This window comes from Saccharibacillus sp. WB 17, from assembly GCF_008634075.2.
Taxonomy (GTDB): domain Bacteria; phylum Bacillota; class Bacilli; order Paenibacillales; family Paenibacillaceae; genus Saccharibacillus; species Saccharibacillus brassicae.
Genome location: NZ_VPFK02000040.1, coordinates 1 through 57,671, shown reverse-complemented (window position 1 = coordinate 57,671; position 57,671 = coordinate 1). Strand labels below are relative to the sequence as shown.

The 57,671-nt window shown below is 61.5% G+C and carries 42 protein-coding genes (1 of these 42 running past the window's edge); 29 read left to right on the top strand and 13 right to left on the bottom strand.

Translation table 11 applies throughout. The features are described 5' to 3' along the window. From FTE24_RS18175 to FTE24_RS18135, 9 genes are all read left to right on the top strand, one after another. On the top strand, positions 1-348 hold the 3' portion of the coding sequence (locus FTE24_RS18175; protein WP_160441822.1) for a MarR family transcriptional regulator. It extends 171 nt beyond the left edge of the window; the window shows 348 of its 519 coding nt (coding positions 172-519); its start codon lies off the left edge, out of view; its stop codon occupies positions 346-348. Positions 349-678: 330 nt separating this feature from the next. After that, positions 679-1,191, top strand: coding sequence for a DUF2243 domain-containing protein (locus FTE24_RS18170; protein ID WP_150229414.1), 513 nt, complete (start codon positions 679-681; stop codon positions 1,189-1,191). Between the two features lies 1 nt (position 1,192). Beyond that, positions 1,193-2,155: a cytochrome c oxidase assembly protein gene (locus FTE24_RS18165; RefSeq protein WP_150229412.1), complete on the top strand. Its 963-nt coding sequence runs from the start codon at positions 1,193-1,195 to the stop codon at positions 2,153-2,155. Positions 2,156-2,271: 116 nt separating this feature from the next. After that, entirely contained in the window at positions 2,272-2,895 is a 624-nt protein-coding gene (locus FTE24_RS18160; protein ID WP_150229410.1) for a DUF4241 domain-containing protein, read from the top strand. A 209-nt stretch (positions 2,896-3,104) separates the two neighbouring features. Then, positions 3,105-3,731 carry a hypothetical protein gene (locus FTE24_RS18155; protein WP_150229408.1) on the top strand — a complete coding sequence of 209 codons (627 nt, stop codon included), beginning with the start codon at positions 3,105-3,107 and terminating at the stop codon, positions 3,729-3,731. Between the two features lie 165 nt (positions 3,732-3,896). Further along, the gene (locus tag FTE24_RS18150) at positions 3,897-4,778 is read left to right on the top strand and encodes a DUF6612 family protein (protein ID WP_150229406.1); all 882 of its coding nucleotides are present in this window, start codon (positions 3,897-3,899) and stop codon (positions 4,776-4,778) included. 200 nt (positions 4,779-4,978) lie between these two features. Beyond that, positions 4,979-10,456, top strand: a complete 5,478-nt coding sequence (locus FTE24_RS18145; RefSeq protein WP_150229403.1) for a diguanylate cyclase — start codon at positions 4,979-4,981, stop codon at positions 10,454-10,456. Positions 10,457-10,925: 469 nt separating this feature from the next. Further along, positions 10,926-13,364 carry a 5-methyltetrahydropteroyltriglutamate--homocysteine S-methyltransferase gene (gene metE / locus FTE24_RS18140; RefSeq protein WP_150229401.1) on the top strand — a complete coding sequence of 813 codons (2,439 nt, stop codon included), beginning with the start codon at positions 10,926-10,928 and terminating at the stop codon, positions 13,362-13,364. Next, the gene (locus FTE24_RS18135) at positions 13,364-15,271 is read left to right on the top strand and encodes a bifunctional homocysteine S-methyltransferase/methylenetetrahydrofolate reductase (protein WP_150229399.1); all 1,908 of its coding nucleotides are present in this window, start codon (positions 13,364-13,366) and stop codon (positions 15,269-15,271) included. Before metE ends, FTE24_RS18135 begins: the two co-directional genes overlap by 1 nt. Positions 15,272-15,431: 160 nt before the next feature. Here FTE24_RS18135 and FTE24_RS18130 read toward each other — a convergent pair whose 3' ends face one another. Further along, entirely contained in the window at positions 15,432-15,836 is a 405-nt protein-coding gene (locus tag FTE24_RS18130; RefSeq protein ID WP_141450137.1) for a CBS domain-containing protein, read from the bottom strand. Positions 15,837-16,046: 210 nt separating this feature from the next. Between FTE24_RS18130 and FTE24_RS18125 the strand changes: the two genes are divergently transcribed. The 3 genes from FTE24_RS18125 to FTE24_RS18115 are packed head-to-tail and all read left to right on the top strand — an operon-like array spanning position 16,047 to position 17,518. Next, positions 16,047-16,523, top strand: a complete 477-nt coding sequence (locus FTE24_RS18125) for a hypothetical protein (protein WP_150229397.1) — start codon at positions 16,047-16,049, stop codon at positions 16,521-16,523. Positions 16,524-16,553: 30 nt separating this feature from the next. After that, on the top strand, positions 16,554-16,982 hold the full coding sequence (locus tag FTE24_RS18120) for a hypothetical protein (protein ID WP_150229395.1): 429 nt from the start codon (positions 16,554-16,556) through the stop codon (positions 16,980-16,982). Beyond that, positions 16,979-17,518, top strand: coding sequence for a hypothetical protein (locus tag FTE24_RS18115; RefSeq protein WP_150229393.1), 540 nt, complete (start codon positions 16,979-16,981; stop codon positions 17,516-17,518). Before FTE24_RS18120 ends, FTE24_RS18115 begins: the two co-directional genes overlap by 4 nt. Positions 17,519-17,613: 95 nt before the next feature. Here the strand turns inward: FTE24_RS18115 and FTE24_RS18110 are convergent, their stop codons facing one another. After that, positions 17,614-19,248, bottom strand: a complete 1,635-nt coding sequence (locus FTE24_RS18110; RefSeq protein ID WP_150229391.1) for a PucR family transcriptional regulator — start codon at positions 19,246-19,248, stop codon at positions 17,614-17,616. Positions 19,249-19,419: 171 nt separating this feature from the next. Between FTE24_RS18110 and allC the strand changes: the two genes are divergently transcribed. The 7 genes from allC to FTE24_RS18075 all read left to right on the top strand — a co-directional run bounded on the left by allC (position 19,420) and on the right by FTE24_RS18075 (position 29,142). Continuing rightward, positions 19,420-20,664, top strand: a complete 1,245-nt coding sequence (gene allC / locus FTE24_RS18105) for an allantoate deiminase (protein ID WP_150229389.1) — start codon at positions 19,420-19,422, stop codon at positions 20,662-20,664. A 75-nt stretch (positions 20,665-20,739) separates the two neighbouring features. Then, positions 20,740-21,981, top strand: a complete 1,242-nt coding sequence (locus FTE24_RS18100; RefSeq protein WP_150229388.1) for a pyridoxal-phosphate-dependent aminotransferase family protein — start codon at positions 20,740-20,742, stop codon at positions 21,979-21,981. A gap of 578 nt (positions 21,982-22,559) precedes the next feature. Next, a complete protein-coding gene (locus FTE24_RS18095; protein WP_150229386.1) occupies positions 22,560-23,906 on the top strand; it encodes a uracil/xanthine transporter in 1,347 nt (448 codons plus the stop codon). Between the two features lie 3 nt (positions 23,907-23,909). Further along, positions 23,910-25,184 carry an amidase gene (locus FTE24_RS18090; protein ID WP_150229384.1) on the top strand — a complete coding sequence of 425 codons (1,275 nt, stop codon included), beginning with the start codon at positions 23,910-23,912 and terminating at the stop codon, positions 25,182-25,184. Beyond that, the gene (locus FTE24_RS18085; RefSeq protein ID WP_150229382.1) at positions 25,181-26,038 is read left to right on the top strand and encodes a fumarylacetoacetate hydrolase family protein; all 858 of its coding nucleotides are present in this window, start codon (positions 25,181-25,183) and stop codon (positions 26,036-26,038) included. The genes FTE24_RS18090 and FTE24_RS18085 overlap by 4 nt, the downstream gene beginning before the upstream one ends. A gap of 252 nt (positions 26,039-26,290) precedes the next feature. Beyond that, positions 26,291-27,694, top strand: coding sequence for an NCS1 family transporter (locus FTE24_RS18080; protein WP_141450118.1), 1,404 nt, complete (start codon positions 26,291-26,293; stop codon positions 27,692-27,694). Positions 27,695-27,747: 53 nt separating this feature from the next. Then, on the top strand, positions 27,748-29,142 hold the full coding sequence (locus tag FTE24_RS18075; RefSeq protein ID WP_150229380.1) for an allantoinase: 1,395 nt from the start codon (positions 27,748-27,750) through the stop codon (positions 29,140-29,142). A gap of 539 nt (positions 29,143-29,681) precedes the next feature. On the opposite strand, the gene FTE24_RS18070 is transcribed toward FTE24_RS18075, so the two are convergent. Then, complete coding sequence (locus FTE24_RS18070; RefSeq protein WP_150229378.1) at positions 29,682-31,718, bottom strand: beta-galactosidase trimerization domain-containing protein; 2,037 nt, start codon at positions 31,716-31,718, stop codon at positions 29,682-29,684. Between the two features lie 184 nt (positions 31,719-31,902). Here FTE24_RS18070 and FTE24_RS18065 point away from each other — a divergent pair, with 184 nt between their 5' ends. Further along, on the top strand, positions 31,903-32,772 hold the full coding sequence (locus tag FTE24_RS18065; protein ID WP_160441821.1) for a helix-turn-helix transcriptional regulator: 870 nt from the start codon (positions 31,903-31,905) through the stop codon (positions 32,770-32,772). Positions 32,773-32,871: 99 nt separating this feature from the next. Here the strand turns inward: FTE24_RS18065 and uxaC are convergent, their stop codons facing one another. From uxaC to FTE24_RS18045, 4 genes are all read right to left on the bottom strand, one after another. Continuing rightward, a complete protein-coding gene (uxaC, locus tag FTE24_RS18060) occupies positions 32,872-34,344 on the bottom strand; it encodes a glucuronate isomerase (protein ID WP_150229373.1) in 1,473 nt (490 codons plus the stop codon). Beyond that, positions 34,341-35,918, bottom strand: a complete 1,578-nt coding sequence (locus FTE24_RS18055; protein ID WP_415663214.1) for a UxaA family hydrolase — start codon at positions 35,916-35,918, stop codon at positions 34,341-34,343. The genes uxaC and FTE24_RS18055 overlap by 4 nt, the downstream gene beginning before the upstream one ends. Continuing rightward, positions 35,915-37,348 carry a tagaturonate reductase gene (locus FTE24_RS18050; RefSeq protein ID WP_150229371.1) on the bottom strand — a complete coding sequence of 478 codons (1,434 nt, stop codon included), beginning with the start codon at positions 37,346-37,348 and terminating at the stop codon, positions 35,915-35,917. The genes FTE24_RS18055 and FTE24_RS18050 overlap by 4 nt, the downstream gene beginning before the upstream one ends. An 80-nt stretch (positions 37,349-37,428) precedes the next feature. Further along, the gene (locus FTE24_RS18045) at positions 37,429-38,442 is read right to left on the bottom strand and encodes a LacI family DNA-binding transcriptional regulator (RefSeq protein WP_150229369.1); all 1,014 of its coding nucleotides are present in this window, start codon (positions 38,440-38,442) and stop codon (positions 37,429-37,431) included. 181 nt (positions 38,443-38,623) lie between these two features. On the opposite strand from FTE24_RS18045, the gene FTE24_RS18040 reads away from it, so the two are divergent. Beyond that, complete coding sequence (locus FTE24_RS18040) at positions 38,624-39,679, top strand: LacI family DNA-binding transcriptional regulator (protein ID WP_150229367.1); 1,056 nt, start codon at positions 38,624-38,626, stop codon at positions 39,677-39,679. Positions 39,680-39,841: 162 nt separating this feature from the next. Then, positions 39,842-43,024 (top strand): alpha-mannosidase, encoded by a 3,183-nt coding sequence (locus FTE24_RS18035; protein WP_150229365.1) that lies wholly within the window; start codon positions 39,842-39,844, stop codon positions 43,022-43,024. Positions 43,025-43,151: 127 nt separating this feature from the next. Here the strand turns inward: FTE24_RS18035 and FTE24_RS18030 are convergent, their stop codons facing one another. Continuing rightward, positions 43,152-44,030, bottom strand: coding sequence for an AraC family transcriptional regulator (locus FTE24_RS18030; protein ID WP_150229363.1), 879 nt, complete (start codon positions 44,028-44,030; stop codon positions 43,152-43,154). A 175-nt stretch (positions 44,031-44,205) separates the two neighbouring features. On the opposite strand from FTE24_RS18030, the gene FTE24_RS18025 reads away from it, so the two are divergent. The 3 genes from FTE24_RS18025 to FTE24_RS18015 all read left to right on the top strand — a co-directional run bounded on the left by FTE24_RS18025 (position 44,206) and on the right by FTE24_RS18015 (position 47,739). Beyond that, positions 44,206-44,958: a rhamnogalacturonan acetylesterase gene (locus FTE24_RS18025; RefSeq protein WP_150229361.1), complete on the top strand. Its 753-nt coding sequence runs from the start codon at positions 44,206-44,208 to the stop codon at positions 44,956-44,958. Next, positions 44,955-47,129: a glycosyl hydrolase 115 family protein gene (locus tag FTE24_RS18020; protein ID WP_150229359.1), complete on the top strand. Its 2,175-nt coding sequence runs from the start codon at positions 44,955-44,957 to the stop codon at positions 47,127-47,129. The genes FTE24_RS18025 and FTE24_RS18020 overlap by 4 nt, the downstream gene beginning before the upstream one ends. A gap of 97 nt (positions 47,130-47,226) precedes the next feature. Next, positions 47,227-47,739: a GNAT family N-acetyltransferase gene (locus FTE24_RS18015; protein ID WP_150229357.1), complete on the top strand. Its 513-nt coding sequence runs from the start codon at positions 47,227-47,229 to the stop codon at positions 47,737-47,739. A gap of 75 nt (positions 47,740-47,814) precedes the next feature. Here FTE24_RS18015 and FTE24_RS18010 read toward each other — a convergent pair whose 3' ends face one another. The 5 genes from FTE24_RS18010 to FTE24_RS17990 all read right to left on the bottom strand — a co-directional run bounded on the left by FTE24_RS18010 (position 47,815) and on the right by FTE24_RS17990 (position 50,537). Continuing rightward, positions 47,815-48,093, bottom strand: coding sequence for a DUF2653 family protein (locus FTE24_RS18010; protein ID WP_150229355.1), 279 nt, complete (start codon positions 48,091-48,093; stop codon positions 47,815-47,817). Positions 48,094-48,096: 3 nt separating this feature from the next. Beyond that, entirely contained in the window at positions 48,097-48,555 is a 459-nt protein-coding gene (locus tag FTE24_RS18005; RefSeq protein ID WP_150229353.1) for a hypothetical protein, read from the bottom strand. 144 nt (positions 48,556-48,699) lie between these two features. Further along, positions 48,700-49,239, bottom strand: a complete 540-nt coding sequence (locus FTE24_RS18000) for a PadR family transcriptional regulator (protein ID WP_150229350.1) — start codon at positions 49,237-49,239, stop codon at positions 48,700-48,702. A gap of 219 nt (positions 49,240-49,458) precedes the next feature. Then, positions 49,459-50,058, bottom strand: coding sequence for a beta-class carbonic anhydrase (locus FTE24_RS17995; protein ID WP_150229348.1), 600 nt, complete (start codon positions 50,056-50,058; stop codon positions 49,459-49,461). Between the two features lie 116 nt (positions 50,059-50,174). Next, on the bottom strand, positions 50,175-50,537 hold the full coding sequence (locus FTE24_RS17990) for an iron-sulfur cluster biosynthesis family protein (protein WP_150229346.1): 363 nt from the start codon (positions 50,535-50,537) through the stop codon (positions 50,175-50,177). 146 nt (positions 50,538-50,683) lie between these two features. Here FTE24_RS17990 and FTE24_RS17985 point away from each other — a divergent pair, with 146 nt between their 5' ends. The 4 genes from FTE24_RS17985 to mutL all read left to right on the top strand — a co-directional run. Further along, the gene (locus FTE24_RS17985) at positions 50,684-52,207 is read left to right on the top strand and encodes a carboxypeptidase M32 (protein ID WP_150229344.1); all 1,524 of its coding nucleotides are present in this window, start codon (positions 50,684-50,686) and stop codon (positions 52,205-52,207) included. A gap of 143 nt (positions 52,208-52,350) precedes the next feature. Next, positions 52,351-53,313 (top strand): aromatic acid exporter family protein, encoded by a 963-nt coding sequence (locus FTE24_RS17980; RefSeq protein ID WP_150229342.1) that lies wholly within the window; start codon positions 52,351-52,353, stop codon positions 53,311-53,313. A 202-nt stretch (positions 53,314-53,515) separates the two neighbouring features. Next, on the top strand, positions 53,516-56,329 hold the full coding sequence (gene mutS / locus FTE24_RS17975) for a DNA mismatch repair protein MutS (protein ID WP_150229340.1): 2,814 nt from the start codon (positions 53,516-53,518) through the stop codon (positions 56,327-56,329). Positions 56,330-56,396: 67 nt separating this feature from the next. After that, the coding region (gene mutL, locus FTE24_RS17970) for a DNA mismatch repair endonuclease MutL (protein ID WP_237401829.1) at positions 56,397-57,671 on the top strand (1,275 nt) is incomplete at its 3' end.

Below are 57,671 nucleotides of genomic sequence, written 5' to 3'. Positions count from 1 at the left end.
GCTATTCAATGTATCGGGCGGCACGAACCGATCAACGGCACGACGATTGCCGAGAAGATCGGCTTGTCCCGCGCGGGCGTAACCAAGATCGGCACGCGTCTCGTCAGCGAAGGATTGGTCAAGCGCGAACGGATGCGCCACAACCGCAAAGAAATTTATTATCGTCTCACGCCGGAAGGCCGCGAAGTGTTCGAGACGCACAGCCGCCTGCTGGAGAACGAAGAAGAACGGTTCCGCGTCTTCCTCGGCGCCTACAGCGGCGAGCAGTTGGCTTTCGTCGGCGAATTTCTGCGGCATGCCGGCGCCGAATTCGAACGCCAGCCGTTCACGGCCGGTCAGGCGCGTTAAGCCCGTTAAGCTTCGGCTGCAAGCCGTTTGTGCAAGCACTTTCCGTCAGACGTTTCAACGGCTCACCCGCTCCAACCGTTCACCCGCTTCATCCGTCCGTGCCTAAGCCATTATGGGCATGCCGGACACTCTTCCTTCTACATAAGCCGCCGCAGGAGACGCTTTCGTCTCCATGCGGCGGTTTTTTTGCGTGTCCGGCAGAAGCGGAACTCTTCGAATATGTCCGCCGGCGCGCGTTCGAACGCCAAGGGAACGGGTAAACATACACAGGGCTTTTTACTGCCGGTCCGGCGAAGTCTTGATCCGTTCCGGCCAAAAGGAGGGGAAGCCATGACGACATTTTCGAACGATGCCGAAGCCAACGGACGGAGCGCTTCGGGCAGCGGACATACCCGCAGCTTGTGGTCGGGCATTTTGTTCGGGGTCGGCTGCGTCGCGTTCGTCGACGAAGCCGTGTTCCACCAACTGCTGCACTGGCATCATTTTTACGACAAATCGACGACTTCCGTCGGCCTAGTGTCGGACGGACTGTTTCATGCGCTCAGCTGGTTCGCCACGGTAGCTTCGCTGTTCATGCTGGCCGACCTGCGCCGCAAACGGTCGTGGTTCGTCGCCCGCTGGTGGGCAGGCGTGCTGACGGGCGCCGGATTTTTCCAGCTGTACGACGGCATTGTGCAGCATAAGCTGATGCAGCTGCATCAGATCCGTTACGGCGTCGACATCACCGCGTATGATTGGACCTGGAATATCATCGCGGTTATCCTGCTGACCGCGGGCGTCGTCATGATCGTCCGGACCCGCCAAACTTCGGGCCGTTCGGGCGAACGGACCGGGCGGCGCTGACATGGGCGGATCATTAGGGTACGGATTATTCGAATACGGATCATTCGGATCTTTCGCGTACGTGGCCGCGGCCGGCGGGCATGCCGGGCATGCCGGGCATTCCGGGCATGCCGGGCATTCGCACGGCCACGCGCCCACGCCGGCGTCTGCACCGGATGGATCGTCGGCCGGGCTGCTGCTGGCCGGCTGGGCCTACGACCTGCTGCCGCTGCTCGCGGTCGCGCTGCCGCTCATGCTCGCGTACGCGGCGGCGGCCGTGCTGACCGGCCGCCGGTACAAGCGCTGGCCGGCGTATCGCGTCGCGCTCTGGTGCGCGGGCGTGCTGCTGTCGGCAGCCGCCGTCGCCGGCCCGCTCGCCGGGCTTGCGCACGGCAGCTTCACGTTCCACATGCTCGGCCATCTGCTGCTCGGCATGCTCGGACCGCTGCTGCTCGTCTTGTCCGCTCCGATGACGCTGCTGCTGCGCACGCTGCCGCGAGCCGGGGCGCGCCGGTTGTCCGCGCTGCTGCGCAGCCGGGCGGCCGCGACCTTGACGCATCCGGTCACGGCAGCCGCGCTAAACTTCGGCGGCTTGTGGCTGCTGTATACGACCGGCCTGTACACGGCCATGCACCATTCGGCGGCGCTGCATGCCGCCGTGCATCTGCATGTATTCGCGGCCGGCTACTTGTTCGCGGCGTCGATTCTGCCGATCGACCCGGCGCCGCATCGGACCGGCTTCAAGCTGCGCACATGCGTCATGATCGTCGCGTTTGCTTCGCACGGCATTCTCGGCAAATATCTGTACGCGTCGCCGCCGGCCGGCGTGACGGTCGCGGATGCGCATACGGGCGCGCAGCTGATGTATTACGGCGGCGACGCGGTGGACCTGCTGCTCATCGTCTTGTTCTGCTCCGCGTGGTACAAGCGCAGCGGGCGCACGGCCGCTTCTGCTTCGCCCGTTTCCCGCGCCGATTTCGGCTGAACACTTTGCCCTCAAGTTCGAAAGCCGCGAAAATGAGAGATACGTAACGAAAATGGGTATACCTAAATTGAAGCGTTTTCCAAAGCCAATTCCAGAAACAGAGAGGAAGAGATAAGATGTCGAAATTGCTGCAAGATTTGCTGGAACCTACGGGCGGGGCGCTGCGTCCGCAGCCGCTCGAACCGGTCAAGATCGTGTCGGGCCGCGTTGTAGCCTGCGATCCGCTCACTTTGCGCGTCGAACCGTTCGTGTACGAAGTCGCGCCGGGCACTTATCCCGTCTACGCATGGCACAGCGAGCAGGAAGGCGCGATTGCGGGCGCGGAGATGCGCCTGTCCGATACGAAGCCGGTGCGCTGGGAACTCGCGGTGCGTCCAGGCCAGGATGCGGCTTCGCTCGGCGAAGACGAAATCTTCGGCTATCCGGTCGATGCCGGATTGGGCAGTTTTGCCGACGAAGACGCGATCCGGGCGGTCGAGATGCTCGATCTTCGGCTGCAGGAAGAACTCGGCGACGAATACATCAGCCTGTACGACAACCTCGTTGAAGACGTGCTGGACGAACACGACGGCGTCTGGGGCAATCTCGCCGCGGACGAAGAAAACGGGCTGAACGTCATCTTGTTCACTTCCGGGTACGGCGACGGCGTGTATGCTTCTTATTGGGGCCTGGACGAGCAGGACAACGTCGTCTCGCTGCTGACGGACTTCCAGGTGCTGAAGGAAGACCGCGAAGCGTAAGTTTTGGAACGGAACGCCCGGCTTTTTCAGGCATGGCTACAGTCACGGTTATAGGCAAGCCTATCAGGCACGGCGGCGGGCGGCGCATAAGCGCTTCCCGCTTTTTTGCGGTCTTTTTTTGCGTGCGGCGCCTGTTCTTCGTGATACAATGCAGAAAAAGCCGGCCCGGGACGTAGGCGGCAGGCTTGAAGGAACAGGGGATGACGGACATGAAGAGACATAGGATGAACGACATGAACAAGGAACCGGTACGGCCCGTCGGGGAAGCGGGAATGGAGGCGCCGCAGCGCCGCTCCGCCGAACCGGGCGATAAGCAGCACGTATTGCGCGAGGTGACGCGGCAGTTGGAACTCGGCGGCATCGACTACGTCATCGGCGGCAGCGGCATGCTGCTGGGGCTCGGATTGACGGACACGGTAGGCGACTGGGACATTATGACCGAAGCTTCGGAAAAAGAAATCAGGGCGGCGCTCGCGGCTTACAAGATCGTCGACGCAGACGGGCCAAGCGATCTGTACCGAAGCGCGTACAAGCTGCGCCTGGACGGCACGGAGCCGGAAGTGGAGATCATCGGCGGGTTTGCCGTGCGCACGCAGCGCGGCATCTGCCGACTGCCTGCGCTGCCGGGAACGGGCGGCGGCGATCTGCGTATCGCAAGCCCCGAGATCTGGTTCGCGGCCTACACGCTGATGGGCCGGACCGCCAAAGCGGAGCGGCTCGAAGTCTATCTGCAGAAGCACGGGGCCGACCCGTCGGCGCTTGCGTATCTGCGCGGCCAGCCTGTGCCGGAACACTTGGCGGAGCGGCTGAACCGGCTGCCGGAGCAGCGTCACTGACCGGGCGCCCCACTCTTTTCAAAAAAGGGAAAATCGTCCTGATTTACGCTTTTACGGCGCGAATTCGCGGAATTGCGTTAAATTCAAAGCGGTTTGGGTTAATAGGCCTAAGAGACATACTTATCTTAGAGAGATTTTTACTAGAATCGAGAGGGGCATAACAAGATGAGAAAATGGGGAACAGCCGCACTGTCGGTCATGATGATGGCGGCGCTTGCCGCATGCAGCACCAATGAAGAAGCGGCCAATACGGCGGCACCGGTAGCGGAGACGACCGCACCGGCGACGACCGAGACACCGGCAGCGGAGACCGCGGCACCTGCCGAGACGGCTGCCGTGCCGACAGCCGAAGAACTGCTGAACAAAGCCCAGGCCGCGAGCAAAGAACTGAAAAGTTACAATATGGTCGCGGACATGGACCAGACGATGACGCTGAACGGCGAAGAAACGGCTTCCAAAACGAAATTGAACACGGACATGGTCGTCGAGCCGATGAGCGCGTATCAGGAGATCTCGACGCAGACCGGCGATACGACCAATGAAGTGAAGCAGTATATTACCAAAGACGCCATCTACATGGGCATGAACGACGAATGGACGAAGCTGCCCGAAGAGAACCGCGAGCAGATCATGGCGGGCCTTGAGAACACGGCCAACCTCGACAGCTCGTTCGAACAGTTCAAATCGGTAGCCCAGGACATGAAAGTGACCGAAGAAGGCGACGATTACGTCCTGACGGCCGACCTGTCGGGCGACAAAATCAAATCGATGGCTTCGGAAATGATGGGCGCGAACACGGACGAACAAACGGCCGCCGCGCTGGATCAAATGGACATCGAAGAGATGAAGCTCACTTATGCCGTGAACAAAGAAACGTCGTACCCGACCAAATCGATCGTGGACATGACCATGTCGATGACCGGCGCGGCGGGCGAAGGTCAAGAAATGGACATGCAGATGCACATGATCATGAACAGCACGATTTCCAAGCATAACGAGATCGAAGCGATCGAAGTTCCGCAGGAAGTCATCGACGGCGTCAAGTAAGACCGGAACCGTTCGACAAGCAGAGTGATCGCAAGCAGACCCATCGCAAGAAGACCGATCAAAAGCCGGCCGCGCCGTTCGCGGCCGGCTTTTTTTGCGTTCACGGCGGGGCTGCGGGCGCAGGAGACGCTTCCCACGTCCGGCGTTATCGGATATGCTAGAAGTCAGATGAAATTGTGCGGTTAAAGGTGGAATCGGACATGCAAACAATCGATCATTTCAACATACTAGAGACCTTTTCCGAATACGGCCGCCGGGCGGTCTATCGCGCGGTGAACAACAAGACCGGCGAGACGGTCATTTTGAAAGTGCTGCGGGGCAGCTCGGCCGATTCGCACGAAGTGTTCCGCTTCAAGCGGGAATACCGGCTGCTTGAGCGGCTGAGCGCCGAGGTGGAAGGCGTCATTCGTCCGCTGCGCCTGGAAGAGCGCGGCGGACTGCTGCTGCTGGAGCAGGAAGACGTCGGCGGCTTGTCGCTGGACCGGATCTGGGCCGAAAGCCCGCCCGATCCGGCTTCTTTTCTGCGCGCGATGGCCGGATTTATCGATATTTTGGGCGAAGTGCATGCGCGGGGCGTCCTGCACAAAGACGTCAAGCCGGCCAACCTGATCTGGAACCGGGATACGGATACGCTGCGTCTGATCGATTTCGGCCTGTCGGCCGAGACGACGCCGGGCGAACCGGCTCCGCCGCAGCCCGAACACCCGGAAGGCAGTTTGTCGTATATGTCGCCGGAACAGACGGGGCGGCTGAATCGCGGCCCCGACGCCCGCAGCGATTATTACGCTTTCGGCGTCACGCTGTACGAACTGGCGACCGGAACGAAGCCGTATCCGGAAGAAGAAGCGCCGGAGTATCTGTATTCGCTCATGGCGAAGACGCCCGCCGCGCCGCATGAGGTCGCGCCGCAGGCCGTATCCGGGTCGCTGTCCGGCATCATCATGAAGCTGCTGGCCAAATCGCCGGAAGACCGCTATCAGAGCGCTTACGGCATCAAGGCGGATCTGCTGCGCTGTCTGGCGGGCGAAGAGACATTCGAGCCGGGCGCAAGCGACCGGACAGAGCGCTTCGAGCTGCCGAGCGGTCTGTACGGCAGGCAAAGCGAGCTGCGCCAGGCGGAATCGGCGCTCGGCGCCGCCGTCGGCGCGCCGCCGAGGCTCGTGCTGGTCGCCGGCGAAGCGGGCGCAGGCAAAACGGCGTTCGTGCGCGAGCTGCGGCCCGCCGTCGTCCGCCACAACGGGCGGTTTGCCGAAGGCAAATGCGATCCGTACAACCGCAGCGTTCCGCATGCCGCCGTCGTCGAGGCGTTCCGCGGGCTGATCGTGCGGATGGGCGAAGAACTGGGCGATGCGCTGCCGCAGCATTCGGAGACGGCGCGCAGCCTGCGCCGGGAGCTGGACGGAAGCGGCTCGCTCGTGCTGCGCCTTATTCCCGAACTTGCGGACTGGATCGGTCCCCAGCCGGAACTGCCCGCCCTCGGCCCGGCGGAAGACACGAACCGGTTCTTCATGACGTTCGCCGCATTCGCGCGCGGTCTGCTGGACGGAGGACGTCCGCTGCTGCTGTTCCTCGACGATATGCACCGGGCGGATGCCGCGGAGATGCAGCTGGTCGAGCGGCTGCTGCTCGATCCCGAACTGCGCGGACTGTGCGTCGTCTGCGCCTACCGTTCGGACGAAGCCGAAGCCGGCCATCCGCTGCGGCAGGCGCAGCAGCGGATCGGCGCCCTGCGCGGCGTGACCGAACTTGAACTGGGCGCGCTGCCCGTGGAGGCGCTGGAAGAGATCGTCGCCGACGCGCTGCACGCCGACCGCGAGCGGATCGCTCCGCTGGCCGAGTCGATTCGGCAGCATACGCGCGGCAACGCCCTGTTCGCGCGGGAGATGCTGCGCGAGCTGCATCGGGACAAGCGGCTCGTCTACGAGCCGCTGCAGGGCCGATGGAACTGGGAGGCGCAGGCGATCGCCGCGCTTCCGGTCAGAGGCAGCGTGCTGAGCCTGCTGATGGAGCGGCTGCGCCATCTGTCGCCGGACACGCTCGGCGTGCTTGCGCTCGGCGCGGTGCTGGGGTCGGGCTTCGACCGCGATCGCCTGATCGACCTCGGCGAGAGCGAATCCGGGGTCATCGACCGCGCGCTGGCGGAAGCGCTGGCCGAAGAACTGATCGTGCGCGATCGCGCAGGCGAATCGTTCGGGCGCAGCGCCGGACGGCCGGGCACGGCGGTGCTGCGCCCGGCCGCCGGGGCCGGGCCGGAGGCGCAGCGGTTCCGCTTCCGACACGACCGGATCCAGCAGGCGGCGTACGAACTGCGAACGCCGGAAGAGATCGGCCGCCTGCATCTGCGGATCGGCCGCGCCCTGCTCGACCGGCAAAGCCGGCATGGGCGAATCGCGCCGATCGGCGCGGACGAGCGGCTGGAGACGGCCGCCCATTTGAACGCGGGCCGCGCCTGGATCGAGTCCGAAGCCGAACTCGGCCGGTTGATCCGGCTGAACGTCGAAGCCGCGGCGGCGGCCAAAGCGTCTTACGGTTACGATACCGCGTTGGCGCTGGCGGGCACCGCGCTCGAACTGCTGGGCGAACGCCGCTGGGAGACGGAGCCCGATCTTGCCCGGGGCGTGCTCGCGCTGTATGCCGAATGCGGCTATCTGTGCCGCCGGGTCGCAGAAGCGGATGCCGCCTGCGCGGAACTTGCAGCGCAGGCGCGCGATTCGCTCGAACGGGCGAAGCTGTACGAGATGCAGGCCGGCTATTATTTCTACCTCGGTCTAATGAAGGAATCGATCGAGGCGGGACGCAGCGGCCTGGCGCGGCTCGGCATCCGGCTGCCGGAAAAAGCCGGCATGCCGGCGGTGCTGTCGGAACTTGCCGGCGTCAAGCTGAAGCTTGCGTCCACTTCGGTGCGCAAGCTGGAACAAGGGCCCGAGATGAGCGATCCGCGCGTCAAATTGGCGATGCGGCTGCTGATCGGCATGTTTCCGCCGGCGTTTATCTCCGGCGAGCAGCCGCTGTTCGGGCTGATCGTACTGAAGAAAGCGGGATTGACGCTCAAATACGGCATCGCGCCGGAATCGACGCTTGCTTTTACCGGTTACGCACTGCTGCTGTCGGGCATGGGCGATATTCGCGGAGCGTACGAGTTCGGCAGCCTCGCGCTGCGGATCAACGAGCGTTTCGACGATCTTCAGTCGCGCAGCGCGGCGCAGGTGCTGTTCGCGCTGTTCGCCCGCGTCTGGAAAGAGCCGTGGCGGCAGCTGCCGGACGCGTTCGCCGAAGCGGTGCAATCCGGTCAGCGCTCGGGCAATCTGCTCTATTTGGCGCATGCGTGTTATTACGTCAACTTGTGGAATCCCGATCTTGACCTGAGCGGCCAGATCGAGCAGAGCGGCCGGTATATCGCCCTGATCGAAAACACGGGCCACCGGGAAGCGCTGGCGACGGCGCGGCTGGCACGGCAGCAGTGGCGCGGATTGGCCGGATTGCTTGACGATCCGCTGTCGTTCAATGGACCGGACTTTAGCGAGACCGCTTATCTGGAGCAGCTGGAGCAGGCGAATTACCAGTCGGGTATCGCCATTTACCACGTGTACAAAATGAAGCAGCTGTTCACCGGCGGGCTTTACGGCGAAGCGGCCGACGCTCTGGAGCGGGCCGAAGCCGTTATCGGAGCTTTGGCGGGTTCGGCTTTTATGGAAGAGTTTGCGCTGTACGCGTTCTTGATCTGCGCCTACGCGCCGCCTTCCGCGGACGCTTCCGTACGCCGGCGCAGGCACAATCGGATGCGGCGGGAGTTCCGGCGTTTCCGGGTCTGGCACAAGCATAATCCGGCGAACTTCGCCTGGCATGTCCGGCTGCTTGCCGCGGAGCGGGCGCGCCTGAACGGACGAACCGCGGAAGCGTTCGCGCGATATGACCTGGCGTCCGACGAAGCCGAGCGCAGCGCCCCGGTGCGTTACAAAGCGCTCAGCTTCGAATTGTCCGCCGCGTTCCGTCTGGAACGGGGCCAGAGCGAATACGGGACGTATTTGCGGGGCAAAGCGGTCTATTATTACGCCGTGTGGGGAGCGGAGAGCAAAGTGCGGCAGCTGAACGAGTCCCGCTTGGCGGCCGGCGTCTCCCGGACCCTTGACCGCACGCGTCCCGGCAGCCTGAGCGCTTCGTCGGACAGTCTCGACCTCGACGCGCTGCTGCTCGCTTCGCAGGCGATCTCGCGCGAGATCGAGCTGGATCACCTGCTTCAGGCGCTGATGGAAATCGTGATCAAAAACGCGGGTGCGCAGCGGGGCTGCATCGTGCTGCGGCAGAGTCCGATGATGGTCGAAGGGCGCTACCTGCCGGATCAGGACCGGATTTCGGTGACGGTGCACGGGGAGACGCTGTACGACCGGCTGCCGGAAAAGCTGCTCAAATCGGTCGAAGACAGCGGCAGAACGGTCATTTTGGACGATGCCAGTACCGACGTCAGGCTCGCCGACGATGTGTACATTCGCCAGAACCGGCCGCGTTCGCTCGTCTGCATGCCGCTGATCAACCAGAACAAGACGGTAGCCGTCATCTATTTGGAGAACAATCTGGTCACGGGCGCTTTTACGCAGGAACGGATGAAGATCATCAACCTGCTGTCGCGGGACATGGTCTTTTCGCTCGAAAATGCCAGCTTATATGAAGAACTGGAACAATCCGAAGCCAAATACCGGGAATTGGTAGACAATATGCAGGACGGCATTTTCATGATCCAGAACGGCCGCTTCGTGTACGTCAATCATGCGCTGGCCGAGATGGTCGGCTGCCCGACGGACGAGATGATCGGTGCCCGCTACGACGCTTTTATCCATCCAAGGGACGTCGAGCGGGTAGCCGGCTATTACGAGAACCGCATCGACGGGCGGGAAGCGCCGCAAGAATACGAATCCGCCCTGCTGCACCGCGACGGGTCCCGGGTCATTATGGCAATCAACAAAGTCGTCGGCGTCTCGTACCGGGGGCAGCGGGCGGTGCAGGGAACGGTCAAAGACATTACCGCGCGCAAAAAAGCCGAGCAGGAACTCAAGCGGCACAAAGACCATCTCGAAGAGATCGTGGCCGAACGGACCGAAGCGCTTGAGCGCAACAACGAAGAACTGAACCGTTCGCTCAATCTGATCGAACGTTTGTCGGTGACCGACGAGCTGACGGGGCTGTTCAACCGGCGCCATTTCAACAGCGTGTTTGCCGGCAGTATCGCCCGCGCGAACAACCAGCGTACCCCGCTCGCGTATCTCATGCTCGATATCGATCATTACAAACTGTACAACGATACGTACGGCCATTACGAAGGCGACCGGGTATTGAAGCGGCTGGGCGACGCTATCCGCGAACTTTCGGCGAAACAGGGCGGCCAAAGCTTCGCGTTCCGCCTCGGCGGCGAAGAGTTCGGCATCCTGCTGCCCGGCATGCAGCGGGAAGATGCGTTCGCGTATGCGGAGAAGCTGCGCCTCGCCGTCGCGGAGCTGAACATCGAACACGCCAAAAATCCGCAGGAAGGCATCGTGACCGCGTCGATCGGCGCCGTCTGGATGCGCGGACCGGGATTGGACGAAGAAGAAGCGTACAAAACGGCCGACGAAGCGCTGTACCGGTCCAAACACGGCGGCCGCAACCGGGTAACGCCGGCGGTCCAGGACGGATCTTCCGCCTAGACGGAACACGCCGAACCGGAATCCGGACGCCAGTATGACGTGATCCGCGTGTCGGGCGCAGCGGGACCGGCCGCATAATCGCAAGCGCGACAAGCGCGCAGGCAGGGAACTTTTTTCCCTGCCTGCGCGCTTTTTGCGTGCGGCGCCCCGAAAAGGCTTATGCGCGTTTGCTATAGTAAGCCATAGCCTCAGGATATAGACGAATCCGGGGCCGGATCGGCGCCGGATGCGGCAAAAGCTTCCGAAGCCTTGCCAGGCAAGGGCTAAAGGGCAGACGGCCCGCAGAGGTTGGTTTCTCCGTTATCCGTAATTCCGAGGGCCAAGCATGGAATTTGCCTATAACGCCGTTTGGAGAGCTTCCCCGGGCGATTGACACTTGGCGCTCCTCTGCCTATGATCATACTCAAAGTCCAAGACGAGCCGCCGGAAGGCAGGTTTGTCCCAATAACCGACAGAGAGGAAGATTAATATGAGTCAAGCGAAAAGTTCGAATTTGGGGTATCCGAGAATCGGCGAGAAACGGGAATGGAAAAAACTGCTGGAGGCACACTGGTCCGGCAAGATCGACGCGGCGGAGCTGGAAAGCGAAACGAAAAAACTGCGTCTGAGCTATTTGCAAAAACAGCGCGACCTGCAGGCGGAACTTATTCCGGTCGGCGACTTCTCGCTCTACGACCACGTGCTCGACACGGCGTTCACGTTCGGCCTCGTGCCTCAGCGTTTCACCGGCGGAGCGAACACCGCGGCCCACGACGAGAACTGCAACTGCGCGACCGGCGCGCATGACGAAGAAGCTCCCGCATCGGCGAACGCCGAAGCGAAAGTGTTCGCTCCGGGCGAGAACGGCGCCTACGGCCTCGACGCCTACTTCGCCGTAGCCCGCGGCACCAAAGCGTTCGCCGCTTCGCCGATGACGAAATGGTTCGACACGAACTACCATTATATCGTGCCGGAACTTCAGGGCCTGACGCCTAAGCTGACCGTCAACCGCCCGCTGGCCTTCTATCTGGAAGCCAAAGAAGAGCTGGGCATCGACGGCAAGCCGGTCATTGTCGGCCCGCTGACGCTGCTCAAGCTTGCACGCGGCATCGAAGACGGCCAGTTCGATACGCTGCTGGATCAACTCATTCCGCTGTATGCCCAAGTATTGAAAGAACTGGGCGAAGCCGGCGCGCAGTGGGTACAGATCGACGAGCCGATCCTCGTGCTGGAGACGAGCGACGAAGACATCGCCCGCCTCAACAAAATCTACGCAGCGTTCCGCGCCGCGGCGCCGGGACTGAACATCCTGCTGCAAACGTATTTCGAATCCGTTTCCCGTTACGAAGACATCGTGCAGCTTCCGGTGCAGGCGATCGGCCTCGACTTCGTCCACGACCGCGGCCGCAACCTGGCGGCGCTTGAGCGCCACGGCTTCCCGCAAGACAAGATCCTCGGCGCCGGCGTGATCGACGGCCGCAACATCTGGCGTTCCGACCTGCAGGTGAAGCTGGACCTGCTGCGCCGCATCAAGCAGGCTGCCGGTGCCAAGGAACTGTTCGTACAGCCTTCGTCGAGCCTGCTGCACGTGCCGGTTACGACCCGCAGCGAGCAGGCGCTGGAGAGCAAGATCCGCGACGGCCTGAGCTTCGCCGACGAGAAATTGACCGAGATCGCCGTTCTCGTCAAAGCGTTGAACGAAGGCGCCGAAGCGGTAGCCGCCGAGATCGCCGAGAGCGTCCATGCCGTTGCCGCGCTGAACGCTTCGCCGGAACGCAATGACGAGTCCGTTCGCGACGCGCTGGGCAAGCTGGACGCGCGCCGTCCGGAACGACTGTCCCCGTATGCGGTCCGCCGCGACGTGCAGGCGAAGCACTGGCCGCTGCCGCTGCTGCCGACGACGACGATCGGCAGTCTGCCGCAGACGACGGAAGTGCGCCAAGCCCGCAGCAAGTGGAAAAAAGGCGAATGGAACGAAGAGCAGTACGTGCAGTTCCTGCATGCCGAAACGGAACGCTGGATTCGGATTCAGGAAGAGATCGGCATCGACGTGCTCGTGCACGGCGAATTCGAACGCAACGACATGGTCGAATACTTCGGCGAGCAGCTGGCCGGATTCACCACTTCGGGCTTCGCCTGGGTACAATCGTACGGTTCGCGCTGCGTGAAGCCGCCGATCCTGTACGGAGACGTCAAGCTGCTCAGCCCGATGACCGTTACCGAAAGCGCGTATGCGCAGTCGCTGACCGACAAGCCGGTCAAAGGCATGCTGACAGGTCCGATCACGATCTACAACTGGTCGTTCGTACGCGACGATCTGCCGCGTTCCGTCGTGCAGAACCAGATCGCGCTGGCGCTCCGCTCCGAAGTGAGCGCGCTGGAAGAAGCGGGCATCGGCATGATTCAGGTCGACGAGCCTGCCCTGCGCGAAGGATTGCCGCTCAAGCATGAAGACTGGCAGTCGTACCTGGACGAAGCGGTCTATGCGTTCCGCGCTTCGACGACAAGCGTGCAGGACGAGACGCAGATCCATACCCATATGTGCTACGCCGAATTCGGCGATATTATTCAGGCGATTTCGGACCTCGACGCCGACGTCATCTCGATCGAAGCGGCACGCAGCCACGGCGACCTCGTGACGGCGTTCGAAGACGGCACATACGACAAAGGGATCGGCCTCGGCGTGTTCGATATCCACAGCCCGCGCCTGCCGGAACAATCCGAGATCGAATCGATCGCCCAGCGTGCGCTGGAAGTGCTTGATCCGGCCCAATTCTGGATCAATCCGGACTGCGGCCTCAAGACGCGCCGCGAAGAAGAAGTCATTCCTTCGCTGAAGACGATGGTCGCTTCCGCGGTCGCCCTGCGCGAACAGTTCGCGAAGGCCGGAGCGGCGGGAGGCGCCGGAGCAGCCGGCGGCAACAGCTAATGGGGCTGCTCGACGAACTGCGAACAAGAGTCCTCGTCGCCGACGGCGCGATGGGCACGCTGCTGTACTTGAACGGCATCGACCGCTGTTTCGAAGAGCTGAACCTGACACGGCCCGAGCAGGTGCGCCAGATCCATCAGGCGTATCTCGGCGCAGGCGCCGAAGTGATCCAGACCAATACGTATGCGGCGAACGATCATAAGCTGAAGCGCTATAATCTGGAATACGAGTTGGAAGCGATCAACCGGGCGGGCGCCCGGTTGGCCCGCTCGGCCGCGGAAGGAACCGGCGCTTACGTGCTTGGCACGATCGGCGGCATTCGAAGCACGAAGCCGGGCGAAGTGACGCTCGGCGAGATCAAACGCAGCAACGAACGCCAGATCGAGTCTTTGCTCAGCGAAGGCGTGGACGGCCTGCTGCTGGAGACGTTCTATGATCCGGAAGAACTGCGCTCCACGCTTACGCTGGCGCGCCAGAAGACCGATCTGCCGATCGTCGCGCAGGTCTCGACCCAGGATTCGGGATTTCTGCAGGACGGCAGCACGCTGACCGAGATGTTCGCGATTCTCGAAGGTCTCGGCGCGGACGTCGTCGGCCTGAACTGCCGGCTCGGCCCGTTCCATATGACCCGCTACCTGAAGCAGGTTCCGCTGCCCAAGCACGCGTTCCTGTCGGCGTATCCGAACGCCGGCCTGCCGGAGTACAACGAAGGACGGCTGCGCTATCGTTCGGGCGCCGACTACTTCGGCCGCAGTGCGCTGGAACTGCGCGGCGAAGGCGTCCGCCTGATCGGCGGCTGCTGCGGCACGACGCCGGAGCATGTCGCGGCGATGGTGGAAGCGGTCAAAGGCGCGGCTCCGATCACCGAGAAGACGACGGAACGGTCCGACGATGCCGAGCCTGTGCCGTTCGGACGGATCGAAGTCCGGGAAAAAGCCGAACAGCTGTCCGCTGCGCAGGAAGGTCCGCCTGCCGAGATTCCGTTCCATGCAGCGGCTGCCGCCAAAGACCATTCGGTCATCGTCGAACTTGATCCGCCGCGCACGCTGCGCACGGACGGCTTCTTCAAAGGCGTGCAGGCGCTCAAGGAAGCGGGCATCGACGCGCTGACGCTGGCGGACAATTCGCTGGCCAGTCCGCGTATCGCGAACGAGTCGCTCGCTTCGGTCGTCAAAGAGAAGTACGGCGTCAAGCCGCTCGTCCACGTCGCCTGCCGCGACCGGAACATGATCGGCCTGCAGTCGCATCTGATGGGCCTGGCCGCTTCGGGCATCAACCAGATGATCGCGATTACCGGCGATCCGTCCAAAGTCGGCGACGTGCCGGGCGCGACTTCGGTCTACGATTACAATTCGTTCGACCTGATCAAGCTGTGCAAGCAGTTCAACGAAGGCCGTCTGCCGTCGGGCCGTTCGCTCGGCCTGCGGGCCAACTTCTCCGTCGGCGCGGCGTTCGATCCGAACGGGCGCCATCTCGAAAAAGGCGTGCAGCGCCTGGAGAAGAAAATCGCGGCCGGTGCCGATTATTTCATGACGCAGCCGGTCTACGACGAGCGCCGGATCGAGGAGCTGTACCACGCGACGAAGCATATCAAGCAGCAGATCTTTATCGGCGTCATGCCGCTGATCAGCTCGCAAAATGCGGCTTTTCTGCACAACGAAGTGCCGGGCATCCGCCTGACGGACGAGATTCTCGCCCGCATGCAGCGGCATGAACACGACAAGGAAGCCGCGATGCAGGAAGGAATGGCGATCTCGCGCTCGCTGATCGACGCGATTCTGGAATACTTCGGCGGCGTCTATATTATGACTCCGTTTCTGCGTTACGAGCAGTCGGCGGAACTGACGCGGTACGTGCACGAAGCCGCGGGCAAGCGGGCGCTGATCCAGTCCCGGCCGGCCCGGTAAGCGGGACTTCCCGGCTCGGCTGACGGCATCCGCAGCGCAGTAAAATGCAGCAAAAAAGCTTTCCGAACCGTTTGCCGAGGCAGACGGACGGAAAGCTTTTTTGTGCGGGAACAGAGGCAGAACGCGGACCGGACGAACCCGGGTGACGACTCCGCCGAACCTAGTCCATAATCCCGTCGTTATAATAATTAATGATGTCGCGGCGCCGGATAATGCCGAGGAAGATGCCGTCGTGGTCGGTGACCGGAACGAAGTTCTGATCGGCCGCGAGCGTGAGCATGTCTTCCATGTCCGCGTCGATGACGACCGATTCGTTGTGCCGGTACAGCTTGATGCTGCTCAGCGGCACTTCAGCCATCGTCGACAGGTCGAAATTGAACGTGTGCTTGAGTTTCCACAGCAGATCGCCTTCGGACAGCGTGCCGACGTAGCGACCCTGCTCGTCGATGATCGGGACCGCGGAGTAATGATTTTCTTCCAGCAGATCCATCGCTTCCATCATCGTGGCGGAAGAGGGGATATACTTGACTTTGTCTTTGGACAGCAGAAAGCGTGAAACTTCCATGTATGTATACACTCCTTAACCGTCGAATTTCCCTGACTTGTATCTCTCTCTATTAAAACATAGTTGAAGGTTTTTTTGAACGGTTGGCGGGTTATACGACAAAAGCGTAACTATTTAAGGGCCGGGACCGTCTTTTTAAAAAGAGCTTTCCCTCAGGCCTAGGCGAGCGGGAGAGCATTTGACCATTTTTTCGAAAAGGCGGCGGTGTCAATGTCCCAATTATCGGTATTGAGTGTGCATAAGCAGCAGCGGACCGGTTTCCCTTGTACGTTCGAGTACGGGGATTTCCGGATCGACGGGAAACGGTTGTACGACGAGGTGCTGCGGCAGTATCCGCATATGGACGATATCGGCTGCCTCGGATTCGGGCCGGAGACGTTCCAGCGCGAGCAGATCGGGAAACTGCTGCTGCTCGAAAACGCCGATTTTCCCGACGGCCGGCGTGCGCTGTATCTATGTCCGGCGTGCGGGGATCTCGGCTGCGGAGCGGTATTGCTGCGGATCGAACGCCGGGATTCGCAGTTCGTCTGGCACGAGTTCGGACTGCAAAGCGCCGGGGATACAACAGGGACGTTGACGCCCCTGCCCGGTATCGGTCCGTTTTATTTCGACGCGGACGCCTACGGGCGTACCGTCCGTTCCGCTTACGGGCTGGGCGGTTTTCACTGGCCTACGCCAAGACCTTAACAAAAAGACTAACGATTCGGGAGTGAATTTATGCAGAGGCTCAACATACGCCATATTCCTCGCCGCCATCTTGCGGCTGCGCTGCTGATCGGTACGATTACGGCCTTGGTCACGATCTCGTGGATCCGGCACGAGCCGGTCGTGTACGCGAAGACCGAACAACCGCATCGGTCTTCTCTTCCGGCCGGCGCGGCCGGGCTTATTCGCGGCGGGGTCGATAACGAGCTGCTGACGTTCGAGGACAAAGGCTGGACGTACGCCTATTATCGTCGTCCGCACGGTTCGTACGAAGTCGTACAGATTGAAGTGACCGATTCGGACACGCATTATACGGTGCAGACCACGGTCGAACCGGCGAGTGACGAGGCGTGGGTCGATACGGAGTGTCTGATCCGTTTCCGGGCCGAGCCGGGCAAAGAAATCCGCATCGGGGAAACGGAGGTGTATGGGGAATCGTGAAACCGAGAAATATACTGCTTGCCCTGCTGATCGTCGGCGCCGTCGCCGCAGCGATAGGGTTCGTGTACGGACCGAGACCGGTCGATCTGGACGTGCAGGGCGTCAAATACCGGTTGGGCGCAGATGCCGCCGACGAAGCAAAGCTTGTACGGGTGAAGATTCAAGGCGACGTTTGGCGCAGTTGGCGCGGGACGCCTCGCTTCGAAGGGACGATCGAAGTGGAAGGCGAAGTGCCGGAAGTGCCCGCAGCGCGCAAAAAAGTCGAAGTCGGACTCGGCGGCAGCGCCGTCGACCGGCTGATCGTATACGATTATTTTGACAATGAAGGTCTGCACACCGTCACGTACGGCAGCTTGTATGCGTCTTCGGATATGCGGCAGGTGTCGATTCAGGTGTTCGAAGAAGGCGGCGGGGGACAAGGATGGAACAGCGGTTCCGGCTTGATGGTCACCGCTCCGGCGGAGAAGCGGCAGCAGGCGCTGGAGATTGCAAACCTTTTGATGCGGGAAGAACTGGAAGGCGAGTCGTTACGATGACACATCCGGCAGACCGCGCGCAAAAAGATCGTTTTCCCGCTAAACGGGCGAACGATCTTTTTGCGCTTATATGGACATCTGCCTTACAACCGCGCTCAACCTTCCGACAATCCGGCTGCCGGCAGCAGCGCCTTGATTCGGAACGCCATGCGCAGACGCAGCGTTTCTTCCGGGTCTTTCAGGCTGCGGCCGATGATCTCTTCGCATTTTTCCAGCCGGTAGATGACCGTATTGCGATGGATGTACAGCCGTTTGGCCGTCTCCGCAAGCTGGCAGTGCGTCTCCAGGTAGACGGACAGCGTCTGCAGCAGCATCTGATGGTCTTTGAGCGTCTCGTCGGTGAAGCCCTGCATCGTATCGGCATAAAATTTGCGCAGATGTTCGTACGGGATCATGCGCAAAATTTCGGGGACTTCTTTGGGCTGGTACAGCTCGATGAACCTCGATTTGCCGGCCATGCCGCCGAAATAAAGCGCTTCGTTCGCTTCTTTGTAAGAGACGGGCATATGGACGAGCGGCTGGGCGTAGCTGCTGAAGCCGAACGACAGCTCCGACGCGTCGTGCGCGGCGATCCGCTGCTGCAGCCGTTCCAGCAGGGCGACGAAGGAAGGCTCGACGATTTTCCATTCTTCCGCAAGCGGCATAAGCAGCACGTAGGCCCGGTCATGGGTGAACAGATGGATCGGATAGCGAAAATGGGTCAGTTCGGCTTCGAGACGTTCCGCGATCCGGTCCTGCTCGGATTTGTACTGCATGAACGAAGTCGTTTTGTCCGCGCCGCCGAGCTTGCCGACCGCGCACACGTAACGCTGGTCGCCGGACAGTCCGAACTCGCGTCCGCGGCTTGCGATCTCTTCGCTGCCCGAGAAGGCTCCTCCGATAAAGTTGGCGAAAAACTCGTTCTGGATCCGGCGGCGGTTCTGCTTGAGCGCGTTGTCTTTCATCAGTTCGAACGCGATGACGTTGGCCGCCTGCTCGATCGTCAAAATGCCGGAGCGTTCGGCCGGGGAAAAGGTGCCGGGGATGCACAAATAATGCAGCTGTTTGTGCGTGTAGACCGGGAACAGCGTAAGCGTCTCGCGGCTGCCGTCCAGCAGGGAAAAAGCGGAGAAAATTGAAGGCGCCGCATGGAACCGGCTTCCGCCGGCGAGCAGCGCTTCGAGTCTGCCTGCGGTGGACGGGTCCTGAAAGCGGCCGAACATCGGCTGCATATACGGGCCGAGCAGCAGGACAGGCAGCCGCAGCAGCGCGGACAGCTGATCGAGCAGCTTCGGAATACCTTGTCCGCTCATGATCTGCTGGGTGAACTGCCGGTGCGTCTGCATGGCGTTATGCAGTTCCGTCGTACGCACGTCGAGGATATGGCTCAGCGACTTGTTGACGATGTCGCCGAGCGAAGGCTCGGGCGGAAGTTCCAGCAGCGGCAGATGCAGCTCGTCCGCAAGCGCCGCCGCCGAAGCGGGGATGCTGCCGAGATACCGCTTGCTTTTGATGCCGAGCGCGGCGCATTCCTGCTGACCCATCTCGCGGATCAGTTCGAGCAGCGCCGGCAGGTCGTCCTTGAAATGGAACGCCGTGGTGACGAGCAGCTCGTTTTTTTTCAAATAAGGAATAATGTCGGGAGCATCCATCATGTTGACGGTCAAGACTTCCCGGTTCAGCCCTTTTTCTCCCGCCGCGATGGCAGTTCCGTCAAATACAGGCAGCTGTAACAGCTCATCCAATCTCATTTTACGGCGCTCCTTTGGTTAACATGTCCAATGAAATCTATAATTCTTCTACACTTCCGTGAATGCTTTCGACGTTGTTTTATTCTACAATGGATGAAACGGCTTTGCCAAGTTAATTAAACTAACACCGGTTGAAAAGCTTGTACGGCCGGAACGGGGGGAATTGCAGGGATGATTGAACAACCGAAGCTGTCCGCCTTGTCCGGGCAGGTCGAGAATCTGATCGAATGGCTGGCTTCGTACGGCGCTTCCGAAGCGGGCGGCGTGACCCGCCTGCTGTACGATCCATCCTGGCGCTCCGCGCAGCGGGCGATCGAAAGCAGGATGGCCGAGATCGGCCTGCTGCCGCGGTACGACGACGCCGGCAACCTGTTCGGCCGGATGGCCGGCCGGGACCCGGAAGCGCGCGTCGTGCTGACCGGTTCGCATGTGGACACGGTGACGGGCGGCGGCAAATACGACGGCGCTTACGGCATCGTCGCCGCGCTGATCGCGGCGGAGTATCTGCTTGCGCATTACGGTTCGCCGCTCAAGCCGATCGAAGTCGTCTCGCTGTGCGAGGAAGAAGGAAGCCGCTTCCCGATGACGTACTGGGGGTCGGGCCGGATTACCGGCGTCAAGTCGCGCGAAGAGACGGCCGGGCTGGCCGACGCGAACGGCGTGACGTTCGATCGGGCGATGCGCGAAGCCGGCTTCGGCTTCGGTCGGCATCCGGCGCCCGAACGCAGCGATCTGGAGTGCTTTATCGAGCTGCATATCGAGCAGGGCCAGATTCTCGAACGCGAAGGGCAGTCGATCGGCATCGTCAGCCATATCGTCGGCCAGCGCCGCTACGACATTACCGTCACCGGCGAAAGCAATCATGCCGGCACGACGCCGATGCGCTGGCGCCGGGACGCGATGTCCACCGCGGCGGCACTTATCTCCGTGCTGATGAACCGGGCGAACGAAGACGGGGCGGGACTCGTCGCGACGGTCGGCCGGATGGAGGTCAAACCGAACGTCGGCAACGTGATCGCGCGGGAAGTGACGTTCAGCCTCGACGTGCGCCACGGCGACGCGGCGGTCATCCGTGCTTTTTGCGAAGACAGCTTCCGCGAATTTGACACCATCGCGGCGGAGCACGGGACAAGCGTTGCGATCCGCAACTGGATGGACGAACCGCCGGTCGCGATGGACGAAGGGTTGGGCTCGGCCGCGGAACACATCCTGCGCACGGCAGGCATCCCGTACCGGCATATGACGAGCGGAGCGGGACACGATTCGCAGGTGTTCGGCACGTTCTGCCCGACGGCGCTGCTGTTCGTGCCGAGCCGCGGAGGTCTCAGCCATTCGCCGGCCGAATTTACGGAGACGGAAGATCTGGAACGCGGCGTGAAGCTGCTGATCGACCTGCTGCACAAGTTGGCGTATTGAACGACACAAAAGATATAAACGACATGAACGACATATCGAAAGCCAGGGAACGATAATCGAGGAGGGCGACAGCCGATGACGACGTACCGGGAAATTCAAGCACCTTTGAGAACGATTATGACGCCGGGGCCGGTCGAAGCCGATCCGCGCGTGCTGCGCGCGATGACGACGCCGATCCTGGGTCAGTTCGATCCGGCGTTTACGCAGATCATGAACGAGACGATGGATATGCTGCGGCAGACGTTCCAGACGAACAACCAATGGGCGTTTCCGGTCGACGGCACTTCCCGTTCGGGCATCGAAGCGGTCTTGTGCAGCCTGATCGAACCGGGCGACAAAGTGCTCGTGCCGATCTTCGGCCGGTTCGGCCATCTGTTGACCGAAATTGCCGAGCGCAGCGGCGCGGAAGTCCATCTGATGGAATGTACGTGGGGCGAAGTGTTCGACCAACAGGCGGTCATCGACGAAGTGAAGCGGGTGCAGCCGAAAATACTGGCGATCGTGCACGGGGAGACGTCGACAGGCTGCATGCAGCCGCTGGACGCCATCGGTCCGGCCTGCCGCGAACTCGGCGTGTTGACCGTGGTCGACGCCGTCGCTTCGATCGGCGGCGCGCCGGTCAAAGTGGACGAATGGCAGCTGGACGCGGTCATCGGCGGCACGCAGAAGTGTATCTCCGTTCCGTCCGGCATGGCGCCGGTGACGTATAACGAGCGAGTGGAACGGATTTTGCAGAGCCGCAAAAAAGTCGAGCGCGGCGTCGCCCAAGCCGGCGACCGCCGGGAAGTGGCACATCCGATCCGCAGCAATTATTTTGACCTCAGCCAGCTGCAGGATTATTGGGGACCGCGCCGCCTGAACCATCATACGGAAGCGACGTCGATGCTGTACGCGCTGCGCGAAGGGCTGCGTCTTATTTTGGAAGAAGGGCTGGAAGCGCGCTTCGAACGCCATCGGCTGCATGAACGGGCGCTGATGGCCGGCCTGCGCGGCATGGGGCTGACGCTGTTCAACGACGTGGCCTGGAAGCTGCCGGTCGTCACGTGCATCCGTATTCCCGAAGGCGTCGACGGCGAATCGGTACGCGGCATGCTGCTGAATCAATTCGGCATCGAAATCGCCAGCTCGTTCGGTCCGCTGCACGGCCAGATCTGGCGGATCGGCACGATGGGCTACAGCTGCCGCCAGGAGAACGTACTGTTCGTACTGGCCGCGCTGGAAGCCGTATTGATCCGCCACAAAGCGCCGATTACGATCGGGCGCGGGGTGCAGGAAGCGTTGGATGTGTATGAGGGAGTGGCGGCGTCGGTGGTCTAGTGGGGTGGAGGGTGGGGACGGGAGCGGGGCTCCGGGGGAATTCGTTTCGGTCGCTTCCTGCCTTTGAGAAATTTGATTATATTTAAATGGTGATTTCTCAAAGACAGAGGCGAACGCTTTAGCGTATGCTTCCGATGTGACTTTCTTCGAAAGTCTTTATCCTACACGAGTTCCCCCTCCGCCCCCCGACCATCCGCGCTTGGAGTGGGGTAAGGGAAAAGGGCAAGAGCAAGAGCGAGAATAAAGATTAAGGCAACTAGGTTTTAAAAAAAGATAAGAGCAACCACAGATATAAAAAAACAGATATAAAAGAAAAATAAAAAACAAAAGGATTGCGGATTTTTGGGGTCATGGTTGTTAAAGGAAGTTCGATTCAGTGCGAAGCGAAAAGGCGGAGAAGGGAATTCAGTGTAGTAAAGCCTTTCGAAGAAAGGCACTTCGGAAGCATACACTAACGAATTTCTCTCGCAGCCTAGGAGTTTCCGTAACGAATAGGACTTTATTAAACAACCAAGGATTCCGGAATTCTCCGGAATCCTTTTGCGTAACACAAGCAAAAGAGGGACGGAAGGTGAATCATGCGGCATCAAATCGCGCTGCGGTCGGGGCTGGCGGGACTGCAGTGGTTGTTTTTCCTGTTTACGAACACGGTCGTCATTCCGATTACCGTAGGGGCGGCGTTCGGGCTGCCGCAGGAGAGGATTCAATTTCTGATCCAATGTTCGTTCGTGCTGACAGGAATGGCCTGCGCGGCGCAGGCGTGGCTCGGGCATCGGCGATCGGTGATGGAAGGGCAGTCGGGGCTGTGGTGGGGCGTGATCCTGAGCCTGTGCGCCGCGGCGCCGTCGCTCGGCCTCTCGCTGCCGCAGCTGGGCGGAAGTCTGGCGGTCGGGATCCTGATCTCGGGCGTGCTCACGATACTGATCGGTGTGTGCGGACTGGCGGCGCCGCTGTCGCGTCTGTTCACGCCGGGCGTGATGGCGGTGTTCATGTTTTTGCTCGGCTGCCGGTTGAACACCATTTTTCTCGAAGGCATGCTTGGCATTTCGGCGGGGGCCGACTCGGATTCGGCGCTGATCCGGCCGGGCATTTTCGGACTGGCGGCAGCCGTTGCGCTGTTTGTCGCGGTGCTGTCGGTCAAAGCCCGGCCGGCGATCGCGCAGTATGCCCTGCTGATCGGCATCGTGGGCGGCTGGGCGCTGCACAGGCTGATTTTCGGCGCGGAAACGCAGGCGGCCGGCCGTCTGGAGTGGGGCTGGTTTCCGCTCGGGCAGCCGACCGGCGGACTGGATGTCGGCGTGATCGGCATCGCGGTCATCGCGGGACTGATCAACGCGTCGAACACGTTCGGCGCTTTAAAAGGCACGGATGAGATTTACGAACAAGAAGCGGGCAGCAGGCAGTATCGGCGTTCGTTTACGATCAGCGGAATTTTGGCCGTTCTGTCGGGACTGCTCGGGCTGGTGCCTTACGCGCCTTACGTCTCGTCCGTCGGATTTTTGCTCCAGACCCGTATTCGCGACCGGCTTCCGTTCGTGCTCGGCGGGCTGCTGTTTGCCGGTATCGGGCTTGTTCCGGCGGTCAGCGGCATGCTGACGACTCTTCCGCTGAGCGTCGGCAGCGCCGTGCTGCTCGTGACGTATTTGCGGCTGCTCGGTTCGTCGCTGACGTATTTCGGCCAGATCCGGATGGATACGGCCAATATTTACCGGACGGCGGCGCCGCTGTTTGTCGGCTTGATCCTGATGGGCATGCCGGCGTCGTATTTCGCTTCACTGCCGCCGCTGCTGCGCCCGCTGCTCGGCAACGGGCTGCTGGTCGGCATCATGCTGGCGCTGCTGCTGGACCGGATGCGCTCACGCACGCGGGAACCGGAACAGTCGGACACGAATACCGCAGGGGAAGCCAACACCAAGGAGGAATAAGAGATGAGCGAAGCGGGAAAAAGACTCGAACATCAAGCGGAAGAGGCTGCCAAGCCGGTATCTACGTTCAATCGGAGCGAAAAAGAACATTACGGCGCGTTCGTCGACCGGCATGTCGAACTTGCGCCTACCGGAAGCGGACCGCTGGACGGCCTGACTTTCGCGGTCAAAGACGTATTCGATATTCAGGGCGTCATAAGCGGAGCCGGCAATCCGGATTGGCTGCGTACGCATGCACCGTCCGCGCGGACAGCTCCGGCGCTTGAACAGCTGCTCGCCGCGGGCGCCCGACTTCAAGGCACGACGCACACCGACGAGCTGATGTACAGCCTCAACGGCGAAAATGCCCATTATGGCACGCCGGTCAATCCGGCCGCGCCGGATCGGATTCCCGGCGGGTCTTCAAGCGGTTCAGCCGTCGCGGCGGCGGCCGGCCGGGTCGATTTTGCCGTCGGCACGGACACGGGCGGATCGGTCCGCATCCCTTCGGCCTACTGCGGCCTGTACGGGTTTCGGCCGACGCACGGCGCAGTCTCCGCGGAAGGCGTCATTGCGCTGGCGCCAAGCTTCGATACGGTCGGCTGGATGAGCCGCGACGTCTCGGTTCTGCGCCGGGTCGGGCAGACGCTGCTCGGCGACAACGAGGCGCGCAGCGGCGAAGCGCAGCCGTTTGTCCGCTTTTTTGCCGCGGACGAAGCTTGGGCGCTGCCGGAAGAGTCCGATCGCGCGCTGCTGCGGCAGAAGCTTCACGCTGTCGAAGACCGGACAGGCCGCGTCAGCGGAGTTCCGCTGACAGCCGAAGGGGAATCGCTGGCCGACTGGTCGGCCGCTTTTCGCGTGCTGCAAGGCTTGGAGATTTGGAAGCGGCACGGGGCGTGGATCGAGCGCGAACGGCCGGCGTTCGGCCCCGGCATCGCGGAGCGCTTTGCATGGACATCCACATTGCATGCAGCCGACGCCGGCGCGGAAGCCGAACTGCGCCGCCGCGTGCGCCTCGGGTTGATCTCGCTGCTTGGCGAGGACGGGCTGCTGGTCGTGCCGACCGCGCCGGGTCCCGCGCCGCGGCTCGGTCTGCGGGGCCCGGAAGCGGAAGCGTACCGGGCCAAGACGATGCAGCTGCCCTGCATTGCGGGCCTGGCCGGCCTGCCGCAGGTGACCGTTCCGGTGCTGCGCGCAGACGGGCTGCCGATCGGACTGTCGTGGATCGGAGGGCCGGGTACCGATCTGCGGCTGCTGGACTGGGTCGCCGGAATTTTCGGCGAGGAGGTGCGGCCGTGAGACTGGCGACGATCCACTACGAAGGACGGGAACAAGCCGCCCTGATCGCCGACAGCGGACTGGTTCCGCTCGGGGTCGTGAACGAGCGGGAAGGCACGGACTGGGATACGGAACTGTGGCCGCTGCTGCAAGCGGGCGGGCTGGATGCGCTGCGATCCTGGTACGACGGGGGCGGAGCGCGGCGGCTTGCGGCGCTGCCGGGACTTGCCGAGCACAAAGTGACATACGGGCCGCTGTACCGCCGGCCGGGCAAGATGATCGGGATCGGCATGAATTATCTGGCCAAAGCGATCGAGCTGTCCGGGCGTCCGCCCGAAGACGAACCGGTCGTGTTTCTCAAGCCGGACACGTCGCTGATCGGGCCGGGCGCATACATCGAATGGCCCGCGGGTATCGGGCAGGTGACCGCGGAAGCGGAGCTTGCGATCGTGATCGGCCGGCGCTGCCGCTCGGTCGGCTACGCGGAAGCGTTAGATTACGCGGCCGGCTACGCGTCGTCGCTCGACATGACGGCCAAAGACGTGCATGCGCGCAATCCGCGCTTTATGCAGCGATCCAAAAGCTACGATACGTTTACAGCCCTGGGCGCTTCGCTCGTCACGCCCGACGAATATGCCGATCTGAACGCGCTTGAAGTCGTCACGCGGCTCAACGGCGAACCGGCGCATCGCGGCACGGTCGGACAGATGATTTTTTCGCCCGCTTATCTGATCTCCTTCTTGTCCGGTATCATGACGTTGAATCCCGGGGACGTGATCTTGACCGGAACGCCCGGTTCGGTCGTGATTGCTCCCGGAGACGTGGCGGAGTGCAGCATCTTCAAGCAGGTGAGCCTGCGCAATCCGGTCCGGTAAAGGCTGCTAAAGGTCGGCAAGCGTTGCTCTTTTCCGATCAATAGAACGCTTACACCCTAACGTCACACTTCGTGTGATGTTTTTTTGTTTAATTTCAACAGGAAACGCTGCGATAATCTACGTTTTTGTCAATGAATTGTGCAGGGGAGGTGATAAAATAAGAAATAAGAAATGAGAGTAAGAAAACATTACATATTAAAGTGACGTTATCTTACCGGATTTTAAATCGTTTATAGAGGGAGCGTGCTGAGTATGTCTACGAATTTGGCAGGTCGGGTGCTGGAAGAAACGCAGCTGCATGAAGAGATCGGATTGGACGACTCCCTGAAGCCCAAGCGGGACAACGAAAGAACGGTAGGTCCGGTAGCGTACATGTTCATGTGGATCGGAGACGGCGTCAATCTCGGCAACATGACGCTTGGAGCAAGCTTGATCGCGGCGGGAATGGCCACGCTCAACGTGTTCCAGACTTTCGTGGCGGCGATCGTCGCGATCGGCATCATCTCCGTCATCTTTGCCCTCAACGACCGCTTCGGTTATCGCACCGGCATCCCTTACGTCGTTCAGCTGCGCATGTCGTTCGGGATCAAAGGGTCGGTCATCTCCTCGTTCCTGCGCGGCGTGCCCGCCATCGTCTGGTACGGCTTCCAGAGTTGGGTCGGGGCGACAGCGCTGAACGAGATCGTCAAAGTGCTCAGCGGCGGCGGGTTCGACAGCATCCCGATCTGCTTCGTCATTTTGCAGGGCGTTCAGATCGTCTTGTCGCTTTACGGCTTTCATGCGATCAAGTGGGTGGAGACGCTCGCTTCGGTCGTGATCATGCTGGCTCTCGTCTACGTCTTCGGCGTCCTGCTGAATTCGCACAGCGCGGCGATCGCCGACGTGTGGGTCAACACCGAAGGCACGTGGGGACTTCCGTTCTTCGCTTTTATCATGGTGTTCCTCGGCAACTACGCGGCGATCTTCCTGAGCGCGGCCGACTACTCCCGCGAACTCAAGACCGGCATCAGCGACAAAAAGCGCAGCATGCTCTACTTCCTCCCGATCGTGATCGCCTACGGATTCGTTCTGACGATCGGCGCGATGATGGCGGCGGCAACCGGCATCTCGAATCCGGTCAAAGCGTTCGCGATCATCGTCGACAACCCGTATATCACCGTCGCGGTATCGGCCTTTATCGTCATCGGCGCCGTTGCCGTCAACATGGTCGCCAATATCGTGCCTCCGGCGTACGTCATCTCGCTCGTGACCAAATTGAAATATAAAGCGTCGGTCGTCGTGACCGGACTGCTCGCGCTCTGTTCGTTCCCGTGGGTACTCGTGCAGGATTCTTCGGCGCAAGGGTTGAACACGTTCATCCTGATCTACTCCGCTTTCCTCGGTCCGATCGTGGCGATCCTGCTCGTGGACTACTACATCCTGCGCCGGCAAAAGGTCGATGCGATGGAATTGTACCGGGAGACCGGGAACTTCGCGGGCTACAATCCGAGCGCGCTGCTCGCCATGGCAATCGGAGCCGGCGCCGCGTTCCTGCTGGTGGATATCGGCTGGATTACCGGTTTTGTCGCCGCGGGTATCGCTTACCTGCTGCTGAGCAAATACGCGTTCCGGGGCTCTTCGTTCAAAAAAGGGACGATTTACGAAAAAGCGGCTTGATCCGCGTATCCGTCACCGACTACCATTAGCGCATACGAAAAGGGGAGAACACTATGGAACGTTTGGACCTGATCATCCGCGGAGGCAGCGTCGTGCTGCCGGGCGGCGTTACGCAAGCCGATATCGGAATTACAGACGGGAAAATCGTCGCGATCGAGGGAAATTTGCGGGCAGAAGCGGGGCAGGAGTGGGACGCGGCCGGCCGGCACGTGCTGCCGGGCCTGATCGACGTGCACGTCCACTTCAGCGAGCCGGGCCGGGAACATTGGGAAGGCTTCACGACCGGTTCGGCCATGATGGCCGCCGGAGGCTGCACTACCTTTTTCGATATGCCGCTGAACGGCATTCCGTCGACCGTGACCGAAGAAGCGCTGCTCGGCAAAGCCCGGTTGGGCACGCAGAAGTCGATCGTAGATTTCGGACTGTGGGGCGGGCTCGTGCCGGGCAACGAAGACGATTTGCAGCCGTTGGCGGAAGCGGGCGTGATCGGGTTCAAAGCGTTTCTGTCCACGACCGGCAACAAGGAATTCGAAGCGGTGGACGATAGGACGCTGCTGACCGGTATGAAAAAGATCGCGGCGCTCGGCAAGATTCTGGCCCTGCATTCGGAAAGCGCGGCGATCACCAACTGGCTCAAGGAAGAAAAAGAAAAAGCCGGGCTGTTCGGCGCCGACGATTATCTGGAGACGCGTCCGATCATCGCCGAAGTCGAAGCGGTGGAGCGTGCGCTGTACTACGCTGAAATGACCGGCTGCGCGCTGCATTTTGTCCATATCAGTTCGGCTGCGGCCGTTGCGAAGATCGAAGCGGCCAAAGATCGGGGCATGGATGTGAGCGTCGAGACGTGCTCCCATTACCTGCTGTTCAACCATGACGATTTGCGGGAAAAAGGAACGATCGCCAAGTGCGCGCCTCCGCTGCGCGAAGCGGACGAGCAGCAGCGGCTGATCGCCTTGCTCGCGGACGGCAAGTTCGATATGCTGTCGTCCGACCATTCGCCTTGTCCGTACGATATGAAGGACCCGAAAGACTTCAATCTGTTCGAAGCGTGGGGCGGTATCAGCGGCGGGCAGTTCACCCTGCTGTCGGCGCTGGAAACGGCGCTTGCGCAGGACATCCCGCTTACGCAGGTCGCGGCCTGGACCGCTTCAAACCCGGCTGCGCGCTTCGGCCTGGCGGATCGCAAAGGCACGATCGCGGTCGGCCTCGACGCGGATCTGGCGATCGTCGATTTGAACGAACCGTTCACCGTGACGGAACACAATTATTACGCGCAGCATAAACAGAGCCTGTACATGGGCCATACGTTTCCGTGCAGCGTGAGCGGAACGATCGTGCGCGGCGAGATCGTCGTCCGCGGCGGCGAAGTGACAGCCGCGCAGCCGACAGGCCGCTGGCAGAAGCCGGCGGGGATTGTGGCCGCGGCGGAGGAGCTGTCGGCGACGTAGTCTGGCGACGCGCGTACGGCGGCGGTGGCAGGGTCCACGCACCCATTTGCGTCATCCGCACGAAAAACCGTTCTTTTGCCACTTTGGCGAAAGAACGGTTTTTTGATGGGAACCTTTCTTTTTCCCTATATGCTCCACAGACGAAAAGGGAAAGGAGGAAGTTGCAGCCCAAGTTTACCTGGATCGAGCACTAACGAATCCTCAATTCGTTAGACGCCTTTTAGAGGACATCTTGGAAATGCGACGAATCCTGAGATCGCTATGAGCGGAATAAAGCGGAAAAACGCCGGTTTTGCTCCTTTTAGCGATATCACGATTCGTTAGCTGCGCGAAAAGGCTTAAAAAGCCGAAATAGCGTTACGACGATTCGTTGGCTTGACGGGTGATCGCTTAAACCTCGGGATTCCCGCTATTCCCGCCTGTGTCCTGCTATTCCCGCGATTTTCGTTGTGCTCGTCTGCGTCTTGTCATTTCCGTCTGTGTTCCGTCGTTCCCGTCATTCCCGTCCGCGTCCCGCAGCCTGGCCCATGCCGCAACGGTCAAAACTCCGCCACCACCATCTGATGGCACGACCACGCCGGCACGGTGCAGGCAATCTTCCCGTTCTGCTGCGCAAAATCGAGCGGCGTGCGCTGCGGGGCGAGGTACAGCCGTTTCACCGGGCGCGGCTCGGCGAGCGTCACGTCGGTGCTCGGCACGGTCGGCAGGTCTTCGATCACTTCGGTGTTTTGGCCGCGGCGGACGGGAGGGGCGTACAGCAGATGCAGCACCCGGCGGTTGGCATCCGGCTGTTCCTGCAGCGTGACGATGCCCTGCGCGGGCAGATTCACGGACAGCGTGCGTCCGCCGGACGCGGATTCCAGCAGCGTATCGAGCAGATACAGCAGCATCTGCTTCACCGGCAGGCTGCCGTGCCGGGCATAATCGGCGAACAGGTTCCACGCCGCGTAGAGGCCGTCCGCGCCGGAAGTGAAGCCCGGTCCCGCGTCGATCAAGCGGGAAGGCGCATGCTGATGCGAAGTGAACGTGAACAGGTCCCGGTTGAAATACGGATTCTGCCGGCTGCCGAGCGAGGTTCCGCCCGCCGCCAGACCGATCTCGTAACTGTTCGCGTACACGACGAACGAAGCCGGCCGCAGCGACGGCAGTTCGAACGCCGGGCAGGCGTACGTCGGATTGAACGGCGATGCGCCCTGCCACTGCGCGCCAAGCTCCAGCGCAAAGGACTGTCCGTCCGGCGTCAGTCCCGAACGTCCGGTAGCGAGAATCTTGCCGCCCGCAGCGGTAAAAGCCTTCAGGCGTTCCTGCAGTTCCGGCGTAATCGCGATGCAATCTGGCAGCACCAATACTTTGTAGGCGTCCAGATGGCTGTGCGTATCGATTACGTCGAACAGATAATGGCCTTCGAGCAGGAGACGTACCGCGCCCGTATCCGCTGCGACCGCGTCACTGCCGTCGCTTCCGTCCGTCACGCTCGTTCCGCTGATGAGGTCCGCCGTAGCGGCTGCACCGGCGCCGAAGTCCGAGCCGGCCGCTTCGGCGGACAGCAGCGCAATATCGGCGACCGGCGACACGCCGCGGCACCATTCTTCTTTCGCTTCGACTTCCGTATACGCTGCGCCGATCAGCGCGTATGTCGCTTCGTCCATCCGGCCGAGCGGATGCAGCTGGTCGCCGATCGAACAGCCCGCTCCGTTCGCCAGACTGAGCGCGGCTTCGTACCGCAGCGCGTTGGGATGCTTGAAGCCGCCGAACTCGCCCCACGAATGGTGGAACTTGCCGGTCATGCCGAGCACGTCGAGACCGAGTCCCTGCGCGTAGCGGACCGACAGCGGAAAATGATCGTAGCCCCAACCGCCGGTCGGCAGCGATTCCAGTTCCAGATGCGTGTTGAGCGCAGCCAGATCCCGCCGCCCGCGTTCGATATGCCCGTTATTGTGGAAAAGAGGCAGTCCCGGCTTGAGCGCATGCACGGCCTGGTCCATGGCGGCCCCGTATTTTTGATACGTCTCTTCCCACAGCTTCCGCATAGCGTCCGTACGGCGCGGATCGGAGCCCCGGCGGCGAATCTCCGCGACGCAGGATTGGCAGTAACATTCGCGCACGCCGACGATGTCGAGGAAGATGCCGTCGGCGTCGTAACGTTCGACGACTTCGCGTACCTGCGCGGCCAGCATATCCAGATAAGGGGTGTTCATGCAGAACTGGTGATAGCCCGGCTGCATAAAATGCGCCGACCAGTTCGTGCGCTCCTCGCGATCGCGGATCAGCCATTCCGGATGGCGGCGCGCCAGCTTCTCGTCCAGCCCCGCGGACAGGTAGACCGGCGTTTTGACTCCGATCGCATGGGCAGCGTCGATCTGGGCGCCGAGCAGGTCGAAGTCCAGCTGCGGATGGATTTCGTTGGCGTCGGACGGATGGTAGGCCCAGCCGTGGTGGCATTTGGAGAATACGGTGATCGAGTCGACGCGGCCAAGCTTGAGCTTTTGCCGAAAATCGTCGGCGTCAAAATCGCGGCCGATCTCGGGCACCGCTTCGGACGTGTGGAAATCGAGATGAACCTGACGGAATCGCATAGAGAACCCTCCCGTGCAAAAGTGGTTGTACAGACGCAGTTTTTGTATGAATCGTACGATCTCTACCACTGTATCCTATTTTATTCCCGAAAAAAGCAGACAATCCCGACTCCGTACCGTACAATCTCTACAAGATCGAACGACAACGACAACCACAACGGAAAGGCGGGGAGCGAACATGCGCATGCTGGAACTGCCTATTCCGCCGCTGCCTCAGATCGCCGCGGTCGGCTATGCCGCCTGGCAGCCAGGCACGCGGCACGCCGAGCGGGTCTTCGAAGCGTACGACGTGATCTTCTGCGTTTCGGGGACGCTGTATATGCAGGAAGAAGGAGAGCGGTACGCGATCGGTCCGGGCGAGATGCTGGTGCTCGAAGCGGGGCTGCGGCATAGCGGATACCGGGCGGTGGAAGAGGAGACGGCGGTATACTGGATTCATTTCCGGCACGCGCCCGCCGTGCGGCGGCCGCCTCACGCAGCGATCGCGCCAGGACAGCCGCTTGCGCCGCGCAGCGATCAGGAGACGGAGCCGGCTTCCGGCGCGGCGTTCATTCCGAAGTACGGGCAGGTCGATCTGCCCGCGCTGCTTCCGCTGCTGGACGAACTGCTGCGGTTGTCCGAGACGCTGACGCTCGCGCGGTCGTACGAGCTGCAGGTGTTGTTCGGCCAACTGCTGCTTCAGCTGCAAAAAGCGCGCTCGGTCTCGCCGGGCCGCTCCCGCGCCGACCGGCTCGGCGAAGCGGCGGCCGCGTATCTGGCCCGCTCGCTGGAGCAGCCGTTCGATTCCGCCGTCATGGAGCGCGAACTGCACTACCATTTCGATTATTTGTCCCGCTGCCTGAAGCGGCATACCGGCATGAGTCCGCTATCCTACCGGCATCATCTGCAAATCGAACGCGCCAAGCGCCTGCTGCTTCAATCCGGCGATACGCTCGGGCGGATCGGCGAACAATGCGGCTTTCAAGACGCGACGTATTTTGCCCGCCTGTTCAAGCGCTCGACGTCGCTGACGCCGGGCGAATATCGCAGGCGCTATTCGGTGTTTCGCACCTGAGCGCTTGCGCTTCGATTCCCGCAGCCGGATACGGACAGCCGAACGCCAAACAGCCGTGCTTGCGCACGGCTGTTTCTTTTACCAGGATCAGGCAGCCCGTCAAGCTTCGCCGAATCCGAAATAAGCGGAGGCGTTGCCGTATGCGATATCCCGCACGATGGCGCCGAGCAGCTCGGGGTCGTCCGGCGCTTCGCCGCGCTGAGCCAGTTCGCCGAACCAATCGCACAGCACGCGGCGGAAATATTCGTGCCGGGTGTAGGAGAGGAAGCTGCGCGAGTCGGTCAGCATGCCGACGAACCGCGGCAGCAGGCCGTTTTCGGCCAGCAGCGTAATCTGGCGGCGCATGCCGCTGCGGGTATCGTTGTACCACCAACCGGAACCGAGCTGCATTTTGCCGGGCGTGTCTTTTTGGTAACAGCCCATCAGCGCGAGCAGCGCCGGATAGTCGCCGGGATTGAGCGAATAGAGAATCGTTTTGGGCAGACCCGAACCGCTCTCGGCCCGGTCGAGCAGGCTCGACAAAGCTTCCGTCAGCGGCAGATCGTTCAGCGCGTCATAGCCGGTATCGGGGCCAAGCTTGCGAAACATCGGCGTGTTGTTGTTGCGGTACGCGTGCAGATGCAGCTGCATCGTCCAGCCCTGCTTCGTGTAGGCGGCGATCAGGCGCAGCAGCAGTTCGGTGCGGTAAGCCGTCACTTCGTGCTCAGACAGAGGCTCGCCGGCCAGCCGTTTGGCGAAGATCGCTTCCAGCGCGTCCGAATCGGCATGTGCGTACTTGAGCGTATCGAGCGCGTGGTCGGACAGGCGGCAGCCCCGCGCGTGGAAAAAGGACACCCGTTCGTCCAGCGCGTCGGCCAGCGCCGCGAACGAAGAAACCGAACGTCCGCAAGCCTGCTCCAGCCGTTCGATCCAGTCGGGGAAGCCGTCGGCGTCGATATTGAGCGCTTTGTCGGGGCGGAACGTCGGGAGCACGGCGAACCGGCTTTCTTCTTCGGCGAGCAGCCGGTGGTACTCCAGATCGTCCGCCGGATCGTCGGTCGTGCAGAGGATCTTGACGTTGGAGCGGGCGATCAGCCCGCGCCGCGTGAAATCCGGCTGCTGCAGCCGCGCGTTGGCACGCTCCCAAATGTCCGGCGCGCTCTGCGCGTTGAGCGGCGTATCGATATCGAAAAAGCGGCGCAGCTCCAGATGGGTCCAGCTGTACAGCGGATTGCCGACCGTGCTCGGCACCGTCTCCGCCCAGGCGGCAAAGCGGTCGTAATCCGAAGCCGAACCGGTAATCCGCTCTTCGGCGATGCCGTTGGCCCGCATGAGGCGCCATTTGTAATGGTCTCCGTACAGCCACGCTTCCGTCAGATTGGCAAACGGACGGTCTTCGTAAATTTCCCGCGGATCGAGATGGCAGTGATAATCGATGATCGGCATCGTTTTGGCGTGATCATGGAACAGTTTTGTAGCGAGGTCGGTGGACAGCAGGAAATCGTCGTTCAGAAAACCGGCTGTGGCCGATTTCGCCGTGCTGCTGCCCGCGTCGGTCCGTCCTGCGCTTGAATGGTTGGCATTTGTGTTCATAGCGTAACCCCCGTTTTGAAAATAGCCAGCTCCCGCACCTGATTTTGCTCGTTGCGCGTCGGGCGGCCGCTTGCGACTTCGATCAGATAAGCGATAAACGACTCCAGCACGTCTTCCATCGGCCGCTCCAGCAGCGGTCCGGCGTTAAAATCCATCCAGTGTCCTTTTTTGGCGAACAATTCGTTGTTGGTCGCGATCTTGACGGTCGGCACGAAGCTGCCGAACGGCGTCCCGCGCCCGGTCGTGAACAGCACGAGCTGGCAGTCCGCCGCAGCCAGCGCCGAGGAAGCGACGAGATCGTTGCCCGGCGCCTGCAGGAGGCTGAGACCTTTGCGGCGCAGCTTCTCGCCGTATTTGAGCACGTCGACGACAGCCGAAGTGCCGGCTTTTTGCGTGCAGCCGAGCGATTTGTCTTCGAGCGTGCTGATGCCGCCCGCTTTGTTGCCCGGCGACGGATTTTCATACACCGATTCGCCGTGCGACAGGAAATACTGTTTGAAATCGTTGATCAGCCATACGATATCCGAGAATACTTCTTCGTTTTCCGCGCGGGCCATGAGCACTTTTTCGGCGCCGAACATTTCGGGCACTTCGGTCAGGATCGTGCTCCCGCCCTGGCCGATCAGGAAATCGGAGAACGCGCCGAGCAGCGGGTTGGCCGTAATGCCCGAGAAGCCGTCGGAGCCGCCGCACTTGAGCCCGACATTCAGTTCGCTGAGCGGTACCGGCTCCCGGGCATCGCCGAGCGCCGCGGCATACAGCTCTTCGAGCAGCTGCATGCCGGCTTCCACTTCGTCGCCGACGTCCTGCGCCACGAGGAACTTGACCCGCGACGCGTCGAAATCTCCGAGTTTCTCGCGGAATTCCGCCACGATGTTGTTCTCGCAGCCGAGGCCGAACACGAGCACGCCGCCCGCGTTCGGATGCTGCACCGCGTCGAGCAGAATGTCGCGCGTCATCCGGTGGTCGTCGCCGAGCTGCGAGCAGCCGTACGGATGCTTGAGCACCGTGACGTTGTCGAACGGACCGAGATCGGGATGCAGCTGCTTGAACTCGGCGATGATCAGTTCGGCGATGCCGTTGACGCAGCCGACCGTCGGCACGAGAAACAGATCGTTGCGGATACCGACTTTGCCGTTTCGGCGGCGGTATCCGTCGAACGTCAAGCCGCGCGGAGGATAGACGATCGGATGCAGCTCCGGCGCGTAGACGTAGTCTTCTTCGCCGGCAAGCGTCGTGCGTACATTGTGCAGATGCACCCATTCGCCGGCCGGAATGTCCGCGGTCGCGTAGCCGATCGGCGCGCCGTATTTCATGACGACGCTGCCCTGCGGGATCGCCGCCGTGGCGATCTTGTGTCCCTGCGGCACGTCCTGCAGCGCTTCCAGCCCGGCGAGTTTCGTATCGGAGCTGTGCATGTCCGACATTTCCGTGTCGATGCGGTCCATGTCCGCACTGCTTACGACCGTACGTTCCGCGCCTTCACCTTCGGCTTGCAGAAGTTCGCCGGCCGCAAGCGGTCGAAGCGCGACCGCGACGTTGTCGCGGGCGTTCATTTTCATCAACGTTTTCATGCGTGGATTCCTCCTTGGGCGATGCGCCGGAGCTGGGCGCGCGGGCCGTCTTTTTCCAGAGCGTCCAGCAGGCTTTCCAGCCGGGCCCCCAGACCGGGCACTTCGTTCAAGTCGGTGCCCCAGAGCGAAGTGTCGCCCAGAATGGCCGGCACGAAGCTTGCAGGCGCGGCTCCGGCCCGGTCAAACGCCGCCAGCACGGCCGCTTCGTCCCGGCGCTGCTCGCCGTCATCGCGGCCGCTGCGCAGCAGCGCGGCAAAAGCAAGTGTGAGGCGGGGCGGCAGCTCGCCGCGTTCGCGCACGAAGCGCAGCAGGATCGGCAGCAGCCGCGACTTGAACTTCGATACGCTGTTCAGCGAGATCGAACGCAGTTCGTGCCGGATCGACGGATTGCGGAAGCGATCCAGTACGTCCCTGGCATAATCTTCCATTTCCGCGGTCGGCATATCGAGCATCGGAATCAATTCCTGCTCGATCAACGCATGGACGAACGGCGAGAAGTCGGCATCGTTCATCACGTCTTCGACCGTCTCCAGACCGGCGGGCAGGGCGAGCGGAACCATCGCCGTATGCGGGCCGTTCAGCAGATGTACTTTGCGCTCGCGGTAAGGCGTCATGTCCGTCGTCACGACGACGTTCAGCCCGGCCTGGGCAAGCGGCAGGCTGTCGCGCAGCGATTCCGGTCCTTCAATGATCCACAGCAGATAAGGCTCGGCCGCGACCGCAAGTTTGTCGACGTACCCGAGCCGCGCTTGCAGTTCGGCTTCGCGCCCGTGCGGAAAGCCCGGCACGATCCGGTCGACGAGACTGCTGCAAAACGTATTGTCCGTGTCCAGCCAGCGCTTGAACTCTTCGCCGAGCTGCCAATCGTCCGCGTGCCGAAGCACGATCTCCCGCAGCCGTTCGCCGTTGCGCTCGATCAGCTCGCACGGAAGAAGCGTGAAGCCGGGCCCGCCGAGCGAGAAGCGCCGGTGCAGCAGCGCGGTCAGCTTGCCGGGAAAACCGGCCGGCGATTTGGTCTCGGGCCGTTCTTCATGACGGTAGACGAGGCCGGCTTCGGTCGTGTTCGAAGTGATGAACGTCAGCGCCGGATCGTCCGCAAGCGACAGATAAGCGGCGTAATCGGTATACGGATTGATCAGGCGGCTGACGCTTGCGACGACTTCGGCGGTATCGATGCTCTCGCCGCTGCGGATGCCGCTCAGCAGCACGGTGAACAGATGATCCTGCTCGGCGAACTGCGGATCGGTCCGGGGAGACACGGCCTGGACGAGTACGGCGCTGCCGCCGAACAAGCCCCGGTCGTTCATGCGCTGAAGCTGCCAATCGACGAAACCCCGCATGAAGTTGCCGCCGCCGAACTGGATCATTTTCTCGGGAAAAGAAGGCAGGTCCGGCCGCATATCGCGCGACAGGGTAGGAAAGTCGGTCATGTTGTTCGCTCCTTGTGTTCGGATTTTTGCACACGTGAACATTTTGCGTGAACGGAACCGGCGGATCGCCGGGCAAATCATCAGTTCCCGCCGGCGTCCGCCGGTTCGGCTACGGAGCGGCGAACGATCAGGCGGCTGCCGAGCAGGCGCTGGACCGGCTCGGCTTCCGGATGTTCCATTCGCCGGAGCAGCAGCCGTGTGCCTTCGGCGGCGATCTCCGCCACGGACTTGCGGATGGTCGTCAGCGGCGGATTCGTGTACCGCGCGAAGATCATGTCGTCGAAGCCGATCAGCGACATATCGCCGGGAATGCTGACGCCGCGGTCGAAGCACGCGTTCATCGCGCCGATCGCCATATCGTCGTTGCCGCAGAAGACGGCGGTCGGTCGCTGCGGCAGGTCGAGCAGCGTGTTCATGGCGGCATAGCCGCTCTCCAACGTGTAATCGCCCTGGACGAAATAGTCCGGGTTCGGCGTCAGTCCGTGCGCCATCAAGCCGTCCAGATAGCCGGCGCGGCGTTCGGAAGCGGACTTGAAGCCCGGCCGGCCTTCGATGATCGCGATGCGCCGGTGCCGCAGTTCGCAGGCGTGATCCGCCGCCGCGCGTCCGCCGACGCGGTCGTCCGACGCGACGTTCGAGATCGACGGATCGTCCAACTGGCGGTTGAGCACGACGAGCGGGATGCCGGACGAGCGCACGTGATAGATGAAGGCGTTGTCCAGTTCGCTCTGGCTCATGACCAGAATGCCGTCGTACCGGCGCGGATTGACGCTGCCCAGACTGCCGGGATCGTCGATGCCGCTGACCGTCAGCATGTAGTTCGCCTCCAGCTCCCGCCGGATACTTTTGAGCGCGTCCGCGAGGAAGCTCGACGACGTGCCCTGCTCGATGCTCGAAAAAAAGAGCCCGATCGTGTTGGACTTGCGGGTGACGAGATTTTTGGCGCTGTAGTTGGGCATGTAGTTCATGTCCGCGGCGATCTTCTCGATCCGCTCCCGCGTGCCCGGCTTGATCAGCGAACTGCCGTTCAGCGCACGGGACACGGTCGTATGCGAGACGCCGGCCGCGCGCGCGATGTCTTTGATCGTAATCATGATAGGTTCTCCCAACTGTAAATGTTAACGTTATCATCATAATCCGGCCTTCGGTCGTTGTCAACGCGTCGGCGGCTTCCCCAGAGCCGGGTTTTCCTGACAATCTTCGTCGAAACCGACATCGAAACCGACGTCTGTACAGTCCGAATAACACGTGTTATATTGAAGGCGAGGTGGAGAGATGACAAGCAAATCGATGGGTTCCAAACGAATCACCAGCCAGGACGTCGCCAGGCTTGCGGGTGTCTCCCGCAGCGTCGTCTCGGCCGTGCTGAACGGAACGCCGGGCATCGGCGTGAGCGAGCGGACGCGGGAGAACGTGCTGAGCGCGATCCGCGAGCTGGATTACCATGTGGACGCGAGGGCACGCGGCATGAAGACCGGGCGCAGCATGACGCTTGCGGCGTTCGGCGATACGGCCCATCCGCTGTTCATGCGGCTGCTCGAAGGCATGCAGCGGGCCGGCGAAGCGGCGGGGTATCACCTGCTGCTGAGTTCGCCGGGCCGGGGCCGGCCGGGCGAAGCGCGCAGCGAACTGCTGGAGCTGTACCAGCAGCGCAGAATCGACGGGATCGTGACGCTGGACGATACGAGTTATGCGGACGCGCAGTGGGCGCAGGCTGTCGGGGAAGTCGGCGTGCCTTACGTCTCGGTCGAAGGCTATGCCAAGACGGACGGCATTCATTCCGTGCACGCCGATTACCGGGGCAGCATGGAGACGGCGCTCGATTATTTGCGGGCGACCTATCCCGGGCTGGGCGCCGCGCCCGAATACGCGGAAGTGTTCAGCGCTTCGCACGGCGGGCGCGTCAACGAAGCGGAGCGGCAGCGCCGGCAGGGCTACGAAGACGCGTGCCGCAAGCACGGCTGGGAACCGGTCGTGTCCCGTCACCTGCAGCAGGGCGGCCGCGTGGACTGGACCGACTGGTGCCGGCAGCGCAGCCTGCGCAAGCCGGCGCCGCCGGTGCTGGTCAACTGGTCCAGCGCGGTGCCCGATCTGTACCGCGCCGCACGGGCCTGCGGATTGTCCGTCGGCGGCGATCTGCGTGTCATGGCCGCGGACAATACGATTCAAGGCGACGTGCTGAGCGTGCCGACGCTCAGCTGCGTAGAGATTCCGTACGCGGACATGGGCGAAGCGGCGGTCGCGAACGTGCTGCGGCAGGCAGGCGGGCAAGCTGGCCCGCCGTCGAAGCTGCGGCTGCCCGCCGTGCTCAAGCCGGGCGAGAGCGCTTAGGCGGGAGCTTTAACAGGTGTTTTCTTTAGAATCTGCTTTCTTTGAATGAACTCCAATGAATTCGAATAAGTTCCCACACACCCGAATAAACGGCAGGGCGGCATTCTGCGGAAGCCGCCGGTTTTTAAGTCACATAACACGTGTTATACAGGAGGCGACGATATGTTCTCGACAGACGAAAAGTTGGCTGCGCGCATCAAGGAACTGGAACCTTACCGGCACAGGGAAGCGATCGAATTGGACGGCTGGGACGGCCTCGAAGACGAAGCCGGAGCGAACGGCGCGTATCCGCCGGCTTCGTTCGAAGGCGCATGTACATACGCGATCGGCGACCGGTGGAGCGGCCGGGACCGGTATGTCTGGCTGCGGCGCCGCGTGGACATTCCGGCCGATTGGAGCGACCGGCGGATCGTCGGCCTGTTCGATTTCGGCCGGACCGGCGATTTCTACAACAGCGGCTTCGAATCGCTGCTGTTCGTGGACGGACATCCGTATCAGGGCGTCGACTCCAACCATCTCGAAGTGTTTCTCGACGCGGACACGGCCGGGCGGACGCTGGACTTGTCGTTTCGGCTCTGGTCGGGTCTCGAAGGCGGCGGGCTGCCGACTCCGCAGGAGCATGTGATCCGCGCGGCGCGGCTGACATGGCTCGACGAAGCGGCGGACGATCTGTATTATACGGCGCGCGCCGTGCTCGGCGTCTGCCGGGAACTGCCGGACAATGAAGCGCTGAAGCCAGAACTGCTGTCGGCGCTCAACCGGTCGTTCGGCCTGATCGACTGGTCCAGACCGGGCGGAGCCGGGTTCTACGACAGCGTGCAGGCGGCCGGTACGGAACTGCTCAACCGCCTGCGCGCGGTCCGGCGCGGCGAACATCCGGTGACGGTCACGGCGGTCGGGCATACCCATATCGACGTGGCCTGGTTGTGGCGCCTGACCCACACCCGGGAAAAAGCGGCGCGTTCCTTCTCGACCGTCCTGCGCCTGATGCGCCAATTTCCGGAGTACGTTTTTTTGCAAACCCAGCCCCAGCTCTACGCCTATATGAAGCAGGATTATCCCGAGCTGTACGCGCAAATCGCCGATCGGGTCCGGGAAGGACGCTGGGAAGCGGGCGGCGCGATGTGGCTGGAAGCGGACTGCAACCTGACGAGCGGCGAGTCGCTCGTGCGGCAGATTTTGTACGGCACGCAGTTTTTTCGCGATGAATTCGGGGTGGAGTGCAAGCATCTCTGGCTGCCCGACGTGTTCGGCTACAGCTGGGCGCTGCCGCAAATTTTGCGCAAATCCGGGATCGAGACGTTTATGACGACGAAGCTCGGCTGGAATCGCTATAACCAGATGCCGCACGACACGTTCTATTGGCGGGGAATCGACGGCAGCGAAGTGCTGACCCATTTCATCACGACGCGCGCCAAGCCGCTGTCCCAGGGCATTACGTACAACGGCGTGATCGAAGCTTTTTCCGTGCAGGGCATCTGGGATCTGTATCGGGACAAAAATCTCAATACCGAACTGCTGCTGGCGTACGGATACGGCGACGGGGGAGGGGGCGTCAACCGCGACATGCTGGAGATGCGCCGGCGCCTCGACACGCTGCCGGGTATTCCGGGCGTCAAGCCGGGCCGCGCGGACGACTATTTCGAGCGCTTGAACGAGACGATCCGGCAGACCGATGAATACGTGCATACGTGGGACGGCGAGCTGTATCTGGAGACGCACCGCGGCACGTATACGAGCCAGGCGCACAACAAACGGATGAACCGCAAGCTGGAGATGACTTACCGCGCAGCGGAATGGCTGCATGTGCTGCTGGCGGCGGAGCGGGGCGATCTAAGCGATTATCCGGCGGCGGAGCTGCTGGAAGGGTGGCATATTGTGCTGCGCAACCAGTTTCACGACATCATTCCCGGCTCGGCGATCCGCGAGGTGTACGAAGATTCGCGCGCGGAGTACGAACAGGCGGAAGAGATCGGCGAACGTCTGGTGCATCTTGCCGCGCGGCAGCTGACGCGGCAAGCCGCGGCGGATACGGAATTGCCTTCGCCACAAGCGGCTTATACCGTGTTCAGCGGCGCGTTTTTCGAGCGGACGGGGTATGTGAGCGTGGCGGGCGCAGACGACGGACATCGCCGCTGGACAGATGCGCAGGGCCAAGGTCTGCACGCCCAGCGTATGCCAAACGGCGAATGGCTCGTCCGGGTGCCGTCGCTGCCGCCGATGGGAAGCGCGGTCATTCGGAGTACGGTCGTCGAAGAAGCGCGGGAGGACGAACCTGTTTTGGAAGAGCCTGTTTTTATCGAAGCAAAGAGAACGATGACGACGCCGTTTTATATTCTCGAATGGAACGAAGCGGGACAGTTGAGCCGGATCTTCGACCGCGAAGCGCAGCGCGAAGTGCTGTTCGAAGGCGAATGCGGCAACGTGCTGCAGGTGTTCGAGGACAAGCCGCTGGAATACGACGCCTGGAATATCGATTTGGACTATGTGGAAAAAAAGAAAGAAATCACCGACCTTCTCTCGATGGAATGGGTCTGCGCCGGGCCGCTTGCGGCCGTGCTGCGCACGACGTGGCGCTACATGGATTCTTCCGTGACGCAGCATATGAAAGTGTACGCCGACCGGCGGCAGATCGATTTCGAGACGACGGTCGACTGGCACGAAAGCCACCAACTGCTCAAAGTGTCGTTCCCGGCCGCGATTCGCGCGACCGAAGCGACTTACGATATCCAGTTCGGCAACGTCAAGCGGCCGACGCATTGGAACACGAGCTGGGATTACGCGCGGTTCGAAAGCGTCGGCCACCAATGGGCGGATCTGTCGGAGCGGGATTACGGGGTCAGCCTGCTGAACGATTGCAAATACGGCTACGATATCAAAGACCATACGCTGCGGCTGACGCTGATCAAATCGGCGACCGATCCGGACTGGAGCGCCGATCAGGGCGAGCACGTATTTACGTACGCGCTGCTGCCGCACGCCGGCGACTGGGCGGCGGGGCGCACGGCGGAAGAAGCGTGGACGCTGAACGATCCGCCGCTTGCGGTGCGCGGCGCGTATACGGCCGGCGAAGGCCGCTCGCTCATCCGGACGGATACGGCGCGCATCGCGATCGACGCGATCAAGCGCGCCGAAGACGGCGACGGCTTTATCGTCCGGCTGCACGAATACGCGGGGCGCCGCATCCACGCGAATCTGTCCAGCGATTATTCCGCGGCTTCGTGGCAGGTGTGCGATCTGCTGGAACGCCCGATCGACGGCGAAGAGAAGAGTACGGGCGCGGCGCTGCGGCAGCTGTTCAAGCCGTACGAGATTTTGACGCTGCGCGTCCGTTTGCGAAGCTGACGAACGGCGAATGAGCTTCTGCCGGAGTACGTTCGGCAGCAGTTCGGCCAACGACCAGGAAGCCGGGCGGAGAACCTCTCCGCCTCGGCTTCTTTTTCCTGTTCGCACAGGCGTCGCCGCAAAGCATTCAGTCGGCCGCGCCGCCGGGGCGGTCCATGTTCCGGTATTCGCGCGGCGAAGCGCCCGACAGGCGTTTGAACATTTTGCCGAAATGCGAAAAGTTGTCGAAGCCCGCAAGTTCCGACACGAGCGTCACGCTGTGCCGGGTCTCGCGCAGCAGGCGCTGCGCTTCGCGGACGCGGGTCAGGTTGACGTATTCCGCGAAGCCGAACCCCGTCACTTCCTTGAACGTCCGGCTGAGATGGCTGCGGCTGATATAGAAGCGGCGCGCCAACTCGTCGAGCTCCAGCGGCTCGGCAAAATGCTGGTTGATATGGCGCACGATCTCCGCGATTTTGAGCCGGACGGGCGTCGGCTGCAGGGGAGGGCGCAGATCGCTTTTGCCGGAAGCGCGCGCGACGAGCAGCAGCAGTTCCCCCGCCATATGGCGCACGTGCAGGCGGTAGCCCGGCGGCCGGTCGTGCAGTTCGCGCAGCAGCGACAGCAGCAGTTCTTCGGCGCGCAGCTTTTCCTGCAAGTTGAGCGGGAGCAGCGCGCTGCCTCGGCTGAACGGCTTGCGCAGCAGCGCCCGTTCTTCCGGCGGATATTCGTCGAAGTAGGCGGCGGAGAAATAGAGCACGACCCGTTCGTGATCCGGGATGCCGGAATCGGTGCTTTTGTGCACGGCGTTGGAATCGATCAGGACGAGATCGCCGGCGCGAATCCGGTAGGCGCTGTCTTTGACGAAATAGTTGCGCTCGCCGCTGAACAGATAATACAGTTCGCAGCTGGCGTGGTAATGGTTTTGCAGCATGGAAAAGTAGCCGATGCGGCGATCGAATTCGACGCGAACAGGATCTTTCGATTCGCCGTAGTGCAGCAGGTCGGGAAGCTGTTGAAGCTGCATGGGACATCTCCTTTCGCCGCGTATGCCGATACGCTTGCGTTATTGCTGGCTCTATTTTAGCAAAAAAAGCGGGGTTCCCGTCAACACGGCGCGAAAAGCGGAGTCCATGCGCAAAGATTGGGCTAGCCTTGCAGCAAGGGCACGTTCAATTTAAGCGCAAAGGGAGCTGGGGGACATGGGGATCACGTTTTATCTGGCAGGCGATTCGACGATGGCGGACTATCCGCCGGAGCGGCTGCCGATGCAGGGCTGGGGCGCGAAGCTGTCGCTGTTTTTGGAAAAAGAGGCGCGCGTCGTCAACGAAGCGGCATGCGGGCGCAGCAGCAAAAGCTTTGTCGACGAAGGAAGGCTGGACCGGATCTTGCGCGTCATCGGCGAAGGCGATGTACTGCTGATCCAGTTCGGGCACAACGACGGCAAAGACGATCCGGAGCGGCACACGAGTCCGTGGACCACGTATGCCGAGACGCTCAAGCGTTATCTCGACGGAGCCCGGGAGCGCGGGGCGCATCCGGTGCTGGTCACGCCGATCGCGCGGCGTTATTTCGATGCCGACGGGCTGCTGACGCCGACGCACGGCGATTACCCGCGGGCGATGGAAGCGTTGGCGCAGCGCGAACGGGTGACGCTGGTCGATCTTGCGGGCCGCAGCGCTTCGGCGTTCAAGGAAATGGGGCCGCAGCATTCGAAGCGCTGGTTCGTGCAGCTGCGGCGGGGCGAACATCCCCATTATCCGAACGGGATCATGGACGATACGCATTTGAACGAATACGGCGCGCAGGAGGCGGCTTTCCTCGTCGCGCAGGCGCTGGCCGCCGCCGGGATGCGCGGCGTTCGCCCGCGCGGCGCGCTGGAATCGGCGGCGCTTGCGGACGCGCCCGCTGACCCGGCCGAAGCTTCGGCCGCCGCGAAGCGGGTGCTTTCATGAGCGCCGCGGACGCGCGTTCCGCGCAGCTCCGCTCCCTGCGGCTGGCCGGGCAGGTCCGGCTGCACGCGGAGCCCGGCGAATCGACGGCGGTCGCGCATGCGCTGCGCTTCCTGCTGCGGGATTTGCGCGCGGTGCTCGGCGCCGAACCGCAGCTTGCGGAAGACGAACGGACGGCGCAGCTCGTCGTTCGCACGGCCCGCGGTTCGGACGGCTGCCCCGACCGGCCGGAAGCGTTCGTGTTCCGCTTCGAGCGCCGCGAACACGCCCAAGACGCCGAACACATCGAACACGCCGAGACCGGCCCGGAACAAGAGGTCCGGATGGTCATCGCGGGCCGCGACGAACTGGGCCTCGTGTACGGCCTGCTGGAATTCGGCCGGATTTTTCTGGGCGTTCCGCCGCTGGGATACTGGATGGATCGGAGCCCGGAGCGCCGAAGCGAGCTGATTCTGACGTGCGAACCGTACGATTCGCCGCCGCGGCGCGTGCGGTATCGGGGCTGGTTCGTCAACGACGAAGTCAGCCTGATCGGCTGGACGAGGCAGTACCCGCCGCCGCGCGAAGTGTGGGAGCCGGTGTTCGAAGCGCTGCTGCGCTGCGGCGGCAACATGGTCATCGCCGGCACGGATCTGCCGCGCCACGGCATTCATCATACGCTTGCGTCCGAAATGGGTCTGATCGTGACGCATCATCATGCGGAGCCGCTCGGCGCGCAGATGTTCCTGCGGGCGTATCCGGGCTACCGGGCGAGCTACCGCGAGGAGCCGGAGCGGTACGAACGGCTGTGGCGGCAGGCGATCGAAGAGCAGAAAGACCGCCGCATCCTGTGGGTGCTGTCGTTTCGCGGGCAGGGGGACAAGCCGTTCTGGGAAGACGACCCTTTCTTCGACACGCCGCAAAAGCGCGGAGAGCTGATCTCCCGCGCGATGCGCCGGCAGTATGAGCTGATCCGCGAATCGGTGAGCGATCCGGTCTGCTGCGTCGCGCTGTACGGCGAGATTTCGGAATTGTACAAAGCCGGCTGGATCGAGCTTCCGGAAGGCGTCATCCGGATCTGGGCGGACAACGGCTACGGCAAAATGGTGTCGCGCCGGCACGGCAATCTGAATCTGCGTACGCCGGCGCTGCCCGCGCCGGGCGAGAGCGGCCCGCACGGCCTGTACTATCATGTGACGTTCCATGATTTGCAGGCGTCCAACCATCTGACGATGTTTCCGGGAAGCGCCGAATTTTTGCGCAGCGAGATTCGGACGGCGTTCGCCGCCGGCGCGGACGAATACCTGCTCGTCAACTGCGGCGGCATTCGCCCCCACGTCTATCCGCTGGACGTGCTGCGCACGCTCTGGAACGACGGAACGATCGACGAGGACCGGCACCGGCAGCAGTTCGTGCGGGATTATTACACGTCCGGTCATGACGAACTTGAACGGTTGTACCGGACTTATCCCGAAGCGGCACTGGCTTACGGGCCGAACGCCGACGATCTGGCCGGAGACGAATATTACCATCATCCGGCGCGGCAGATCGTCGGCTGGTGGATTGAAGGCCGGACGCCTGACTCCGATCCCCGGTTGGACTGGGCGGCGCAATCTTCCTCATGGGCCGGGCAGGTGCAGCGGTTCGAACAGAAGCTGAAGGCCGCGATCCCGAAGTGGGAAGCGTGGCTGCGGGCCTGCGACGAAGCGGCGAAGCGGCTTGAAGCCGGGGACCGGCAGCGGATGCTTGACCATCTGCGGTTTCACGGCGAACTGCACGCTTCCGGCTGCGCAGGCTTCTATCTGCTGTGCCGGTCGTACGGCGAGTACGCGCAGGGCAGGCTGCCGGAAGCGTTCGTGCTGGCGTCGGAATCGATGTCGCAGTACGAACGGGGAGTGGACGCGCTGCGGGCGGCGGAACACGGCAAATGGGCGGACTTCTACCGCGCGGACTGGCTGACGAATATCGCAAGCACCGTGCGCAGCGTCGATACGCTTCGCCGGGTGCTGCGCGTGCAGGGCGATGGCCCGGACTTTTTCCTCTGGTTCAAACAATACCTGATGCAGGAAACGGAAAAGTATATTTATTTGGAAAACACGCACCGCGAACCGTTGGACGACGACGAGCTGGCGCGGAGATTGAAGGAGCGGCTGTTCGGGGAAACGGCGGATCTTTTAACAGATTCCCCTGGTTGATTTCCTTATTCGCTGCCTTTATTAGATACCTCTATTGGATGCCCCTTACCATGACGCGCGAAAAGCGGGTATAATCGTCAAAAAGGAGGGGGAAGCGATGGAAATCCGATTGTTGCAGCCCGGCGACGCGGCCGCTTATTTGAAGCTGCGCCTTGAAGCGCTCCGGCTGCACCCCGAAGCTTTCGGTTCGAGTTATGAGGAAGAGCGCGGCGACACGCCCGACAAATATGAACGGCGCTTCGCCGCAGGAGCTTCTTTTACGTACGGAGCTTTTGTCGACGGGCGGTTGGCCGGTTCGGTGACGCTCGTTCCCGAAGTTCGCCTGAAGCTGCGGCACCGGGCGAATCTGGTCGCCGTCTACGTGTCGGAACGCTGCCGCCGGCAGGGAGCCGCCAAAGCGCTGCTGGAAGCGGTGCATGAACAAGCGCTTGAGCTCGAAGGCCTCGAACAGCTGCATCTGGGCGTCGCCTCGACGAACGAAGCGGCGCTCTCGCTGTACGAAGGGTTCGGATTCGAAAGTTACGGCGAAGAGAAGCGCTCGCTCAAAATCGAGGGAGCGTATGTCGACGAGCGGTTGATGGTTAAGTTTTTGTATCCGAAAAAAGACTAAACAAAGAACCGATTCGAATTTTCGAATCGGTTCTTTGCCGTATAGTGTAAGGCCGTATTCTGTTATAAGACGGCTTTACACCGCGACGTGCGCGATAATCTCTTCCGTCAGTTCCAGACGGATCTGATCGGGAAAAGCGCGGACGTGATATTCCTGGTCCAGATAGCGGGTAATCGCTTCGATCAGCGCGCCTTCGTTAATGTACCAGTCCCGGCCCTGCACCGTAATATGCGCGCTGAAGCCGAGGTCTTCGTCCCACAGCATGTCGACCGTCACTTCGGTCGGTTGGATCACCCGGCGCTGCGCGATGTTGAGGCAGACGGCGTTGATGATTTCGTCCATCGTCAGCTGCATGGCTTAGTAACGTCCGTCCCGTTCGCGCGAACGGCGGCGGTTGTCCTGAATCGCGCGGTACACGGTGCGGATCACGACGAACAGCATGTAGAGCACGAGCAGATTGACGAGCAGGCCGAGCATGCCGCCGAATGCGCCCATGTTGGCGAACAGGCTGCCGAACATGAGGCCGGCGATACCGCCGAACAGCATGCCGCGGAAGAACGTGCCGCCGAAGCCGCCGCGATTCGTATTGCCGCTGCGGTTGACGCTGTTCGTATTGGACGGCGTATTGGAGTTCGAGCGCGTGCCCGAATTGATACTGTCGCTGTTTTGCGTTTTGTTTGGCGTGCTCTGGTACGATCTCGGTCCGGAGCTAAAGCCGCCTCGACGCGCATCGGCTTGTTCGGGAACGACGGCCGAAGCGGCGAACAGGATAAGGAAAGACAAAAGGACAGAGAAGAACTTTTTGGATTGCCGCATAATAAATGAAATTCCTCCTATAGGGTCGGTTGGTAAAAGGAAAAAGCGCAGGCGCTTTGCCTTTCTCCTACCCTATACGGAGGAATCTCGTGAACGTTTCAATTTTTAATGATTATTTTTTGTGCAACTTGATTTTGGACAGTCTTACGCTTCCGCCGTCCACTGTCCGTACTCCTGCTCGACCCAATCGATCCAGTCGATGCTTGCTTTGGTGCGCATGACCGCTTTTTGCAGCAGAATGTAATCTTCGAAGCCGATATGCCCCGGATTGCGGTATTCCTGCGGAATCGCATCCTGGATATCTTTGTAATATTTCATGCGTTCGACGTGGTACTTCCGTCTGCCCGCAAACATTCGGCGCACCTCGGAAGGCTCGGCCAAATGGATGCAGAAACATTTCAGGTTGAATTCGTCGCGCATGACCGGCGGCGCCGTCTCTTCCAGCAGCCACTCGTGCAGCTTGTCGGTGCCCGCGGGGGTAATGGAATACAGCTTTTTGTCCGGCTTGTCCGTCTGCTGAATCCATTTGGCGCTGAGCAGTCCCTGTTCTTCCATGCTGCCGAGCAGCGGATAGATCTGGCTGTGCTTGGCCTGCCAGAAAGGCTGGATCTTGAGCATCAAATCGTAACCCGAAGCTTCCGTTCGCGAGACGAGAGCAAGCAGGCCGTAAGAAAGTATATTCATGAAATCACCCGTTTTCTATATTCAGGGCGCCCCGCCTAGGGACGGCACACTCTTCGTCCCAAGTGTACAACATCCGAAGACGCCACGGCAACCAAGAGCGCAAACGAGGATGCGATGCGGATAAGAGAAGAACAAACGCCAAAAGCACGGTTTCCGCAGAAACCGTGCTTTTCGGGTGAAAACCGTTTCGAGAGATCCCGGCAAAACGGCCCAATGACGTTACGGCGTGTCCGGCGTCGAGTGGGCTTTGCCGCGCAGCCGTTCGTAGCCGTCTTCGATCAATTCGAGCTTGCCCGTCTTCGGATCGATCAGCATGCCGTGGACCGGAACGCCGGCCGGCATAAGCGGATGGTTCGCGATCATGTCGACGCTGTGCATGACGCCTTCGGTCTCGTTCTCCACGCCTTTGAACCATTGGCCGAGCTGGACGCCGGAATGTTCGAGCGTCGCCAGCACTTCGTCCGACACGCCGCGTTCGCGCATCTGGCCCATAATATGGCCGGCGTTCAGCGAAGCCATGCCGCATTCGTAATGGCCGACGACGATCACTTCTTCCGCCTGAAGCTCGTACAGCGCGACCAGAATGCTGCGCATGATACTGCCGAACGGCGAGGAGATGACGGCACCGGCCGTTTTCAGAATTTTGGCGTCGCCGTTGCGCATATTCATCGCCCGCGGCAGCAGTTCCGTCAGCCGGGTGTCCATGCAGGTGAGCACGACGACTTTTTTCTCCGGGAACTTTCCGCTGATAAACGCTTCGTATTCCTTGTTTTCAACAAACGCCTTATTATGATCCAAAATTTCCGTAATTTGAGTCAAAGCCGGTTCCTCCTTTTTCGCCTGGCCGCTTTCGCCCTTTAGCGTTATCACGCATTTTACATAAAGGCGCAGGGAAAATTCAAGCCCGAATTTTGCCGGACGTCGGCGTCAAGCGTTCAGGCGCGGATTTGTGCTTCCGTGCGGCGGTCCTGAATCGGGATGCTGGAGCCGTACGATTGGCCGTCGCTCGCGAGGCGTACCGACGTTTTGTCGAAGCCGCTGATCGTAATGGACAGTCTCTCGTCGAAATAGACGGCGTCGCTGCGGTTCACGATAAAGTTCAGGCCGCTGTCCGAAGAAACGGAGAGATCCGACTCTTCCGCCTTGTCCACGATCCACAGCGCGATCGCGCCGCTCAGCGAACAGCCGCAGCCTTCGTTATCGTAAGCGAGGCGGATAAAGCCGGGACGGCCGCCGAATTTCGATTGCAGCAAAGTAACGGCTTCGGGAGACACTTTCATGGACAGGGAGAAGGACATGGGTAACACTCCTTTTGATAAATTGTATTTTGCAAAACCTTTTACTGATATTGATTATACGCCCGTCAAAAAGTATGATCAAGAGGGAGAATACTTATGTTTACCATTTTTATAAAACTATCAAACTCACGAGGTGAAGCATCCGGATGGAACAGCAGCTGCAGGAAAAATGGAACGGGTTTCGCGAATTGGTGTCCAAAATCGGAAGTTACAACGAAGCGATCGGTCTGATGTATTGGGATCTGCGTACCGGGGCGCCGCGCAAAGGCGCGGAGACGCGCGCAGAGACGATCGGCCTGCTGTCGACGGAAGCGTTCAAGCTGCAAACGTCGGACGAGATGGGTACATACCTCGACTTTTTCGCTCAGGAGGAGCATGCCGCGCAGTTGGAAGACGTCGATCGCCGGCTCGTGGCCACGGTCAAGCAGGAATACGACCAGAGCCGCAAAATTCCCGAGAGCGAATTCAAGGCGTATACGATTCTGACGTCCAAATCGGAAACGAAATGGGAAGACGCCAAAGAAAGCGGAGACTTCGATTCGTTCGAGCCTTTCCTGACCGAGATCGTCGCGACGCTGCGCAAATTCGTCGGTTATTGGGGCGCCAAGGACACGCCTTACGACACGCTGCTCGACATGTACGAACCGGACATGACGGTGGAACGGCTGGACGCGGTGTTCGAGCGGCTCAAGCAGCGCCTGGTGCCGTTGGCGGAAGCGATCGCGGCGTCCGATATTCGCCCGGAACTGCCGTTCCTGGAGCAAGTCTATCCGAAGGAAGGGCAGAAAGCGTTCAGCCATTTTATCCTCAAAGAGATGGGCTACGACTTCGACGCCGGCCGGCTGGACGAGACGGTGCATCCGTTCGCGACGGGGCTCAACCCGGGCGACGTGCGGATTACGACGGCGTACCACGAACGCGACGTGCTGAGCGCGGCGTTCAGTTCGCTGCATGAAGGCGGACACGCGCTGTATGAGCAAAATATCGATCCGAAGCTGACGGGCACACCGCTTGCGCAGGGCACGTCGATGGGCATCCACGAATCGCAGTCGCGTTTCTGGGAGAACATGGTCGGACGCAGCCTGCCGTTCTGGCAGCGGTATTTCGGCGATTTGCAGCGGCAGTTCCCCGAGCAGCTGGCCGGCGTTACGGCGGAGCAGTTCCATTTTGCCGCGAACCGGGTCGAAAGCTCGCTGATCCGGATCGAAGCGGACGAACTGACCTACAATCTGCATATCATTATCCGGTACGAGATCGAGAAGATGCTGTTCAACGAAGACCTGGACGTGAAGAAGCTGCCCGAAGTATGGAATGCCAAATATGAGAGTTATCTGGGCATCACGCCGCCGGACAACGCCGCAGGCGTGCTGCAGGACGTCCACTGGTCGGGCGGCGCGTTCGGCTACTTCGCTTCGTATTCGCTCGGCAATATGTACGCGGCGCAGATCATGCACACGCTGCGCAAGGAAATGGACAATTTCGACGAGCTGATCGAGCAGGGCAACCTGCTGCCGATCAAACAATGGCTGACCGACAAGATTTACCGGTTCGGCAAATCGAAAAAACCGTCCGAAATCATTTTCGATGTGACCGGCGAAGAGTTGAACCCGGATTATCTCGCGGATTATCTGGAACACAAGTACACAAGTCTGTATAATCTGAAGCTGTAGCACGGTCTCCTGCGGGAGTCCGCTCCGAATCCTGCCCTTCCTTCGCGGAAGCGGCGGGATTTTTGACTCCGGGCAGAAATGTAAGAATCATGACAGTTTCGAAAATAAAGTGAACGTTTCTGAAAAAAGGAAGAAGGGATACGATGACAGGCCTGTTCGGTTTTCGCGTGATCAAAACGGCCGTCGCGGCTTTTGCCGCGATCCTGATCGCGCATTTTGTCGGCATTCCGTCGGCGACGTCGGCGGGGCTGCTGGCGATCCTCGGGCTCGACACGACGATCAAGCGCAGCATCAAGACGGTCGTGGACCGCTTTTTCGCTTCGATTCTCGGTCTCCTGGTCGCCTGCGCCTTGTTCGGTATTCTCGGTTTTCATTACTGGGTCATTCCGCTGTATATCCTGGTCGCGTTTCCCGCGATCGTCAAAGCGACGTTCAAAGGCGGCATCGTCACGAACGCCGTCGTCGTGTTCCACGTGTTCAACGCCGGAGTCATCTCCTGGCCAGTGCTCTGGACCGAATTGCAGCTGCTCGTTATCGGCCTCGGTTCGGCGATGCTCGTCAATTTGGTGTACATGCCGAATCCGGAAGAAAAGCTGGCCAAAATCCGCGGCGAGGCGGACGAATGCTTTTCCCGCATTTTCGCCCAGTTCGCCCGTACGCTGCGCAACGCCGATTACGTCTGGGACGGCAAAGAACTGATCGAAGCCGACAAAAAAGTCGAAGAAGGCCTTGCGCTCGCGCGCCGCTCCCTGGAGAACCAGGTCGTCAAAGCCGACGAGTTCTGGAGCGTGTACTTTTACATGCGCAAGCAGCAGCTGGAATCGATCCAGACGATGGCGCAGCTCGTGTCGCAGGTGTACCGCAAAATCTCGCAGGCCGAACTCACCGCGGAACTGTTCGATCGTCTGGAGCAGGACGTCAAAAGCGAACATTACACCGGCCGGGCCGAAGACATGCTCACAGAGCTGGAAGAGCGCTTCAAAGAGATGAGCCTGCCGCATACGCGCGAAGAATTCGAGGTGCGTTCGGCGATTCTCCAGCTGTGCCGGGAACTTAACCGCTATTTGAAATTGTCGAAAAAAGACAAGGCTCCGCACGTGACGTAAGCAGGGGAAGTTGGAGCCGGATGTCTCGACGCTTCGGGACGGGGAAACCCCCGTCCCTGTTTGGTTTGTGCATGCGGCCCGGCGGCCGATCGATCGGCGTCGTCGGGATCAATTTGAACGTATGTTCGCATTTGCGCGCTTTTCGCCGGAAGTCTGTTATAATCAGGGAGAGAAAAGAAGGCAGAATGTATGGAGGGGAATCATGGCCAAATTAACGCCGATGATGGAACAGTATCTCAAGATCAAGGAAGAAGCGAAGGACGCGATCCTCTTTTTCCGGCTGGGAGACTTTTATGAAATATTTTTCGACGATGCCCTGACGGCTTCGCGCGAATTGGAGATTACGCTGACCGGACGCAACGCGGGGCTGGAAGAGCGGGCGCCGATGTGCGGCGTGCCGTACCACGCGGCCGAAGGTTACGTGCAGCGTCTGATCGAAAAAGGGTACAAAGTGGCGATCTGCGAGCAGGTGGAAGAACCGGCCGCCGGCCGCGGCATGATGCGCCGCGAGATCGTGCGCGTCGTCACGCCGGGTACGCTGATGGAGAGCCGCGCGCTCGGAGAGAAATCGAACAACTACCTCGTCTGCGTGACGAGCAGCGGCGGCATGACCGCGATCGCGGCTTGCGACCTGTCGACAGGCGACCTGCACGTGACGTCCGCGCCGGACAACGACGAATGGATCAAAGGCGAAGTCGGCGTCTATCAGCCGTCCGAAGCGATCGGTGACGCTGCGCTGCTCGATCTGCTCGGGACGCAGGCCGCGCCGATGGAACGCCGGCTCGTCCGCACGCCGTGGGACAAAAGCAGGGAAGACGGCGCGCGCGAGCAGTTCGGCGAAGCCGTCTGGGCGCGTCTGGACGAAGAACGCCGAGTGTGCGTGGCGCGCCTGTTCGCCTACCTCGCGGAAACGCAGAAGCGGGCGCTCGGCCAACTGACGAAAATTTCGGTGTACGAGCCGAACCATTACATGATTCTCGATTCGTTCACGCGCCGCAACCTTGAATTGACGGAGACGGTGCGCGAGCGCTCCAAGAAAGGCTCGCTGCTCTGGCTGCTCGATCGGACGAAGACGTCGATGGGCGCGCGGACGCTGCGCCGCTGGATCGACAAGCCGCTGCTGCAGCGCAGTTCGATCGAAGACCGGCTCGAAGCGGTGGAACATCTGCACCGCGACCTGATTCTGCGCGGCGACGTGCAGGAAGCGCTGAAGGAAATTTACGATCTCGAACGGCTGGTCGGCCGCGTCGCGTTCGGCAGCGCCAACGGCCGCGACATGGTCGCGCTGCGCGATTCGCTGCTGCAAATCCCGGGATTGAAACAGATCTGTCTGAATTCCGGTTCGCAGACCCTTTCGTCGACGGCGAACCGGATGGACGAATGCGCGGAACTTGCGCAGGCGATCTCCGCGGCGGTGACCGACGAACCGCCGGTATCGGTACGCGACGGCGGGCTGATTCGCAAAGGCTACCACGAACATCTGGACCAGCTGCGCGAAGCGAGCGTTAACGGCAAGCGCTGGATCGCCGAGCTTGAAGCCGAAGAACGCCGCGTGACCGGTATCCGCTCGCTCAAAGTCGGCTACAACAAAGTGTTCGGCTACTATATCGAGATTACGCGCGCCAATCTCGGCCAGCTGCCGGAAGGCCGCTACGAGCGCAAGCAGACGCTGGCCAACGCCGAGCGGTACATTACCCCCGAGCTCAAGGAGAAGGAATCGCTCATTCTCGAAGCGGAAGAAAAAATGGCCGATCTCGAATACGGGCTGTTCCTCGAACTGCGCGAGCGGGTCGCGGAGCGGATTCCGCGGTTGAAATCGCTGGCCGAGCGGGTCGCGGAAATCGACGTCTACCAGGCGTTCGCCGAAGCGAGCGCGGAGAAATCGTTTGTCCGTCCGCAGCTGCACGACGGCTACGACCTCAGCGTGGACAACGGACGCCATCCGGTCGTCGAAGCGGTCATGGAAGGCGGGTCGTTCGTGGCCAACGCGACCGGACTTGCCGAAGACGGCGCGAATATCATGCTTATCACCGGACCGAACATGGCCGGCAAAAGCACGTATATGCGTCAGGTCGCGCTCATCTCGATCATGGCCCAGATCGGCTGCTTCGTTCCGGCGGACCGGGCGAGCGTGCCGCTGCTGGACCGGATCTTTACTCGGATCGGCGCGGCGGACGATCTCGTCGGCGGCCAGAGCACGTTTATGGTCGAAATGGCCGATATCCAGGTCATGACCCAGCAGGCGACGCGGGACAGCCTCATCATTATCGACGAACTCGGCCGGGGCACGTCGACGAGCGAAGGCATGGCGATCGCGCAGGCGGTCATCGAGCATGTGCACGAATCGATCGGCTGCAAAGCGCTCGTCTCGACGCATTTCCATGAGCTGGCGCATCTGGAAGAAAGCCTGCCGCGCCTGCGCAATTACTGCATGGCGGTGCGCGAGAGCGGCGACCAGGTCGCTTTCCTGCGCAAACTGGTCGCGGGCGCGGCCAGCACGAGCTACGGCATCTACTGCGCGCGCCTCGCCGGGCTTCCGGGCAGCATTATCGACCGGGCCTACGGCCTGCTGCAGGGCTTCGAACAGGCCGCCGCGAACGTGACGTCCGGCAGTCCGGAATCCGCCGCGGCCCAAGCGGCTTCTCCGGTAACGGCTCCGGTAACGGCTCCGGTGAAGAACAAGGCCGAAGACAAGGTTGCGAGCACGTTCAATAACAAGATCGAAGCGGAAGCGATTTATCCGCTGCCGTCGAACGAAGGGCCGGACCGGACCGGCGAAGTGCGCGAGCATGCGCCTGCCACCCGGCAGGGCGTCGTGCAGCTGTCGATCTTCGGCGAAGAAGAACGGGCGCCGCAGAGCGCGGCCGCACCGGCCAAGGAAGATCCGATCAAAGAAGATCCGAAAGTCAAACAGATGCTCCAGCGCGTCCGCGAGATCGACGTGATGAACCTGACGCCGCTGCAGGCGATGCAGATGCTCAACGAGCTGAAGCTCGAAGCGCAGCGTCTGGGTTAATCCGCGCACCCGTAGAGTACGCCGCCTGGTTTCGCTACCCGATATCGAACAGGAAAGGAGAATGAAAATGGCCAGAATCAAAGTATTGGACGAACATATCGCCAACCAGATCGCGGCCGGCGAAGTGGTGGAACGGCCGGCTTCGGTCGTCAAGGAACTGGTCGAGAACGCGATCGACGCCGGCGCGACCAAGGTCGACGTCTGGACGGAGGAAGGCGGTTTGTCTTCGATCCGCGTGACCGACAACGGTTCGGGCATCGAACCGGACGATTGCGAGACCGCTTTTTACCGGCATGCCACCAGCAAAATTTCGGGCGGCCGCGATCTGTTCCAGATTACGAGCCTGGGCTTTCGCGGCGAGGCGCTGCCGAGTATCGCGTCGGTCGCCAAAGTCGAAGTGCTGACCGCCTGCGGCGACGACGGGGCGGGACGCCGCCTCGTGATCGAAGGCGGCACGCTCAAGAGCAACGAAGACGCGCCCGCTTCGCGCGGAACGGACTTTCGCGTGCGGGAGCTGTTCTTCAACACGCCGGCCCGGCTCAAGTATATGAAGACGGTGCAGACCGAACTCGGGCATATTTCCGATTACATGTACCGCATGGCGCTGTCGAATCCGAACGTCGCGTTTACGCTGCGCCATAACGGCAATTCGCTGCTTCAGACGCTGGGCGGCGGCGATCTGCTGCAGGTCATCGCCGCGGTATACGGCACGACGAGCGCCAAAGCGATGCTGCCGCTCGAAGGCGAGAACCTCGATTTTTCCGTCGGGGGCTTCGTCAGCCTGCCGGACTTTACCCGTTCGAACCGCAGCGCGATCACGACGGTCGTGAACGGGCGTTATATCCGCAGCCACGTTCTGAACCAGGCGATCATGCGGGCGTATCATACGCTGCTGCCTGTCGGGCGGCATCCGCTCGTCGTGCTGCGTCTGGCGATGCACCCGTCGTTGGTCGATGTCAACGTGCATCCGGCCAAGCTCGAAGTGCGCTTCAGCAAGGAAGCCGAGCTGACCGAATTCGTACAGGACACGATCCGCGCCGCTCTGGCGCGCGAAGTGCTTATTCCCAAAGCGATCAACCAGCGGGTCGGCAAAAGCAATACGATGATCCAGGAGCAGTTCCATTTCCCGAAACGGGAAGAGCTGCTCGGCGAGCTTGCGGGCGAAGTTCCGCAGGATAAAGGTGCGGCGGGCCTGCCGCCGCACGCGCCCGCTCCCGGCGCGCCCGAACCGTCGGACGATGCCGACGATTTCGTGCCGGCGGATGCCGCCGGCGCCCCGCCCGCCGCTGCGCAGCCGGCCCTCAATGCCGCCGCGCCTGCGGACGGGCGCGGCGAGCAGGCC

What these genes read in the sequence shown, in the direction of transcription:
- FTE24_RS18170 (WP_150229414.1), top strand. Translation starts at nt 679, where the DNA reads ATGACGACATTTTCGAACGATGCCGAAGCCAACGGACGGAGCGCTTCG.
- FTE24_RS18010 (WP_150229355.1), bottom strand. Translation starts at nt 48,093, where the DNA reads ATGCAGCTGACGATGGACGAAATCATCAACGCCGTCTGCCTCAACATC.
- FTE24_RS18000 (WP_150229350.1), bottom strand. Translation starts at nt 49,239, where the DNA reads ATGAATATACTTTCTTACGGCCTGCTTGCTCTCGTCTCGCGAACGGAA.
- FTE24_RS18025 (WP_150229361.1), top strand. Translation starts at nt 44,206, where the DNA reads ATGGGGATCACGTTTTATCTGGCAGGCGATTCGACGATGGCGGACTAT.
- FTE24_RS18100 (WP_150229388.1), top strand. Translation starts at nt 20,740, where the DNA reads ATGACGACGTACCGGGAAATTCAAGCACCTTTGAGAACGATTATGACG.
- FTE24_RS18150 (WP_150229406.1), top strand. Translation starts at nt 3,897, where the DNA reads ATGAGAAAATGGGGAACAGCCGCACTGTCGGTCATGATGATGGCGGCG.
- FTE24_RS18090 (WP_150229384.1), top strand. Translation starts at nt 23,910, where the DNA reads ATGAGCGAAGCGGGAAAAAGACTCGAACATCAAGCGGAAGAGGCTGCC.
- FTE24_RS18075 (WP_150229380.1), top strand. Translation starts at nt 27,748, where the DNA reads ATGGAACGTTTGGACCTGATCATCCGCGGAGGCAGCGTCGTGCTGCCG.
- FTE24_RS18035 (WP_150229365.1), top strand. Translation starts at nt 39,842, where the DNA reads ATGTTCTCGACAGACGAAAAGTTGGCTGCGCGCATCAAGGAACTGGAA.
- FTE24_RS18020 (WP_150229359.1), top strand. Translation starts at nt 44,955, where the DNA reads ATGAGCGCCGCGGACGCGCGTTCCGCGCAGCTCCGCTCCCTGCGGCTG.
- FTE24_RS18110 (WP_150229391.1), bottom strand. Translation starts at nt 19,248, where the DNA reads ATGAGATTGGATGAGCTGTTACAGCTGCCTGTATTTGACGGAACTGCC.
- FTE24_RS18055 (WP_415663214.1), bottom strand. Translation starts at nt 35,918, where the DNA reads ATGAAAACGTTGATGAAAATGAACGCCCGCGACAACGTCGCGGTCGCG.
- FTE24_RS18040 (WP_150229367.1), top strand. Translation starts at nt 38,624, where the DNA reads ATGACAAGCAAATCGATGGGTTCCAAACGAATCACCAGCCAGGACGTC.
- FTE24_RS18065 (WP_160441821.1), top strand. Translation starts at nt 31,903, where the DNA reads ATGCTGGAACTGCCTATTCCGCCGCTGCCTCAGATCGCCGCGGTCGGC.
- FTE24_RS17990 (WP_150229346.1), bottom strand. Translation starts at nt 50,537, where the DNA reads ATGTCCTTCTCCCTGTCCATGAAAGTGTCTCCCGAAGCCGTTACTTTG.
- FTE24_RS18030 (WP_150229363.1), bottom strand. Translation starts at nt 44,030, where the DNA reads ATGCAGCTTCAACAGCTTCCCGACCTGCTGCACTACGGCGAATCGAAA.
- FTE24_RS18015 (WP_150229357.1), top strand. Translation starts at nt 47,227, where the DNA reads ATGGAAATCCGATTGTTGCAGCCCGGCGACGCGGCCGCTTATTTGAAG.
- FTE24_RS18005 (WP_150229353.1), bottom strand. Translation starts at nt 48,555, where the DNA reads ATGCGGCAATCCAAAAAGTTCTTCTCTGTCCTTTTGTCTTTCCTTATC.
- FTE24_RS18155 (WP_150229408.1), top strand. Translation starts at nt 3,105, where the DNA reads ATGAAGAGACATAGGATGAACGACATGAACAAGGAACCGGTACGGCCC.
- FTE24_RS18130 (WP_141450137.1), bottom strand. Translation starts at nt 15,836, where the DNA reads ATGGAAGTTTCACGCTTTCTGCTGTCCAAAGACAAAGTCAAGTATATC.
- allC (WP_150229389.1), top strand. Translation starts at nt 19,420, where the DNA reads ATGATTGAACAACCGAAGCTGTCCGCCTTGTCCGGGCAGGTCGAGAAT.
- FTE24_RS18120 (WP_150229395.1), top strand. Translation starts at nt 16,554, where the DNA reads ATGCAGAGGCTCAACATACGCCATATTCCTCGCCGCCATCTTGCGGCT.
- metE (WP_150229401.1), top strand. Translation starts at nt 10,926, where the DNA reads ATGAGTCAAGCGAAAAGTTCGAATTTGGGGTATCCGAGAATCGGCGAG.
- uxaC (WP_150229373.1), bottom strand. Translation starts at nt 34,344, where the DNA reads ATGAACACAAATGCCAACCATTCAAGCGCAGGACGGACCGACGCGGGC.
- FTE24_RS17980 (WP_150229342.1), top strand. Translation starts at nt 52,351, where the DNA reads ATGACAGGCCTGTTCGGTTTTCGCGTGATCAAAACGGCCGTCGCGGCT.
- FTE24_RS18045 (WP_150229369.1), bottom strand. Translation starts at nt 38,442, where the DNA reads ATGATTACGATCAAAGACATCGCGCGCGCGGCCGGCGTCTCGCATACG.
- FTE24_RS18145 (WP_150229403.1), top strand. Translation starts at nt 4,979, where the DNA reads ATGCAAACAATCGATCATTTCAACATACTAGAGACCTTTTCCGAATAC.
- FTE24_RS18080 (WP_141450118.1), top strand. Translation starts at nt 26,291, where the DNA reads ATGTCTACGAATTTGGCAGGTCGGGTGCTGGAAGAAACGCAGCTGCAT.
- FTE24_RS18165 (WP_150229412.1), top strand. Translation starts at nt 1,193, where the DNA reads ATGGGCGGATCATTAGGGTACGGATTATTCGAATACGGATCATTCGGA.
- FTE24_RS18070 (WP_150229378.1), bottom strand. Translation starts at nt 31,718, where the DNA reads ATGCGATTCCGTCAGGTTCATCTCGATTTCCACACGTCCGAAGCGGTG.
- FTE24_RS17985 (WP_150229344.1), top strand. Translation starts at nt 50,684, where the DNA reads ATGGAACAGCAGCTGCAGGAAAAATGGAACGGGTTTCGCGAATTGGTG.
- FTE24_RS18125 (WP_150229397.1), top strand. Translation starts at nt 16,047, where the DNA reads ATGTCCCAATTATCGGTATTGAGTGTGCATAAGCAGCAGCGGACCGGT.
- FTE24_RS18050 (WP_150229371.1), bottom strand. Translation starts at nt 37,348, where the DNA reads ATGACCGACTTTCCTACCCTGTCGCGCGATATGCGGCCGGACCTGCCT.
- mutS (WP_150229340.1), top strand. Translation starts at nt 53,516, where the DNA reads ATGGCCAAATTAACGCCGATGATGGAACAGTATCTCAAGATCAAGGAA.
- FTE24_RS18135 (WP_150229399.1), top strand. Translation starts at nt 13,364, where the DNA reads ATGGGGCTGCTCGACGAACTGCGAACAAGAGTCCTCGTCGCCGACGGC.
- FTE24_RS18095 (WP_150229386.1), top strand. Translation starts at nt 22,560, where the DNA reads ATGCGGCATCAAATCGCGCTGCGGTCGGGGCTGGCGGGACTGCAGTGG.
- FTE24_RS18160 (WP_150229410.1), top strand. Translation starts at nt 2,272, where the DNA reads ATGTCGAAATTGCTGCAAGATTTGCTGGAACCTACGGGCGGGGCGCTG.